A 55148-nucleotide genomic window follows, 5' to 3' on the forward strand; every position below is an offset into this window, starting at 1 on the left:
TACGGCTGCCGAAGTTGGGCAGGCTGATGGCCTGCTGCACATTCATGCCCCAGTCCAGCGTACCGACCAGCACCTTGGCGACGTAGTTGATGATGGTCGAACCGCCCGGCGAACCGGTGGCCAGCACCAGTTTCTTGGTCTGCTTGTCGAACACCAGCGTCGGCGCCATCGAGCTGCGTGGCCGCTTGTTGGCCTGCACGCGGTTGGCGATCGGGCCGTTTTCATCGACCGAGTCGAAGGAGAAGTCAGTCAGCTGGTTGTTCAGAATGAAGCCATCGACCATCTGGCGCGAGCCGAACGCGTCTTCCACCGAGGTGGTCATGGACAGACCATTGCCGTAGCCATCGACAGCCACCAGGTGCGAGGTCGATGGCTTCTGGATCGCGGTATCGTCGCCCCATGCCACTTTCACTTCAGGCGGCACACCGGCTTGCGCACGGCCCATGGACTTGTCGGCGATCATGCTGGCACGCTGGTTCAGGTAGTTCTTGTCCAGCAGCGAAGCCACGCCTTTGCCGGGCAGCGGCACGAAGTCGGTGTCGGCCACGTAGCGGTTGCGGTCCGCATAGGCCAGACGTTCGGCCTCGGTCATCAGGTGGATGGCATCGGCCGTCAGCACACCATTCTTCGGTGCGTAGGCGCCGATGTTCTTGGATTCCAGCAGGCCGAGAATCTGCGCAATCGCGATGCCACCGGAGGATGGCGGCGGCATGCCGCAGACGGTGTAGGCGCGGTAGTCTGCGCACACCGGATCGCGTTCCTTGGCTTGATAGCCCGCGATATCGGCGGCAGTCAGCTTGCCTGGATTGGTCGGATGCGAGGCCACCTTGGCAGCGATATCGTTGGCAATGCGGCCTTTGTAGAAGGCATCCGCGCCGCCCTTGGCGATTTCGCGCAGGGTCCTGGCCAGTTCAGGATTCTTCAGCAGGTAGCCGACTGGACGCGGCTTGCCTTCCTTGTCGTAGAAATAGGCTGCGGCGACCGGATCGCGGCTGATGTATTTGTCCCAGGTCAGCAGCGCGTTCAGACGCGGGCTGACCTTGAAGCCGTCTTCCGCCAGCTTGATGGCTGGTTCGAACAGCTTGGCCCACGGAAGTTTGCCGTGCTCTTTGTGCGCCAGTTCCAGCATGCGCAGCACGCCGGGCGCGCCGGTGGAGCGGCCGCCGACCACGCCTTCCACGCGCGAGACAGCCTTGCCGTTCGCGTCCTGGAACAGGTGTTCGTCGGCGGACGCCGGCGCGGTTTCGCGGCCATCGTAGGCTTGCACGCGCTTGCCGTCGTAGTGCATCAGGAAGGAACCGCCGCCGATGCCGGACGATTGCGGTTCAACGAGCGTCAGCACCAGCTGGGTGGCGATGGCGGCGTCGACGGCCGTACCGCCCTGCTTCAGCATCTGGTATCCCGCGTCGGTGGCCAGCGGGTTGGCCGCGGCCACCATGAATTTCTGGGCGCTCCAGCCGGCTTTTTCCTGGTAACCGGTAGCGATTTCCGGTGCGCGCTGGGCGACTTCCTGGGCGTGTACGAGGGAGGAACTGAGCAGCGCTGCGGCGAGCGCGAGGGAATTCAGGCGGATCATGCAATCTCCAGTAACAGATATTGCATCCTACCTTAAAACCCAGGGCGAAGGCAGGTGGCAGGCACATCGTGCCTGCCACCAGGTTCACGCCGTGGGTTCTTTTTTACTTCGGCTGCATGCGGATGGCGCCATCCAGGCGGATGGTCTCACCATTCATCATCACGTTTTCGATGATGGACTTGGCCAGGTTCGCGTATTCGAAAGGCTTGCCGAGGCGTGGCGGGAACGGCACCATCTTGCCCAGTGCGTCCTGCACTTCGGCCGGCATGCCCAGCAGCATCGGGGTTTCGAAGATGCCTGGAGCGATGGTCATCACGCGGATGCCGCTGCGCGACAGGTCGCGTGCCATCGGCAGGGTCATGCCCGCCACAGCGGCCTTGGACGCGCCGTAAGCAGCCTGGCCGATCTGGCCGTCGAACGCCGCCACGGAGGCGGTATTGATGATCACGCCGCGCTCGCCCCACTCGGCAGCTTCGGTCTTGCCCATGGCGTCAGCGGCCAGGCGGCACATATTGAAGGTGCCGATCAGGTTGATGTTCACGGTGCGCTGGAACACGTCCAGTGGGTGCGGGCCATCCTTGCCCACGGTTTTCACTGCCGGCGCCACGCCCGCGCAGTTGACCAGGCCGCGCAGCGTGCCCATGGCGGTTGCCGCGGCCACCACGGCCAGGCCGTCCGCTTCGGAGGTCACGTCGCACTTAACAAATTTGCCACCCAGCTCAGCGGCCAGCTTTTCGCCCGCTTCCACCTGCACGTCGGCCAGCACCACTTTGCCGCCGTTCTCGGTGATCATGCGCGCGGTTGCTGCACCCAGGCCGGACGCGCCGCCGGTGATGATGAATACCTGATCCTTGATTTGCATGTCTTCCCCTATTCGATGCTGCTCGGTTGTTGGAATTACTTTACGTTACGTAAACGTCAAACAGGGCTATTGTAGCGAATCACTGGCAGCTCATCCATACCCCATTGACGCTGCAGGGCCGTCCGCTTGGGCTGATCGCCTGCCCCGGTGGCGCATTATAAAAGTTGCCGCTACTGTCGCGGCAACCGCCGCCGCTGCAGGTGACGGGCGTGGGCGCGCTCGGGCCGGGCAGCGGTGTCAGCGCCGGCAAGGTCGGCACCACGGGCGCCCTGCCCTGCGCCGCGGCTGCTGCGGCCACAGCAGATGCCGGTGTGGATGGCGTCAGCGTCGGCGCCCACAGTGGCGCCGGCACCACCGTATCGTGCGGCTGGGCCAGGCGCGGCATGGGATCGGTGAATTGCGGCACGGGACGGCGCGGCATCGGCCGTTTCGACGGCGCCGTGCGGCACGGCTCGACAGCGAGATGCTGGCCGTCGGCACTCAGTTTGCAGACCGGCAGACGCGCATAGGCGGCTTCGTCGGGGGTGAGATCCGCCCCTGCGGCAAGGGCGGCAAATACAGTGGCGATCAGGATGGACATGGCAACCTCCTGTTTCCATCATAGTCCTCAAATGTGTCGGAAAACTTAACAGTCACTTGCGGGAAAATAGTTAAGTCATTGAAACTTAATCAATAATTATTGTTGGCATGCAATTTGCTCTTTGATCAACATTACTTTAAATGGAGAAATAATGAGCAAATCGATTCTGGCACTTGCCACCGGCATCGCCACCCTGGCGGGTGCATTTCTGTCCACACCGGCCAGCGCCGCACCGCTGCTGGGCGAATATTCGGTCACCCACTGCTGCGGCAGCAGCGACGGTGCACAATTTGGCGCCGCCGCTAATGGCCTGGGCTATGCCGGCCAAGTGAATCCGAATGCACTGAACAATGTCGACGTCATCGTTGCCGGCGCTTACGCCAGCCAGTTTACATCCTGGGTTGCCGCCGGCGGCGCGCTGATCATCCACGACTGGTTTGGCAATTCGACCAGTCTCCTGCCGGGCATGCACCTGACACCGATCAGTGGTACTGGCAGCAATGTCGACGTCGTAGATCCGGCTTCGCCCGTCGTCAACGGCCCATTCGGCACCTTGACCAATACGAATATGGACGGCGGCAACGCCTCGGTGCACGGCGCAGTTGGCGTCGCCTCCCTGACCAGCAACGATCCGCTGGTGTCGGACATCCACGCAATCCTGAACAACGGCACTGCAGGCCAGATCGCGGAATTCAGCTATCGCTACGGCCAGGGCCTGATCATTTATGCCTTCATGCCGACCGATGCCTACAGTGGTTCGAGCCCGTTCCAGACCGGCGGCACCGCAGGCTTGAACATGCTGGCCAAGAACGAAATCGCCTTTGCCGCCAGCTTCGACGCAGCACCCGCAGCCGATGTACCGGAACCTGCCTCGCTCGGCCTGATCGGTCTGGGCACTCTGGCGCTGGCCGCGGCGCGCCGCCGCAAGAACGCCAGTTAATTCAGGCGCCGCAATGAAAAAAGCCCGCAGCTGCGGGCTTTTTTTCGGCTAAGACCAGCTTACCTGGCCGTTTCCTGCTGAGCGGCGGTATCCGCCGCCGAAGCCGTGGTGGCCGGCGCTGCAACCGGAGCGGCAGGCGCGGCCGGTTGCGGCGTGCCTGCCGGCGCGACCATTGGCGCATTGGCCTGGATCGGCGCCATCATCGTCACCGACAGCCAGCCGGTGGCCGGCAGCAGGGGCACCAGCAGCAGCGCCACGATGTTGATGATCTTGATCAGCGGGTTCACGGCCGGGCCGGCGGTATCTTTGTACGGGTCGCCGACCGTATCGCCGGTCACCGCGGCCTTGTGGGCGTCGGAGCCCTTGCCGCCATGGTTGCCGTCTTCGATGTATTTCTTCGCGTTGTCCCATGCACCGCCACCGGTGGTCATGGAAATCGCCACGAACAGGCCGGTGATGATGGTGCCCATCAGCAGGCCGCCCAGTGCGCGCGGGCCGAGCAGCATGCCGACCACGATCGGCACCAGCACCGGCAGCAGCGAAGGCAGAATCATTTCCTTGATGGCGGAGGCGGTCAGCATGTCGACCGCCTTGTCATACTGCGGCTTGCCGGTGCCGTCCATGATCCCTTTGATGTCGCGGAACTGGCGGCGCACCTCCACCACCACAGCGCCCGCAGCGCGGCCCACGGCCTCCATCGCCATGGCGCCGAACAGGTAAGGGATCAGGCCGCCGATGAACAGGCCCACGATCACCATCGGGTCGGACAGGTCGAAAGACATCTTCAGCTCGCGCGTTTCCAGCGCGTGAGTGTAGTCGGCGAACAGCACCAGCGCCGCCAGACCGGCGGAACCGATGGCATAGCCCTTGGTCACGGCCTTGGTGGTATTGCCCACCGCGTCCAGCGGATCGGTAATGGCGCGCACGGAATCGGGCATGCCGGCCATTTCAGCGATACCGCCGGCGTTGTCGGTTACCGGACCGTAGGCATCCAGCGCCACCACGATACCCGCCATCGACAGCATGGCCGTGGCTGCAATCGCCACGCCGTACAGGCCGGACAGCTTGAAGGAAATCAGGATCGCCACGCAGACCGCCAGCACCGGCCATGCGGTGGACTTCATCGACACGCCCAGGCCCGCAATGATGTTGGTGCCGTGGCCGGTGGTGGACGCTTCAGCGATATGGCGCACCGGTTTGAAATCGGTGCCGGTGTAGAACTCGGTGATGTAGACCATCAGGCCGGTCAGCACAATGCCCACGACGGTGGAGCCCAGCATCTTGTAGCGCATGGCGTCGTCGTGCCACAGCATCCAGGTCACGACCACGAAGCCGATCAGCGACAGGCCCGCAGCCCACCACAAGCCGGTGTACAGCGCGGACATGATCTTCTTGCCCGGCTTGGCCTTCACCATCGAGCAGCCCACGATGGAGCCGAGGATGGACACCGCGCCCAGCAGCATCGGGTACAGGATCGCCTCGGTCGGCGAGCCGCTGATCAGCAGTGCGCCCAGCAGCATGGTGGCAATCAGGGTCACCACATAGGTTTCGAACAGGTCGGCGGCCATGCCGGCGCAGTCACCCACGTTGTCGCCCACGTTATCGGCGATCACCGCAGGATTGCGCGGATCGTCTTCCGGAATGCCGGCTTCCACCTTGCCCACCAGGTCGGCGCCCACGTCCGCGCCCTTGGTGAAAATGCCGCCGCCGAGACGGGCGAAGATCGAGATCAGCGAGGCGCCGAAGGCCAGGCCAATCAGCGGTTTGATCACGTCATGCGGGGTGATGCCGGGACCGGCCATGCTGGTCAGCAGCATATAGAACAGCGTCACGCCCAGCAGGCCAAGGCCAACCACCAGCATGCCGGTGATGGCGCCGCCTTTGAACGCGACGTTCAGCGCTTCGTTCATGCCCACCGATGCCGCCTGCGCGGTACGCACATTGGCGCGCACCGAAACATTCATGCCGATGAAGCCACATGCGCCGGACAGCAGCGCGCCGATGAAGAAACCCAGGGCTGTCTGCCAGCCCAGCATAAGGAAGATGGCAATGAGCAGCACCACTCCGACAATGCCAATTGTTCTGTATTGCCGTGCCAGATAAGCTGCCGCGCCTTGCTGAATGGCTGCCGCGATTTCCTGCATACGCGGATTGCCCGCGTTTTGTGCCAGAATCCAGTTGCGTGCCCACAAACCATATACGACCGCGAGCACACCGCACGCTATCGCGAACCACAAACTTGCTGCCATAAATTGCCCCCTTCTGTTATTAGAATCAAGTGCTACATCACGGAATCAGACTACCGCCGCGCCTTGTGGGCACGACACTAACCAACTACGTACTGCAAAACTTTGATGCTCAACGGCCAGGGGGCCGTTCATGGCGGATCAATGATCCGCCCTACATGTTGTCGCGGCCATTTCGGGGCCGCACCCGGGGCGCGTCGTAGGGCGGATCATTGATCCGCCGCTGCGGGCGCAAATGGAAAGCGGGCCGAAGCCCGCCTGAGTATTAGCTCGAAAGCGCCGCGAACGCGCGGTCGCGGATTTCTTCGACAGGGCCTACGCCCTCGATTTTGCGATACTTCGGCGCGCCGGCCTGGCCCGATTGCGCCCAGTTGTTGTAGTAGCCCAGCAGGACTTCGGTCTGGTTGTGGTAGACATCCAGACGCTTCTTGACCGTTTCAGGCTTGTCGTCGTCGCGCTGCACCAGCGCTTCGCCGGTCACATCGTCCTTGCCTTCTTCTTTAGGCGGATTGAATTTCACGTGATAGGTACGGCCCGAGCCTGGGTGGCAGCGGCGGCCGGACATGCGTTCGATGATCTGTTCATCCGGCACGTCGATTTCCAGCACGTAGTCCACGGCCACGCCGGCGTCCTTCATGGCGTCAGCTTGCGGAATGGTGCGCGGGAAGCCGTCGAACAGGTAGCCGTTGGCGCAATCCGCGTCCTTCAGGCGCTCTTTCACCAGGCCGATGATGATGTCGTCGGAAACCAGCTGGCCAGCGTCCATGACCTTCTTGGCGGCCAGACCCAGTTCGGTGCCGGCCTTGATGGCGGCACGCAGCATGTCGCCGGTGGAAATCTGCGGAATGTTGTACTTTTCCTTGATGTAGTTGGCTTGGGTGCCCTTACCGGCGCCGGGAGCTCCTAACAGAATGAGACGCATGAAATTTCCTAAAACAATAATAATTAGTATGTGGTCGCCTTGACTACCTTGCTACGAAACTTACCACAAAAGTCTGGCGAAACACCAATTTGAATCCAAATTGGCTGTTGATTATTCGACTACTTGTAGTGGCGGCGCACCCGCTCCAGGTCTTCCGGCGTATCGACACCGGCAGCCGGCGCGGATTCCGTGACGTGCACGGCGATCGAATAGCCATGCCACAGAACGCGCAGCTGCTCCAGCGCTTCGATGCTTTCCAGCGGAGAGGCTTCCAGTGCCGGGTAGGCCTGGAGGAAGTCGTTGCGGTAGGCGTAAAGGCCGATATGGCGCAACGGGGCATAGCCGGCGGGCAGCGCATCCTTCGATTTAGCGAAGGCGTCGCGTGCCCAGGGGATGGTGGCGCGGCTGAAATACAGGGCGCGGCCCTGCTTATCCAGTACGACTTTCACCACGTTGGGATTGAATACATCCGCCACGTCATGCAGCGGGTGGGCGCACGTGGACATCGGCACGCCGGCGCCAATTCGGGCGGCGGCGGCTTTCAGCAGCGCGGGATCGATCAGGGGCTCATCCCCCTGAAGATTGACCACCACCGCATCCAAAGGCAGATTGAGTTTCTGCGCCACTTCGGCGATGCGATCGGTGCCGGACGGGTGGTCGGCCCGGGTCATGCACACTTCCACGCCATGCTGTTCGCAGGCGGCTTTGATGTCTTCGTGGTCGGTGGCGACGATGATGCGGCTGGCGCCGGATTCGGCGGCGCGTTCGGCCACGCGCACCACCATGGGCTTGCCGCCCAGGTCAGCCAGCGGCTTGTTCGGCAGGCGGGTCGAGGCCAGGCGGGCCGGGATGATGACGATGAAGGACACTAATTACTCCGTGCTGTCCTGCAGGGTACGCGCCTCGTCGGCCCACATGATCGGGATGCCGTCGCGGATCGGGTACGCCAGGCGGTCGCCACGGCAGATCAGTTCCTGGTTTTTCTTATCGTGTTCCAGCGGGCCTTTGCAAACGGGGCAGACCAGGATATCAAGCAGACGTGCATCCACGACATTTCTCCACAATTTGATCAGCCAGCGCGCGGTCGATGCGAGCGCTGACCGGAACGACCCAGATTCTCGGATCGTTGCTAAGTTCTTCAATTTGCCGACATTTTACTGCATCCTTCTCGGTGACCAGAATAATGTCGGCTTCCAGCGACGCGAAGGGGCGGTCCTGGAAATCATGATGGTCGGGCAGAGGCAATTCTTGCGGCCGCAGTCCGGCGCCGCGCAGCATGGCAAAAAATCTACCCGGATTGCCAATCCCCGCCGCTGCGACGACCTTGCCGCCACGCGCCGCCAGCTCGCTCAGCGCCACGCGCTGCGTCCGGTCATTCAGCTTTTCCGCCACATCGCCCGCCAGCACCATCTGCACCGGCGCAGCGCCTCCGTGGTGCGGCAGTACGGCGGCGGCACCAGTCCGGCCGCCAGGCCCTGCGGCATCCGGCGCAACCGTGGCAGCGAGGGCGGCAGTCAGCTCGGGCGCATTCACGACCGTGAAGTCGCGCCGGCGCGATGGGGGTTCGCGCAGGGGGCCGGCGGGCAGCGTCCAGCCGTTGCCGACGCCGCGGGCGTCGAACAGGACGATTTCCACATCGCGGGCCAGCGCGTAATGCTGCAAGCCGTCGTCGGTGACGATGATATCCACATCGGGACGCGCCGCCAGCAGCGCCCTGCCCGCTTCCGCCCGGCGCCGGCCGACCATGACCGGTGCGCCGGTACGGGCAGCAATCAGCACCGGCTCATCGCCGACTTCGGAAGGCGCCGAAGACGCCGTCACCAGCTGCGGCGCCGCCGCCGAACTGCCAAACCCGCGCGAAATCACGCCCGGCGTATAGCCCGCTTCGCGCAGGGCCTCGACCAGCCAGATTGTCAACGGCGTCTTGCCGGTGCCGCCGATGAAGATATTCCCAACCACGACCACCGGCACAGGCAGCCGCTCGGCGTGCGACACGCCGGCGGCATACAAACCGCGGCGCAGCGCGGCGAGGGAACGAAAGACAAGGGAGAGCGGCCACAGCGCACAAGCCAGTGGCCCGCGCCGCAGCCATTCGCGGCTGAGCGTGCTCTCCAGCGAGGAGGACATTATTTCGCCTGGCCGGTCTGCGCAGCGAAGGTCAGCTTATCGAAGCCCGCAATGCGTGCAGCCTCCATCACATTGACCACCATCTGGTGCATGGCGAACTGGTCGGCATTGACGATCACCACCGGATGTTCGCCCGGCTTGGCAGCCGCCTTCAGGTGCTCGGCAAGACCCGCCACGTTCTGGAAGGACACCGGCTCGTTATTCACCGTGTAGTTGCCCTTGGCATCGACCGTGACGTTGATCTCGGCCGGACGCTCGATCGCCTTTTCGGCGTCAGCGGTCGGCAGCGTGATCTGCAGCTCGGTGAACTTGCTGTAGGTCGTGGTGACCATCAGGAAGATCAGGATCACCAGCAGCACGTCGATAAACGGAATCAGGTTAATTTCCGGATCTTCGCGCTTCTGTCCCCTGCGGAAATTCATGGCCATTCAGTTGCTCCGCTTACTTGCGCGAGTTATGGACGATGTCCACAAACTTCACCGCCTGCTGCTCCATCTCGATGACGAAGCTGTCGACCAGGGCGCGGAAGTGACGGTAGAACACCAGGGTCGGCATCGCGATCGCCAGACCGAAGCCAGTGTTGTACAGGGCGACCGAAATACCGTGCGCCAGCTGGGCCGGATTCGCGCCGGAAGAATTCTGCGAACCGAAGATTTCGATCATGCCGACCACCGTACCGAACAGGCCCATCAGCGGCGCCAGGGTTGCGATGGTGCCCAGTGTGGTCAGGAAACGGTCCAGGGTGTGCGCCACACCGCCGCCCGCCTCTTCGATGGATTCCTTCATCACGTCGCGCGGCGCATCCACATTGCGCAGGGCCGCTGCCAGCACCACGCCCAGCGGCGAGCTGCTTTCCAGCTTGTTCAGGATGTCAGAGGAAATATTCCCGCTGCGATAAACGCGCACAACTTCGTCCAGCAGGGTCGAGGGAATGATGCGGGACCGGCGAAGATACATCAGTCGTTCGATGATCAGCGCGGTGGCAACAATAGAGGCAATCAACAGCAGCCAGATAGGCCAGCCTGCGGCTTGGAAAATTGCGAGCAACTCGAACTCCTGTGGTTAGAAAGCTAAACGCGCAATGTATCGTGTTGGCACGTTGTCGGCAAGGGGTGTGCGAAACCCACATATTCTGTGGACAAGATTGTTGGCAAGCCAAGTATCTCTATGCTAGTCACTTGATTTTTAAGTGAATTTTTCTAATGCAAAATTTTTCATCAGCACTTTTTTGTCCATGAGACGGCCCAGTTTTTCACATATTCTGTGGACAAAATTGTGCAGAATGCCACGGCAAGCCACCTAAGCACTTGATCTGAAAGAGAATAATTCTCATGCGCAAAAAGTGCGCAGCGGGGTAAAACCGCAGTATCCGGACTTGTTCACTTCCCCACATATTCTGTTGATAAGATTGTTAGCAAGGCAGGTATGCACCATGCATATCCTTGATTTAAAAGAACTTTCTTACCGTGCGTAAAAATTTCGCATTGGCATGTTTTGCGGGGGTTTGCACGCTTCTGCACAAATTCTGTGGACAATATTGTGAGCAAGGGGCGTGACTGGTACTAAAGTCATTGATTTGAAACAAAAAAGTTCTTCCGCTCAAAAATTAAGCAGCGTTTTCGCGGTGGAGAACTCGGTGGCGGGACCGTTTCCATTGTGCGGACGCACATCGGGTTCTTCACAGCTTCTGTGGATAATATTGTTAGCAAGGCCCGGACGGGAGTGCCAAGTGCTTGATTTCTAAAATGAAAGTTACTATGCGAGAATTTTTAGCACGTTCGGAAACATGCCAAAAGAACTGCACACTTTCTGTGGATATCTTTGTGCGTAACAAGCAGTCGCAATCGCAAAGTGCTTGATCCATAAGGATATTTATAAAATGCCCGCTAATGTAGCACCTCGATTTACCGTTAATAATCAGGTGTTTACAAAAAATACTTGCGATATGAAGTTATATGTGACATAAGCATGACCGCCGCCGCCGCGTGTGGACAGCTTCAAGAATCCGGAACGATGAACACGACAGATCAAGCCCAGGTAATCACAGTTAGCGCCCTGAATCAGGCCGTTGCGCGCCTGCTCGAACGCAGTTTTCCACTGACCTGGATATCTGGGGAAATCTCGAATTTCACCCGCGCCGCATCCGGCCACTGGTACTTCACGCTGAAGGATGACGGCGCCCAGGTGCGTGCGGTCATGTTCCGCGGCCGCGCTCAATATGCCAGCTTCACCCCGCGCGAAGGCGACAAGGTCGAAGTGCGCGCCCTGGTCACACTTTACGGACCACGCGGCGATTACCAGATCAATGTAGAAGCCATCCGGCGCGCGGGTGTTGGCTCCCTGTTCGAAGCATTTCAGCGGCTGAAGGAAAAGCTGACGGCAGCCGGCCTGTTCGAGCCGGAACGCAAGCGCGCGCTGCCGATGTTCGCGCGCACCATCGGCATTGTGACAAGTCCGTCCGCTGCCGCCTTGCGTGACGTGCTGACGGCCCTGCGCCGGCGCGCCCCGCATGTGAACATCGTGCTCTACCCTACCCTGGTGCAAGGCGCGCAGGCGCCGGAACAGATCGTGTCCGCCATTAACACGGCTTCGCGCCGCGCCGAATGCGATGTGCTGATCGTTTGCCGCGGTGGCGGCAGCATCGAAGATCTGTGGAGCTTCAACGACGAAGCCGTCGCGTACGCGGTGGCTAACTGCGCGATGCCGGTGATTTCCGGCGTCGGCCACGAAACCGACTTTACCATTTGCGACTTCGCTGCCGACCTGCGCGCCGCCACGCCGACCGCTGCTGCTGAGCTGGCGGCAACGCCACAGACAGACTGGCTCGCTTCATTACGCGCCGATGTCACCGACCTGCGCCGCTCCATGCGCCGCACGCTGAGCGACGCTTCGCAAACCCTGGACAATTACACGCGCCGCCTGCTGAGTCCGACCGCGCGCATTGCCCAGCAGCGCATGCAGCTGCGTTCGCTGGCCAGCACCATGGTGCACGCCAACCGCGCGCCGGTGACGCAGGCGCGTCATACGCTGGACCGGCTAGCCGGCCGCCTCGCCGCACGGCGTCCGGAGGTAACGGCCGTGCGTGCCCAGTTGGGCGCCCTGCAGCACCGCGCCGCGATGGCAGCCGCCGCCCAGATCGCGCAACGACGCGAGGCCTTGTCTGCCCTATCAGCCCAGCTGGAACTACTGAATCCGCAGCGCACGCTGGAACGCGGCTACGCCATCGTCAGCGATGCCAAGGGCGCCGTGCTGCGTTCGCCGGACCAGCTGAAGCCACGCGAAACGGTGACGGTGCGCCTGGCCGAGGGCACGGCCGAAGTCGGCGTCGCTTCGGTACAGCCGCTGCTGTGACTAAAATTGAAAGCCCCGGTGATTTCAGGTAATCTGACTGAAAAGGATTTCACTACAGGACAGCAATTGGCAGAAGAAGAGAAGAATCCAGGTCCATCGACCCTGATCGACGTCGCGCGCGAAGCAGGCGTATCGCCCAGCACCGTATCGCGCATCCTGAATGGCACCGCCAAGGTGTCCGACGAAAAGCGCCAGGCCGTGCTGAAGGCCATTGCCCGCAACAATTTCGCACCGAACCTGATGGCGCAGGCGCTCAAAAAAGGCCGCACGCATACCATCGGCATCGTGGTGCAGGATATTTCCTCGCCCTTCTTCGACGAGATGCTGCACGGGGTGGATGACGGGCTCAAGGGTACCGGCTATGCCTCCGTGATCGTGTCCGGCCACTGGAATGCGGAAGAGGAAGCGGACCGTATCCGCCTGCTGCTGGCGCGCAAAGTGGACGGCATCGTGCTGCTATCGGGCCGCATGTCCGACGAAACCGTGCTGCAGTTTTCCGAGCAGCGCCCGATTGTTTCCACTGGCCGAAACCTCGACACCTCCCGTGCCCTCGGCTTCCGCCTCGACCACGAACGTGGCGCCTGGATGGCGGTGCGCCACCTGATCGAACTGGGCCACACCCGCATCGCTTTTGTGTCCGGACCGGCCAACCATGCGGACGCCATCGACCGTATGAAGGGCTACCGCCGCGCACTGGAGGAGTCCGGCCTGGAAGTCGATCCGCACCTGATCGTGGAAGGTAATTTCCATGAAAACAGCGGCCTGCTGGCGGTCAATCACCTGCTCGACACGCGCCAGCAATTCAGCGCCATCTTCGCCGCCAACGACCAGAGTGCCTATGGCGTGCGCCTGGCCCTGTACCGCAAGGGCATCCGCGTACCGGAAGACATTTCCCTGGTCGGCTTCGATGATTTGCCCGGCTCGGCCTACACCACGCCGCCGCTGACCACGGTCAAGCAGCCGCTGTACGAAATGGGCTTTATCGCCACCAACGCCCTGCTGCGTCTGATTCATGGCGAAGCGGCGGAAGCGCGCGTCCCGCCGGTTGAACTGATTGTGCGGGAAACAACTAGGCGCTACGCATAGCAGGCATTTGGCTGCCGTTATACAATGGTGGCCGTTTCGGCAAATATAATCTTTCGTCTCAACTAAAAGGAAACATTTCATGGAACATACCCTGCCACCACTGCCGTACGCAATGGACGCTCTGCAGCCGCACATCTCCAAGGAAACCCTGGAATACCACTACGGTAAGCACCATCAGGCCTATGTGACCAACCTGAACAACCTGATCAAGGGCACCGAGTTCGAAAACCTGTCCCTGGAAGAGATCATCAAGAAATCCTCCGGCGGCGTATTCAACAACTCCGCTCAAGTGTGGAACCACACCTTCTACTGGAACTGCCTGGCTCCTAACGCCGGCGGCGCCGCTACCGGTGCGGTGGCTGACGCGATCAACGCCAAGTGGGGTTCCTTCGACAAGTTCAAGGAAGAGTTCACCAAGTCCTGCGTCGGCAACTTCGGTTCCGGCTGGACCTGGCTGGTGAAGAAGGCCGACGGTTCCGTCGACATCGTCAACACCTCCAACGCCGCCACCCCGCTGACCTCGGCCGACAAGCCACTGCTGACCTGCGACGTATGGGAACACGCTTACTACGTCGACTACCGCAACGCCCGTCCGAAGTACGTTGAGTCCTTCTGGAACCTGGTGAACTGGGCCTTCGTGAACAAGAACTTCGCTTAATCGCGTTCCTGTCCGCCCCCCCAAAAAAAAGCCCGCTCGCGCGGGCTTTTTCATTTTGGGGTCAGGCGCTAAATGCGACATCAGCTCGCTTCGATGCTCATCGCTGCGCCACTTCGACTATCCAGTGCACGCCGAATTTATCGAACAGCGTGCAATAGGTACGCCCGCGCGTTGATGGCGGCAGCAAGCGTACCTTGCCGCCCTCGCCCAGCGACTGGGCGATGCGCTCAGCTTCTTCGCGGCTGTTCATGCGTAGCGTGAGCGATATGCCCTGGAACAGCGGCTCGCCGGTGCAGTGGCCATCGGACAGGTAAATCTCGGTGCCGCCAATCCGCAACGCGGCGCGCATGATTTTGTCCGCGAGCTCGGGCTTCAGGAATTGCGGATCGACGTTGCCGGCGAACGGCAGCTGGAACAGAACTTCGGCGCCAACGGCGTCGCGGTAGAAGGAGATGGCATCGGCACAGATGCCCTGGAACTGCAAGGTAGGTGTCATTTGCATTTCAAGTCGCTTTCATTGGATGGAACAACTGTGGCCCCACCGAGCGACTGTCATGCGCGATCAGCACTTCAGAAGTCAGGCCTCCATATCACTCGGCAGGGTAGTGAGTAAGTCACGATGCCCTCCTTTCTCAAGAATTGATCACGCGCCGAGTATATGCGAAAACTACTGCTTGTGCTCGGCGGATTTGCGCAATATTTCGGTAGCGTCCGTGGTGGCCTGCGCGAACTGCTGCGGCGTCAGGCGGGCCTTGATGACACTTAGCATGGATTCACTGACGGGCAACAACTCATCGGCGGGTAGACCATCCTGGATATAGAGCGTGCGCAGAGCCAGTCCATATGTCAAGGCTTGCAGATCGCTGACGCTCACCACCGTTTCGTTGAACATGTTCGCGTTATGCAGTTTCTGCAGGCTTTCCTTTTCACCCTCCGCCGCGCGCTCAGTGAGCATGGTCGACATACGCGCTTTCCACTCCTTGACGAGCGGATCGTCCGGGCGAGTGGTCAGTGCGCTGGGATCGCCAAACGGGCCTTCCTGTACCAGAGCGTAGGCGGCACCGGGGACGTGTCCCGCTGCGGCACGCTCGAGATAATCCAGCCGGTTCGCCTTTACCCGTTCGGATAGCGCCTCACAGCCTGAGGCCGTTAAGGCCCGCAACGACGCGGGCTTCCAGGTCGGGTACTCGCCATAGCGCTGCAAGGAGACGCAGCGGTAAATCAGGTAGTAGGCGTGATACGCATCCTGTGGATTGCCGCTGCGCGCCAGCCGCTCGACGAGTGCCTGCAATGGCTCTGGCGCGGCGCTCGTGGCCTGCTCCCGGGCAGGCAATGGCGCAAGTGCTGCCGCTTGCTTGTGCGAGGGCGCAGTCGCTGTCAGGGCAACGGACGTTTTTCCCGATTCGTCAAGCGAGAACCAGTACCACGCCGCAGTAGCAAAGACACCCGCAGCCGCCACCACAGTCCATTTGTTCAGCATTGCCGTCATCAGTCGTCCAGACGTGGGCGTGTGAGTTCGAAGGAACTGCGAATGTCAGCCTTGTTAATTGCGTTCAAACTGACTCCAGCGGTTGGCAGAACCTTCATTTTGAAGGGTGGCCTGTCGCGCTGATAGGCTTCGGAACTGCCTGACCTGCTGATCGGCACACGTCAGGGATTTCGTCCACGGTTCGATTGGCGCTGCCTGTGCGGTCTGCCAGACGGTCAACATGATCAATGCGGTCAGCTTTAACAAAGATTCCTCGCGTGCCAAGATCCAATGCTGCGAAACTACCAGAAAATGGTGGTCTGAAATGCTCACTTTGTCACTTGGGGAGCGGCAGGTGCGGCTGAAGCGCACACACAAGGCGCCGCGGCCGGCGGGCCGTACAGCTTGCCCATCGCCAGGAAAAGGCCGGCAAAGCCGACAAAGAGGCCAATCACGGTGGCTAGCGTCCAGCGCGCCACATCCGCACGCAGGGCTTCCATGTCCGCCTTGGTCGCCAGGGTTGGGATGATCGCTTCGAGCTTGGCCAATCGCTCGATTTGGTATGCGTCGTAATTGTCCATGGATTCAGCTTAGCGTCCACGAACTGAATTGGCGAACTCAGCAACATTTGAAACAAATTGATCGAGCGCAAAGAGCGCGCCTTCGCGCTATGATGATGTCCCCACCGTAATGCCAGGAGACTCCAGATGACTTACACCGCCTCGCGCCACCGTTATGAAGAGATGCAGTACCGCACTTGCGGGCGGAGCGGGTTGAAGTTGCCGCTGATGTCGCTGGGACTGTGGCATAACTTTGGCGATACAACCAGTCTGGCCATGCAGCGCGAAATGCTGCGCACGGCGTTCGATCTGGGCATCACCCACTTCGACCTGGCGAACAACTACGGCCCGCCTTACGGCAGCGCGGAAACCAACTTCGGCCACCTGTTCAAGCAGGACTTCACGCCATATCGCGATGAGTTGATCATCTCCACCAAGGCCGGCTGGGACATGTGGCCCGGCCCCTACGGCCAGGGCGGCGGCTCGCGCAAGTACGTGCTGGCGAGCCTGGACCAGAGCCTGAAGCGCATGGGCCTCGACTACGTGGACATCTTCTATTCTCACCGCTTCGACCCGGACACGCCGCTGGAAGAAACTATGGCCGCGCTGGCGCATGCCGTTCATCAGGGTAAAGCGCTGTACGTCGGCGTGTCGTCCTACTCGGCCGAGAAAACCGCCGAAGCCAAGCGCCTGCTGGCCGACTGGAAGGTGCCGTGCCTGATCCACCAGCCTTCCTACAATATGCTGAACCGCTGGATCGAAACGGAAGGCCTGCTCGATACGCTGGGCAACGAAGGCATCGGCTGCATCACCTTCACCGCGCTGGCGCAAGGCATCCTGTCCGACAAATACCTGAACGGCATCCCGCAGGATGCGCGCGTGAACCGTCCCGGCGGCGGCTCGCTGAAGTCCGAGCACTTGAGCGAGGAAAACCTGAAGCGCGTGCGCGCCCTGAACGACATCGCCAAGGCCCGCGGACAAACCCTGGCCCAGATGGCGCTGGCCTGGGTGCTGCGCGATCCGCGCATCACGTCCACACTGATCGGTGCGTCGAACCCGGCCCAGATCCGCGAAAACGTCGCGGCGCTGAAGAATCTCTCCTTCAGCGCCGACGAACTGCGCGCCATCGACGCGCAAGCCCAGGAAGGCAAGATCAATCTTTGGGCTGGCTCGTCAAAGCATTGAGCCCCGCGTAAAAGCCCGCGCCCTGCTGCAGATGGCTGCCGAAATCGAAACCGTCGGCCAGCATCTGCTCCAGGTCACGCCGCGCAATGCGCATCACATAGCTATGCTGGTTGGCGACCAGACGGCTGTCGGCAGGCGGCATGGCGGACGGCACACCGCCATACCATTTGCCGGGACTCGCATGCCCGGATGCAGAAACACGCCCCGCCTGCTCCACCTGCCAGCCGCCATCCAGCAGCACCCACATAAAGTCGGACGCTTCGGCGCCGTTGCTGATCTCCTGCCCTGCGCGCGCTTCCCATTCGGTTGAGTTGGCGATCACGTATTGCAGCTGCTCCTTACTCAGCGCCGTGAAAAACGGCGTGTGGCGCAGCAGATGCAGATAAGTCACAGACTGTTTCATTCCCTTCTCCTCGGCGCAGGCGCTCAGGCAGAAAGCCACCGCGGCGGCAACCGCAGCAACGGTGGCCAGACTGCGCAGCATCACGCGTTCACCTTCAGCAGGTCATCGATGCCAATGCGCTTGGCGAAGTGCTCGCGCACACGTTCCGCCACTTCAGTCACTTCGGCGGCGCCGTCGTCAATGAAGTCCACTACCGAGCGGAAGGGACGCTCACCATGCGGCAGGCTGACGATGCGTGCAATCTCTTCGCCCACTGCTGCCGGATCGGATTCCGGCGGCGACAGTTCGCTCAGTCGGGCGCCCACCTGGTCCAGCAAGCCGTCGTAGCGTGCATATGCGGCAGCGGTCGCTTCGTCCGCAGGCTTGCCTGCTTTGGGGAAGTGCTCCGTGCCCGCAGTGAAGGCACCCGGCACGACAATCGACGTCTCAATGCCAAAGCGCGTCAGTTCATACGACAGGCTCACCGCCAGCGAATCCATCGCCGCCTTGGCTGCCGCATAAGGGCCGAGGAATGGCGGGAAGCCGCCGCGTACCGTGGAGCTGCTAACCCACAGCACCAGTCCCTTGCCCTGTTCGCGCATCACCGGCAGCACGGCGCGGTTCACGCGCTGGGTGCCGAGGAAGTTGGTGTCGAAGACCTGCGAAATCTCTTCCGGCGTGAAGGCTTCGGTCGGACCGATCACCAGGTGGCCTGCGTTGTGCACCACCGCATCCAGGCGGCCACGGTCGGCCACGATGGATGCCACGGCGGCATCGGCCGATGCCTGCGACAGCACATCCAGTTCCACCACGCGCACATCGGCGCCGTTGGCGAAGCCCCAATCACGCAGCTCGCGCACCTTGGCGGCGTTGCGGCCTGCGATATCGCGCATGCTGGCGTAGACCACGTGGCCGGCTTTGGCGAGGGAACGTACAGTCAGTGCGCCGATGCCGGTTGCAGCGCCAGTAACGAGAACGACAGATTGGCTAGTCATGATATTTCTCCTTAGATGATGCCGCCGTTGGCGCGCAGGGTTTGTCCATTGATCCAGGTGTTCGGGGTGGCGAGGAAGGCCACGGCTTCGGCGATGTCGTCCGGTTTGCCGAGGCGCTCCAGCGGCGCCATCTTCGAGAAGGCGGCGATCTGCTCCGGCGTTTTCCCGTTCAGGAACAGGTCAGTGCCGGTCGGGCCAGGCGCCACGGCGTTGACGGCGATGTTGTTGCCGCGCAGTTCCTTGGCCATGATGTTGGTCATGACTTCGACCGCTCCCTTGGTTGCGCCGTACACGGCATAACCGGGCAGCGACAGGCCGATCACGCTGGTCGAGAAGTTCACGATGCGGCCGCCCTGCTCCAGGCGTTTAGCGGCTTCGCGCAGCGTGTTGAAAGTGCCTTTCACGTTCACCGCGAACAGGCGGTCGAAAGTGGCGTCGTCGGTGTCGGCCAGGTGCGGCAGGGCCGGCGGCATCAGGCCAGCGTTATTCACCAGCACATCCACGCGGCCGTAGCGGTCAATGGTGGCGTCGAACAGGCTGCGCACCGCGCCGCTGTCCGATACGTCGGCGCGCACGGCGAAGGCTTCGCCGCCCTGCTCCTTGATGGCGGCGACAACGCCATCCGCTTCCTCCACTGCGCCTGCATAGTTGATAACGACGGCATAACCTTCGGCAGCCAGACGGTGAGCGACGGCAGCGCCGATGCCACGGGATGCGCCAGTAACGATTGCGACTTGTTTCATGATTTTCTCCAAGTTGTTGAGTTGATGGGGACAGTTTCTTCCTTTTCTCCACTTGGATAAATGCGCTAAACTTGCGATAACTATTCAAAAATCCTCAATAATGGACCGATTCGATGCCATGCGGCTGTTCACCCGCATCGTGGAACTGCGCAGCTTCAGCAAGGCGGCGGACGATCTGATCCTGCCCGCCGCCACCGCCACGCACACCATCAAGCAGCTGGAATCACGTCTCGGCGTGCGCCTGCTGCACCGGACCACGCGCCAGGTCAGCCCCACGCTGGACGGTGAGGCCTATTACCAGCGCTGCCTGCGTATCCTGGCGGACGTGGAAGAAACCGAAGCGGGCTTCGGCACCAGTGGCGTGCTGCCAAAAGGGAAAGTACGGGTCGACCTGCAGGAAACGCTGGCGCGCCATTACGTGCTGCCGCGCTTGCGCGAATTCTTCGCGCGCTATCCGGACATCGATCTGGAAATCGGCATGGGCGACCGCTTTGTGGACCTGGTGCGCGAGGGCATGGACTGCGTGCTGCGCGTGGGCGAACTGAAGGATTCGAGCATGGTGGCGCGGCGTGTGGCCTCACTGGCGCAGGTGACAGTTGCTACGCCCGCTTACTTCGCGCAGCACGGCGAACCTTTAATGCCGGACGATCTGGCGGGCCACCGGGCTGTCAACTTCTACTCCAGTGCCAGCGGACGCATGCTGCCGTTCGAGTTTCGCACCAGCGACGGCATACGCACGCTGGACTTGCCGGGCAAGGTCGGCGTCATCAATGCCGAAGCGTATGTGGCGTGCTGCCTGAATGATCTTGGCCTGATCCAGGTGCCGCGCTACCACGTGGAAGACCAGTTGCAGAGCGGCGCGCTGCGTGAAGTGCTGCAAGACTTCGCGCCGCCGCCGATGACCGTGTCCGTGCTGTATCCCCACCAGCGCCAGCTCTCGCCGCGCGTGCGCGCCTTCGTGGACTGGCTGGCGGATGTGATGTCCGTGGCCCGTTAGGAAACCAACGGCAGAGACTGGTGTCTGCCACATCGTGGCAGACACCCTGGTTCACGCCTCGGGTTTTACGGGCCGCGTTCCACGTCGTCGCGTTCGCGCTTCGTGGTGAACGGCACGGTTTCGATGTGATCGACGCCGATGTCGGCGCCATCGGGCGCTACCGTGTCACGCCCGGCGGCAGCGCGTTCGCCGGTGCCGGTGGAATCCGAATCGCTGCTCAGGTTAGCGTCGCCGATGTCCGGGCCGGCCGTGCCATCCGCCAGGCCGGCTTCCGTATCGCCATAAGTGCCCTGCTCCAGTCCGGTGTCGATCTGCTGGGCGAGTCCGCTGTTGCCGGTGATATCGCTGCCGGAGTCCGAGGAGTCGCTCGGGCCGAGCGCCTCCGTACCGTGTCCTTTGTCGACAACCCGGTCGCGGCGGGCCGGCATATTGTCGGGATCAAGTGTGCTGCTGCCAGTCATGATGATTCTCCCAGATGCAAATACCGTAAAACGGCCTTGCATTTACTTTAACAAGTCACACGAAGCGAGGGCGCACACCTCGTATTTCTACGTATTTCATTTGTGTACTATTTAGGTATATACTGCTTTCATGCTGTTCACTTTCTAGGAGAATTGTCATGAACGCCGCACACCTGATCATTGCCACCCTGACCCTGTCCGCTGCCAGCGCAGCCTTCGCCGCCGAAGATGCGAGCGCCAATACTGCCGCCGCATCGTCCGCCCCGGTCGCTGCGACCGCCGTCGCCGCCACTCAGCAAGCCAAGGGCCTGACCCGCGAACAAGTGATGGCCGAGTTCTACGCAGCGCGCAAAAACGGCACCCTGATCCAGACCGAAGCCGATCTGGACGTGGCCCGGACCCAGAAGCAAACCGCCAAGTAAGCCTTGAAAATGCTGCGCCGCTTCGCACCCGCTACTTCCGCCGCTACGCTGGGTCTGGCCCTGGTGCTGGCGGGCTGTGCCGACATGGGGAACATCCATCCCGAGTCGCACACCCTGCCCGCCAACACGCTCAAGCCCGGCAGCGCGATCCACGCCGCCAAGCCGATGGCTTGGCCGACCGAAGCGTGGTGGGAAGCGCTGGGCGACGCGCAACTGAATCGCCTGGTGGAAGCCGCGATTGCAGACAGCCCTTCGCTGAAAGTCGCTCAGGCGCGCGTGCGCCAGGCGCAAGCCGTTGCAGGTATCGCTAAATCGGCCACCTTGCCGCGCGTGGATGCCAGTGCGTCGTCGGACCGCCAGCGCTTTTCTGCGCGCGGTACTGCACCACCGCCGCTGGCTGATAACTGGGCATGGCTGAACACCGCCACCGTGACCGGGTCCTACGACCTCGATCTGTGGGGCCGCGATCACGATCTGCTGGCCGCCGCGCTGGACGATACCCAGGTTGCGTCGGCTGAAGCGCAGGCAGCGCGGCTGGCGTTGGAAACGAATATCGCCCATAGCTACATCCAGCTGTGGTACGCGTATGAATTGCTGGACAGCGTGCACGACAGCCTGTCCCAGCGCGAGCGTATTCTCGACATCACCAAGCGCCGCCACGCCGCAGGCCTGGCCAGTGCGATCGACGTTACGACTGTAGAGACAACGCTGCCGGCAGGACGGCGCGAAGCGGAGCAACTGGAAGAGACGATTGCTCTGCTACGCAACCAGCTGGCAGCCCTGATCGGCAAAGGTCCGGGTGACGGAGAGACGATCACCCGGCCCAAGCTGACCCTGCATGGCAATGTGGGCCTGCCCAGCACACTCCCCGCCGAGCTGATCGGCCGCCGCCCCGACCTCGCCGCCCAGCGCTGGCGCGTCGAAGCGGCGGGCCACGACATCGAAGCGGCGAAGGCAGCGTTCTACCCGAACATCAATATCGTGGCGTTCGCAGGCTTGCAGTCGTTTGGCTTCAGCAAATTCCTCAACGCCAGTTCCAGCGTGCGTGGCATTACGCCCGCGCTGAGCTTGCCGATTTTTGACGGTGGGCGATTGCGCGGCCAATTGGGAGCGCAAACATCGAATTACGATGCCGCCGTCGAGCAGTACAACGCGACTTTGATCCGCGCACTGTTGGAAGTTGCCAACACTGTGACGCAGATGCAATCTAATGAAACGCAGCGCCAACTGGCCGATCAAGCACTGGCCACGGCACGCAATGCGCACAGCCTCGCGGATCGATCTTTCCGCGCAGGTATAACCGATTCGCTGACTGTGCTGTCTGCGCGACTCACTTTATTGAACGAAGAAGAGCAGGCGGCAAAGGTCGAAATGCAGCGTCTGGACAACTACGCGAGCCTGATGTCGGCGCTCGGAGGAGGCCTAAAAATGTCTTTACCTTAGGTCAACAATAGTAAAATTTGGCTTTCGATTGCACAGGAGTGACTGCACATGGGCAGTTTTGATGCCACCAACAAGCGCCTGAAGAATATTCACACGCGCATGCCGGGATTCCCGGAGGACCTGATGCGGTTGCTGCGCATGACGTACCACGTCCAGAAGCGCATGAAAGATCTGTCGAACGCAGTGCTGCGCAAGTATGACCTGGTGGATGCCAGCTATATGGTCCTGGCCGTATTGTACGGCTCTGAAAATGAAACATCGACTGCTTCGACTTTGGGCGAAGCGTGTATGGAAAAACCGGCGAACCTGACCAGGGTTTGCAACGATCTGGAATCGCAAGGCCTGATCACTCGCGGCAACCGTCCGGGCGACCGCCGCTGCGTGATGATTTCGCTGACCGATGCCGGCCGTTCGCTGATCGAACAGGTGATGCCCGAAGTCTGGGCGCGTACGACCCGAGCCTATGACGGCTACGATCCGGAAGATATCCGGGCACAGGAACAGCTGTTCAGAAGACAGCTGGATAACTTAGAACACAGTTTATAGAGCTATCATGACGCCCTCTCCAGCCACCGCCAAACCAAGCATCAAATCCGCGGCGGGCTGGGTGGGCAGGCAGGTCCTCGATTGGGCTGCCACCGACGGCGGGCGCTGGATGTTTGTAGCCCGTACGATGGTGGCGGCCTTTTCCGCTTTATGGCTGGCCTTCCGCCTCGGCCTCGATTCGCCCGGCACGGCGATGACCACCACCTTCATCCTGGCCCTGCCGAGCAGCGGCATGGTACTGGAAAAGGCTTTCTACCGTTTGCTCGGCACCATCGTCGGCTGTTCCGCCGCGCTGCTGCTGGTTGGGCTGTTCCCGCAGCAGGCGCCCTTGCTCTTTCTCGGCCTGGCGCTGTGGGTAGGCCTTTGTACCGCCGGTGCGGCAATGCACCGCAATCAGCAATCCTACAGCTTCGTGCTGGCGGGCTATACGGCCGTGATGATCGGCGTTCCTTCGCTGGACCATCCCACGGCCGTGTTCTCGCTGGCGGTGACGCGCGCCACCGAAGTAGGCCTGGGCATCATCTGCGCTTCCGTCATCAACGACGTGCTGTTCCCGCGCGCGCATGGCCCGCTGGTGATGCGCACGGTGCAGGCGCGCTTCGAAGGCTTCCTCGGCTTCTGCCAGAAGGTGCTGGAACATAAGCTGTCGCCATCGGAAGCGGAAGTGTCGCATCTGCGCTTTGCAGCCGACATCGCGGCGCTGGAGTCCGGCCGCGCGGCAGCCTTCTTCGAAGCGGCGCATGCGCGTTCGCACACGCGCCAGCTGCATGCCTTCAATGCCGCGTTCATGACGGCGCTGACCACCTTCTACACGCTGCACCGCCTGATCGACCGTGCGCGCTCGCAGCCTGATTCGCCGGTGCCTGGCCTGCTTGAACCGCTGCACCGCCAACTGGCGGGCGCCATGTCGGCCGCCATGGCGGCCGCACGCACAGCGGCGCCTGCGCCGCACACCGACGGCAGCCATGGCGCAGCAGCGGCCTTTGACGCACTGCGCCCGCAGCTGGCCGCGTCCATTGCCGATGCCCGCGATGCACTGGCGCTGGCCGATGCGGACTGCGATGCAGACACCTCGCGCCGCTGGCGCATCGATTTCGACACGGCCGTCGAGCTGCTGGAGCGCTTTGCCGGCAATATCGCCTCGTTCGCGGCGCAGTACGACGGCCTGGCGCAGCGGCGCCGGGTGCAGGTCAGCGAACCGCAAGCCTACGCACCCAAAACGCCGCCGGGCATTGTCATCGCCAGCGGTGTGCGCGCCGCGCTGATGCTGCTGGCCGCCGCGACGATCTGGTACTGGATGGTGTGGCCGCAGCTGGCCAATATGGTCGTGCTGGGCACCGTGTTCTGCGCGCTGGCTTCGTCCTCGCCGCGTCCAACGGCAATGGTGAAGCAGATCATGATCGGCTTCCTGGCCGCTTTCCCGCTGTGCTTCGTGTCCGAGTTCTACCTGGTGATTCAGGCAAACGATTACCCCATGCTGGTGCTGGCCGCCCTGCCCTTGCTGGCACTGGCGATGTGGCTGACGTCCGATCCGAAACGCGGCGGTATCGGCGTCGGCATGGCCTTGTTCACCAGCCTGTTCATCGCGCCAGCCAACCATATGAGCTTCGACGTGGGCGCCTACCTGAATGGCGCCATCTCGCAGATATTGGGTGTGCTGATCGCTTACGCGGCCTTCTCGGTGCTGCTGCCGGAGCACACCATGGGTAATCGCGAACACGTTGCTGCGGCCCTGTGGCGCGAGGCGCTGGACGCCTGCACCGCGCGCCTGTCCGGCAGCGCAAGCCGGCCTGCCGCCGTCGCGCAGTCCGCGCGCCGCCTGCGCCATCGCTTCGACAACCGTGTACGCGACCTGCTCAGCCAGCTCAATGCAGCCGCCGGACCGGCGCCCAGCACTGACGCCCGCGCCGTCGTGCGCCAGGGCCTGACCTTGCTGGAACTGGGCCACGCAACGATCGAACTGCGCGCCCTGCTGGCGACGTCCCAGCAGGGCCCCGTGCGCGAGGCGCTGCAGCGCGTCGTCGACAGCCTGGCCGCGCACCTGCGTGCACCGGAGCGCGTCTCCAGCACGGCCGCACAGGCAGCAATTCTGGCCGCCGGCCCGGTACTACGCGGCGCGCTGCCCGATGCATCAGCCGAGCGCCTGCCGCGCCTGCACACCGCACTGACCGATCTGCATTCCATTTACACATCCCTGCTCGACCAAGGAGAAACCAGCCATGCCGCGTGAACTGTCCGTGTTCGGCGTTCTGATCCCAACCGTTCTGCCGCTGTTCTTCGCCAGCCTGCTGCTGCAAGGCTTGCTGGATGGCGTGCTTGGCTACCTCGGCGTGTATCGCCGCCTATGGCACCCCGCGCTGGTGCGGCTTTCCCTGCTGGCCTGCATTTTCGGCGGCTTAATCATCAATCTCTATCAATAAGAAGACTCCCTATGCTGACCAAGATCTTCCGCTTTACCATCAGTGCCTTATTGCTGCTTGCCGCCCTGTGGGCCGGCAAAACGGCCTGGGACCGCTACGAGGAATCGCCATGGACGCGCGATGGCCACATCCGCGCCGACGTCATCAACATCGCGGCCGACGTTTCCGGCACCGTCACCGAAGTGCTGGTGAAGGATAACCAGTACGTGCAGAAAGGCGATGTGCTGTTCGTGATCGACAAGGAGCGCTACACCAGCGCCCTGGCCCAGGCCAATGCCGCGCTGTCCGCGCAGCAGGTGGAGAAAGGCCGCCGCAGCAGCGAAGCCAAACGCCGCGCCGCGCTGGGCAGCGACGTGATCTCCGCCGAGAACAAGGAAACGGCGGACTTCGCCGTCAGCAGCGCCACCGCCCAGATCGAGGCGGCACAGGCCGCGCGCAAGCTGGCGCAGGTCAACCTGGAGCGCACCGTGGTGCGCGCGCCGGTCAGCGGCTTCGTCACCAACCTGAATGTGCATGCAGGCGATTTCGCTTCCGTCGGCGCCGCCAAGCTGGCCCTGATCGACAGCGAGTCCTACTACGTCATCGGCTATTTTGAAGAGACCAAACTGCCCCTGCTGCAGCAAGGCGCCAAGGTCGATATGCAGCTGATGGACGGCGTGCGCATGCAAGGCCATATCGAAAGCGTAGCGCGCGGCATTACCGACCGCGACGCCACCACCGGCCGCGAACTGCTGGCCGACGTGAACCCGACCTTCAACTGGGTGCGCCTGGCGCTGCGCATTCCGGTGCGCATCCACATCGACAATACGCCGAAGGGTCAGGTGCTGGTGGCCGGATCAACCTGCACGGTGGTGATCGACGAGAAGAAGCACAGCTAAAGAAAAAGCCCGCGGTTGCGGGCTTTTTTTATCGCTGCGGCGAGGTATGCCACATGGCGTAAGCAAGATGTTCCCACCAGTGTTCGCGTGAATGGACACTGACGATGCAGGCCTTGTCGATCTCTTCGGGGAACACGCGATCGCGGCACTGCTTGTTGATCAGGGCATTGCGCTGGTTCTCCGCATTGATCAGGGCAATCGCCATCCAGAAGACGAGACCGCACAGCAGCACGATGAGCGTCCATGCCACCTGGTTGATGCGGGTGCGGTTGAACAGGCGCGATTCGTCCGGGATCGAATCCCGGTATGCCTGGATCACGTCTTCTTCACGATTTGCCATATCTTATTTCTTGCCTGCTGCGGCCTTGTTGACCAGGTAATCCATCACGACCAGGGTCTTCTGCTGGGACAGCGATTCCGGTTCGCCCGGACGGCCAGCTTGCGACGGCGAAGTCACATAACGGCCATCGATCACGATGGTCGGTGCGCTGTCGACCTTGTAGGAGTTGATCAGCTGGTTCGCACGCTTCATTTTAGACTGCACACCAAAAGAATTGAAGGCTTCCAGGTACTTGGTCTTGTCGATGCCTGCCTTGGTTACCACCTCAGTGATGGAGTCGTCGGTCATCAGGCGATTGTGCTCAACGTGGTATGCGCGGAACAGCTTGTCGTGCGCCTGGTCCACCTTGCCCATCGCTTCCAGGGTCAGGTAAGCGTGTGCCAGCGGGTCTTTCTCGCCGGTGCGCGGGAAATGCACGCGCTTGAACACGATCTTGTCGGCATTCTTCTTGACCCAATCAGCCATCATCGGCTCCAGCGCATTGCAGTGCGGGCAGGAGTACATGAAGAACTCGATCACCTCGACCTTTTTACTGCCGGTATCAGCGTGAACCGGAGTATCGAGAACCTTGTAGTCAACGCCTTGCTGCGGTTCCGCGGCATAGGCGCCGGCAGCAGTGAACATAAAGGCGGCGGAAGCCAGCATGAGACGCAGGAAACGCATATTCATCCTTCAGAATGGGTGGTAAACGCCGCGAGATTAACATTTTTTGGGGCGAAATGTCTCCCCCGCGGCGTTTTTAAGCCACTCTTAAGTGGCCCTCTGTCAGAAGTCGTAGCGGACCGACAGTTTCAGCTGGCGGCCGTCGCTCGGGTAAATGCCAGCGTTGCAACCGAAAGCGGCGGTGAAGTAGTGGCGGTTCGCCAGGTTGGTGCCCTGCACCGCAACCTCCCACTGGCCGAAGCGGCGCGCATAGCGGGCGTCGATGGTGGCGAAGGACGGGATGCGGCCCAGGCAGGTATTGGCGAAGTCCGCGCCATAGCGCTGCTGGTCCACCCACTGCACGCCCACATCGGCGGTCTGGCCATCGGAAGGCAGCCAGGCCAGGCGTGCGGTCACGATGTTCTTCGGCACCAAGACCATTTCATGGCCATCATTAGGACCATCGCGGAACTGGGCTTTCACGTGCTGGTAATGGCCGCTGACCTGCCAGTCTTTCGCCACGTTGGCGCTGGCGTCGAACTCGAAACCTTCACGGCGGGTCGGCGCCAGGTTGGTGTTGGCGCCAAACATGCCCGCGGTCGGATCGTAGAAGATCTCGTTGTTCAGGTTATGGCGGAACACGCGCGCATCCAGCTTGATGCCGGCCAGCGAGTAGCCGGCACCCAGTTCGACGTCATGCGAGGTCTGGGTTTTCAGCGGCTGGTTGAACACCGGCGTGAAGCCATTTTCGTCGGCGTTGGCGACGCGATAGCTCTGGCCGGTCTTGGCGTAGACGGTCAGGTTTGGCGCGGCCAGCACGCTGCCCTGCACTTCCCAGGCGTTGTGCGACTGGGTCACGTCGTACACGGAATTGAAGCCCAGCGGATCTGTCGCGACCTTGTCGAACAGCTCACGGCGCACACCAGCGGCGATACGTGGCAGATACTGGCCGCCAAACTTGATTTCGTCGCGCACGTAGAAAGCCTTGGAACGCTGGGTGGTTTCGTACGTGCCGTCGGTCACGCGGTTCCAGCGCTGGAAATCGATACCGGTCACCAGTTCGTTCAGCAGACCGTCGAATTGCGCCAGGTGGCGCACGCGTGGCGAGAACTGGGTTTGTTTGCTGTCGTAATGCGAGCTGAAAGTGCCGAAAGAGCTAATGTAGGTCGCTTCGGTGGTCTTCTTGCGGTGCGACAGTTCGGCAGCGATGTCGAAGTTGCCAAGCTTTTGCTCGTAGGTGGCGGTATAGCGATCGCTATCCAGCTTGCCGAAATCGTTCGGCGTGTCGGTATGGCGCGGATTGTTCTGGAATTCCAGCAGGCTCAAAGACCCGGCAAAGCGGTTGTCCTGGCGCGCGATGTCAGCGCGCACACCAAAGCGGCCGTACTCGGTGTTCCACTGCGCGCCGCCATTGAATTTGCTCTGCTTGAATTCGTTGTTGTCGCGGTAGTTGTCGGTGCGCTGATGGCCGGCCGACAGGTCCACTGCGAAGTCGTTCCATGCCTTGGCCACGGAGCCGCGCACTTCGCCAGTGGCGAACTGGCCGCCTTCCGCGTACACGGTGCCGCGCGTGGTGTTAGCTTCCGGACGCTTGGTGTGGATCTCGATCACACCGCCCGTTGCGCCTTCGCCGTACAGCACACTGGCGCCGCCACGCATGATGTCGATGCGCTCAACGGAGTCGATCGGAATGGTGGACAGCAGCGGACCATTCAGCTCATTCTCGGACAGGCGCACGCCGTCCAGCACCACCACCATATTCTGGTCGCTGTTGGTGCCGAAGCCGCGCAGGTCGAGGCCGAAGTCCGGGCTGCCGGTCAGGCTCTGGCGGCCGTACACGCCACCGATCTTGCGGATCGCCTGGTTCACGTCAGCCGCGCCGGCGCGGCGGATTTCAGCCGCGCTGATGGAGGTGGCGCCAATCGGCAGCAAGGCCGGATCGGCAGCGAAGCGGGAACCGGAGATGACAACAACGTCGCCTTCCGCGAACGCAGGCGCGGCAAAGCAAAGGGAAACGGCCAGCGCCAGCGCGCTGCGGGATGCAAAGGTATTCATGGACAAACCAGTACAGAAAAAGTATCCGCCTGCGTCCCCGCAGCCGGAATCCAAAGAAGCCCCGCCGTTGCGGGCGCGCTTCCACCTCCCTGGCCGGTATCCGGGCTGGCAAGTCGAACCGGTTCACCTTCCTATGCTGTCTGCATAGTGGTCTTCGAACCGGCATGCCAAAAACCGGGAAGCGTGAATCTGGTGGCAGGCACGATGTGCCTGCCACCGGTATTCCGGTTTTCGAGTGGCGCTTGCTTACCGTTGCGGGGGCAGCACACCTTGGCTTGCGCGCTTCTGCGCACGCGGCCTTGTGTTTCCCGTTTAACTGCGTCCATGAGCAGGACGCGTGGCACCAGGGCGCCGACATTATAAACCGTTTGTCGCAAAAGTTTGCCAAATTGGTAAAAGGCTGGCTAAATTGCACGGGTTGCCGATTTATCTATTGGAGAGATATGCGAAGCACCCTGAAATGGCTGCCCGCCGTCGCGCTGGTGGCCGCTGCGTCCACCCTGATGGCACAAGGCGCTAAGACGCCAGTCCCCGCAACAGTGCCCGCCGCGGCAGATGATATTCCCCTGGTTCCCGGCCGCTCCGCAGCCGTCAGCACGCCCAGCGCATCCAGTGCCTGGGGCGGTGCGCGCACCGGCGCCGAAGCGACGCTGTCCGACCGCGTCGTGAATTACGAGATCGACGCGACGCTCGATCCCGTCAAGCACACGGTGGACGGCAAGCAGAAGCTCACCTGGCGCAACCGCAGCGACAAGCCTGTGCGCAGCGTCTACATGCATCTCTACCTGAACGCCTTCCAGAACGCGAACAGCACCTTCTTCACCGAACTGCGCAACCGTGGCGTTGGCTTCCGTTCCGGCGTCGATATCAAGGACGGCGAATGGGGCTATACGGAATTGCGCAGCGTGGCGCAGAACGGCGCGGCCGTGCCGTGGAAGTTCGTGCATCCGGATGGCGGTCCCGAATCCGATCAGACCGTGGTGCGGCTGGACCTGCCGCAGGCCGTGGCGCCGGGCGCCAGCACTACGCTGGACATCGCCTTCTTCGACCAGCTGCCGCGCGTCATTGCGCGTGCCGGCTACTTCGAGACTTTCCACCTGGTGGCGCAATGGTTCCCCAAGATCGGCGTGCTGGAACTGCCCGGCGAACGCGGCGCGACGGCGGTGCGCTGGAATGCGCATGAATACCATTCCGAGTCCGAGTTCTATGCGGATTTCGGCAATTACGATGTGAAGCTGACCGCGCCGAAGGATTACACCGTTGGCGCCACCGGCGAGCTGCAAGGCGCACCCGTTGAAAAAGACGGCAAGCTGACGCACCGCTTTCTGCAGGGCGACGTCCACGATTTCGCCTGGACCGCCGACAAGCGCACCGCCAAGCCGCTGGTCGACAGCTGGACCGGTCCGGGCAGCCCGCAAGTGAAGATCACGGTACTGTATCCGCCGGAGTACGCATCCAACGCGGCACCCGCAATGCAGGCCACCAAGGATTCGCTGACCTGGTTCTCCAACACGCTCGGTCCCTACCCTTACAAGACGGTCACCGTCGTGATCCCGCCGCACAATGCCGGAGAGGCGGGTGGCATGGAATATCCGACTTTCTTCACCGCGGACGCTTACGAAGATCCGAAACCGGGCACGCTTGACCGCGACATGCTGGATTTCGTCACCATCCACGAATTCGGCCACGGCTATTTCTACGGCATCCTGGCCAGCAATGAGTTCGAAGAACCGATGCTGGACGAAGGCTTGAACGAATACTGGGACATGCGCATGCTGCGCGCCGCGAACCAGCCTATCCACGCCAGCACACCTTTCCTGCGCGCGCTGGGCTTCTCGCCGAAGTTCAATGTGTTTGAGTTCGAACGCATGCGCATGCCGCGCGAAGAGCCGTCCGACCCGCTGGGCGAAAATGCTTACGCACGGCTGCAGGGCGTCGGCCCCGTGTACACCCGTACCGCGATCACCATGCACGATTTGGAAGAACAGCTGGGCAAGGATGCGACCGAGCGCGCCTTCAAGGAATACTACAAGCGCTGGAAGTTCCGTCACCCCAGCATTGCCGACCTGCGCGACACGCTGGCGGAAGTGTCCGGACAGCGCGCCCTGGTAGAGCGTGTGTTTGCGCAGCAGGTGTACAGCGCCACCCGCGTGGATGACCGTATCGATAAATTCTCCAGCAAGGAAGTGGTGCCGCAGCCCGGCTACACCATCGAAAAAGGCAAGCGCGTGCAGTTGAGCGAGGACGACGCCGACGACCGGGCGGACGACATCCGCAAGAAGTGGAAGAAGGAACATCCCAATGCCAAGGAAGGCACCGGCCCCTTCCCCTTCCGCACCGAAGTGATCGTGCGCCGCCGCGGCGCCGAAGTGCCGCAGACCGTGGTCGTGACCTTCGCCGATGGCAGCAAGGAAACCGCACAATGGAGCGGCGACCAGCGCTGGCAGAAGTTCGAGTGGACCAAGCCGGTGAAGGCCGTTTCCGCCGAAATCGACGCCGGCCACAAGAACCTGCTGGATCTGACCAAGCTCGATGACAGCCGCACTCTCAAGTCCGACGGCAGCGCCTCGCGCCGCTGGACCTTTGATGCTGCCGCTTTCTTCCAAGCCCTTCTTGCCCTGATAACGACTGTATGAAGCTGACTACCACCATCAAGAATGCATCCCGCACCGCCCTGCAATGGCGCCTGCTCCTGATCTGGCTGGGCGCCCTGCTGCTGCCGGTGTTGCTGGCCGGCGTGCCGCTGTGGGACGTGTTGTCCAACGCTCTGGATAAATCCGTGCATGCGCCGGAACTGGCGAAGGAACTGCCGCTGTGGGCGGTGACGGATCTGATGTCCGAGATTCGCCGTCATGGCGACGCGGTGCACGGCGCCGGCCTGTCGGCGCTGATCCTCACGCTGCTGCTGTCGCCTTTCCTGACCGGCGCGGCGATCACGGCGGCCCGTGCGCATGACACGCCGCGGTTCCGCGAGCTGTTTGCAGGCGGCGTGTCCGAGTATCCACGCATGTTCCGCATGCTGCTGTGGGGCCTCGTGCTGACGGCAGCTGCGGGCGCGCTTGGCGGCCAATTGATGGACCTGGCCGAGAAGCATGCCGACAAGGCCGTGCTGCTGTCGGACGCGGAGCCTTGGAATTACGCCGCCATGGCCGCGATGCTGCTGCTGATCCTGTTCGTCAACGCTACGCTGGATGCGGGCCGCGCCGAACTGGCGATCGACCGCCGCCGCACCTCGGCCGTGAAGGCGTGGTGGCGCGGCCTGAAGCTGCTGTGGCGCCGTCCTGGCGCGGTGCTTGGCGCTTACGCGATCGTCACAATCGCTGGCCTGCTGCTGGCAGCCCTGCTTGGCGCGGCGCGCTTCAATATGGCGGGCGCCAATGTGGTGATGCTGGTGCTGGGCTTCCTCGTCACACAGATTATCGCCCTGATCCTGGCCTGGATGCGTACTACCCGGCTGTTTGCGCTGATGACGGTATCGGCCACAAACAAGTAATGCAGCATTCACAAAATATGCATTGATCTAAAGGTGGGCGAGCCATATATTGATTCCATGAACACTCTGCCCACCTACTTTCTCTCGCACGGCGGCGGCCCATGGCCCTGGATGCGCGAACAATTCGGCTCCGCTTACGACAAGCTGGACGCCTCGCTGAAGGACATCCAGCGCCAGATCGGCGACAAGCCGAAGGCGGTCCTCGCCGTCACGGCACACTGGGAAGGACGCGATTTCCTGATCTCGTCCAGCCCACGCCCGCCGATGATCTACGACTATGGCGGCTTCCCGCCGCATACCTACCAGATCCAGTATCCGGCGCCCGGTTCGCCAGATCTGGCGGCGCGCGTGCAGTCGCTGTTGATCGCGGCCGGACATGCAGCGCACCTCGATCCTGAACGCGGCTTCGACCATGGCACCTTCAGCGCGCTGTATCCGGCCTTCCCGGAGGCGGATGTGCCCATCGTGCAGTTGTCGCTCAAACACGGACTTGATCCGGCCACTCACCTCGCCGTGGGCCGCGCCCTGCGCGTGCTGCGCGATGAAGGTGTGCTGATTGTCGGCAGTGGCCTCAGCTACCACAACCTGCGCGCCTTCAACGCCATGGGCGCGGCGGCGTCGCACCAGTTCGACGACTGGCTGCGCGCGGCGATGGCGAAACCGTCGGCCGAACGTACGCAGGCATTGCTGGATTGGGAATCGGCGCCGTCGGCGCGCATGGCGCATCCGCGCGAGGAACACTTGCTGCCGCTGATGGTGGTGGTGGGTGCGGCGGAGGACGAGGCCGCGTCCGTTCCCTACCATGAAGATGATTTCTTTGGTGCGCTGGCCGTGACCAGCTTCAAGTTCGGTTAGAACCCACGGCGCAAAGCAGGTGGCTGCCACGATGTGGCAGCCACCAGGGTTTGCCGTAGGGTTTTAAGTACCGCGCTTGCCCTTCATGCGCTCGGCCTCTTTCTCGGCGGCCTTGGCGGCGGATGCTTCGGCCTTCACGCGCTCTTCTTCCTGGAACACCGCCAGCGCTGCTGCGCGGGTTTCAGGCGTTTCGAGCGAAATGCGTCCCAGCGCGCCGCTGCGGTAATCCTGCAGCAGCATGTGGGACGCTTTTTCGTAGTCCCAATCGCCGCCGCGCTGGCGGTAGCCGCGCAATTGGGCTACGCGCTCAACCACGGCCACGCCATCCATGCTGGCCATGACGTCGGCATTCAGCTTGTAGCGTTCCTTGACCAGCTGCGGATAGCGCTCCAGCAGCAGCTGCGCCAGCCATTCCGCCACTTCCTCTTCGATCAGCGCATTGGCGCCGATCGCGTGACTGGCGGCCAGCGCCAGGCCATCGCTCGGCATTTCGATCTTGGGCCACAGCAGGCCTGGCGTATCGATGATGGCGGTGTTGATGTCCAGGTAAATCTTCTGCTGGGTCTTGGTCACGGCCGGCTCGTCGCCCACCTTGGCCACGCGGCGCTTGAGCAGCGCGTTCATCAACGTCGATTTGCCGACGTTGGGAATCCCCATGATCATCATGCGCAGCGGCTTGGTCGGTTCGTTGCGGTGTGGCGCCAGCTTGCGCGCCTTGCCGATCACCTGTGCCACGTCGGACTGCTTCTTGGTGGTCATCGCGTAGGCAGTGACAGTCTTGTCCTGCTCGAAGTGCTTGACCCAGGCCGCGGTGGCGGCAGGGTCGGCCAGATCGATCTTGTTCAGGATTTTCAGGCAAGGACGCTGGCGGAACTTGCGCAGTTCCTCCACCAGCGGGTTGCAGCTGGCCGCAGGCAGGCGGGCATCCACCACCTCGATCACCACATCCACGTCCGCCATCTGCTCCGCCGCCTTCTTTTTGGCGGCGTTCATATGACCGGGGAACCATTGAATAGACATGCTCTTGCCTTCTGAATCTGAGGGAAAACCGGCTATTTTACCCTAAAACCGGGTCAGCCCCGAAGCGTCAGATCCCGCACAAAGCCTTCACATGGGCTGCCACGCTGCGTCCCAGCGCGGACAGGTTATAGCCGCCTTCCAGGCAGCTGACGATGCGCCCATTGGCGTACAGGCGGGCGATTTCCATCACCTGCTGCGTCATCCAGGCGTAGTCCGCCTCGACAAGCCCCATGCCGCCCAGATCATCCTCGCGGTGGGCGTCGAAACCGGCCGAAATGAAAATCATCTGCGGCCTGAAGGCATGCAGCGCAGGCAGCCATTTTTCCTGCACCAGCTGGCGGATCACATCGCCCTTGGTCCCGGCCGGGACCGGCACGTTGACGCGGTTCGGCGTTTCCGTCAGCACCGGCGTGTAGGGATAAAACGGATGTTGGAAGAAGCTGACCATCAGCGCACGCGGCTCGTTCAGCAGCGCTTCTTCCGTGCCATTGCCGTGATGGACGTCGAAATCGACGATGGCCACGCGCTCGATGCCGCGCACTTCCAGCGCATGCTTGGCCGCGATGGCGATGTTATTGAACAGGCAGAAGCCCATCGGCTCCGTGGGCCGCGCGTGGTGGCCGGGCGGACGGATGGCGCAGAAGGCGTTGTCGATTTCGCCGTCGATCACCGCGTCGGTGGCGGCGACGGCGGCACCGGCGGCGCGCAAGGCGGCCTGCCAGCTGTGCGGATTGAGCGAGGTATCGCCATCGATGGGGTAGTAATCGCCGCTCTGCACCGGCAGATGGTCGCGCACGATGGCGATGGCGTTGGCCGTGTGGTTGCGGGCGATATCGGCAACGTCGGCCAGCGGCGCATCGCGGTGGTCGATGAAGTCGTCGATCTGGGCCGCGATCAGCTGGTCGGAGATGGCTTGCAGGCGCGCAGGGCATTCTGGATGCCAGTCGCCCATTTCGTGGCGGCGGCAGTCGGGATGGCTGTAGATGGCTGTGCTCATAGTTTTCTTGTGGGTACTACTGCGTCTCCGCGCTTTCTCGCATAAAATCCCCCGCAGGGCGAATATAACAACAGGATAAACTCATGTACACAAAATTGCACGCCGTCGCACGCCAGGTCAGCCAGATCATCGTTGGCAAGGACTTGCAGGTGCGCCAGTCCCTCGCCTGTCTGCTGGCCGGTGGCCATCTGCTGCTGGAGGACGTGCCCGGCGTCGGCAAGACCACGCTGTCGCACGCCCTGGCGCAGTCGCTGGGCCTGCAATTCAACCGTATCCAGTTCACCAGTGACCTGCTGCCAGCCGATGTGGCCGGCATTTCGATTTACGAGCGCGAGAAAAACGGCTTCGTGTTCCACCACGGCCCGATCTTCACGCAGGTGCTGCTGGCCGATGAGATCAACCGCGCCACGCCGAAGACCCAATCGGGCCTGCTGGAAGCGATGGAAGAACGCCAGGTCTCGGCCGATGGCGTCACGCGCGCCCTGCCCGTGCCCTTCTTCGTAATCGCTACCCAGAACCCGACCCACCAGATCGGCACCTTCCCGTTGCCCGAATCGCAGCTCGACCGTTTCCTGATGTGCCTTTCGCTAGGCTACCCCGATGCGCAAGCCGAGCGCGCCCTGTTGATGGGCGAAGACCGGCGCGCCATGCTGAAGGAACTGCAGCCGGCCATGACGCCGGCCGAACTGGCGGAAGCCCAGCAGGGCCTGCGCCAGATTCACGCTTCGCCGGCCCTGATCGATTATGTGCAGGCGCTGGCCCAGGCCTCGCGCCAGAACGGCTCCTTTGCCGAAGGTCTGAGCCCGCGCGCCGCGCTGGCCCTGCTGCAGGCGTCGCGCGCCTGGGCCGCGCTGGAAGGCCGCAACCACGTGATGCCGGAAGACGTGCAAGCCATGCTGGTGCCGGTGTGTGCGCACCGGCTGCGTCCCGTGAAGTCGGCGCATGGCGTGGCGCTGGCCAGCCGCGAGCTGGTGCTGCAGCTGCAGAAATCCGTTCCGGTCTGAAGACCATGATCGCCGCCGCCCGCAGGATGGCCGACCGCTGGCTGTTCCAGCTCAAGGAAACCGAACCCGGCGAAGTCACGCTGGTGATGCGGCGCGTGTTCATCCTGCCGACGCGGGCAGGCCTGGCCTTTGTGGGCCTGCTGATCATCATGCTGATCGGCTCCATCAACTACACCCTGGGTCTGGGCTTTGCGCTGACCTTCTTCACCATCGCCTGCGCCATCGCCGACATGTATATGACGGCCAAGAACCTGGCCTTGCTGCGCCTGCGTCCCGGACGCGCCCAGCCGGTGTTTGCTGGCAGCGAGGCGCAGTTCGAACTGCATGTGCTGAATCCCACGCCGCGCGAGCGTTACGCCGTCTGGCTCGGTTTCCAGCAGGATGGCGAACCGCGCCACGTGGTCGATGTGCCGAAGCGCGGCAGCGCCGTCGCCACGCTGGCCCTGCCCGCAAAACAGCGCGGCTGGCTGCAGGCGCCGCGCGTGCGCCTGTTCACGCGTTTTCCGCTTGGCCTGTTCGGCGCCTGGAGCTACTGGCAGCCGGACCTGAAAGTGCTGGTCTATCCACAGCCCGAACCGAACGCGCCGCCGCTGCCGACACAGGGCGCGGCCAGCGAGGATGGCCACGGCACGGTGGGCCTGGATAATTTCGGCGGCGTACGCAGCTACCAGCCGGGCGATCCGATGCGCCACCTGGCCTGGCGCCAGATTGCGCGCGTCGATCCTTCCATTGGCGGCAATCTGCTGACCAAGCATTTCGAAGGCGGTGCGGTCGCGGAACTGGAACTGGACTTCGCCCAGCTCCCGCCACATCTCGATCTGGAACTGCGCCTGTCGCGCATGACGGCCTGGGTGCTGGAGGCTGAACGCCGCGCCCTGCCCTTCTCTTTCCGCATCGCCCATCATCACTATCCGCCCTCCAATGGCGACGCCCATCAGGCCAGCTGCCTGCGCGCGCTGGCCCTGTACGGAACGGAGGCCTTCGCATGAGCAGCCCTCCACCAGGCATCGCTGAACGGCGCGGTCCGCATCGCGGCGCGGGCAGCCGTTCGCGCGACGAGGGCTCGTCATGGCGCGTGGTGGCCCGGCGCCTGACGCGCGACAAATCCGACACCCTGCTGCTGCTGCTGTCGTCGCTGCTGGTGATCGCGCCCCACTTCGAGCATCTGCCGCTGTGGACTTGCGGCACCGTGTTGCTGACCCTGGCCTGGCGCGCCGTCATCACGATTCGCGGCACGCGCATGCCGCCACTATGGCTGCTGCTGCCGATATCGATTGCCGCCATGGCGGGCGTGATGTATTCCTACCGCACCTTGCTGGGCAAAGACCCCGGCGTCGCCATGCTGGCACTGCTGCTGGCCTTCAAGCTGCTGGAGATGCATGCGCGGCGCGATCTGTTCGTCGTGGTCTTCCTCAGCTTCTTCCTGCTGCTGACGAACTTCTTCTATTCCCAGTCCATGCTGGCCGCACTGGGCATGGTGGTGACGCTGATCGTTCTGCTGACGGCCCAGCTGACCTTCCAGTACACGGGTGCCGTACCGCCGCTGATGACGCGCCTGAAAACGGCAGCAAAACTCTTCCTGATGGCGGCGCCGCTTGGGCTGTTGCTGTTCGTGGTATTCCCCCGTATCCAGGGGCCGCTGTGGGGCTTGCCGGGCGATGCGCAATCGGGCCGCACGGGCATTTCGGACACCATGGCGCCCGGCAGCATGGCGAACCTGGCGCGTTCCGACGAAGTCGCGTTCCGTGTGCGCTTCGTCGACGGCGTGCCGCCGCAGGACAAGCTGTATTGGCGCGGCCCGGTGCTCAGTTCCTACGACGGCCGCACCTGGACGCGCGTTGCGCGGCGCCAGTCGAGCGTGATGCGGATCGCCGCTGCACTGCGCGGACCGGCCTACCCGTACGAGCTGACCATGGAGCCCAGCAATAAACGCTTCCTGTTCACCCTGGAATTCAGCGAACGCAATCTGCAACTGGATGGCCAGAGCGCCAGCTACACGGACGAACTGGAAACCTATGCAATGGCGCCAGTGACCAGCCGCCAGCGCTACCAGGCCACAGCCTTCCTCGACTACACGGTGCAGCCTGGATTAAGCGATGACGATATGCGCCGCTGGCTGCAGCTGCCGGCCGGCTACAACCCCCGCGCCCGCGAATTCGGCCAGGTGCTGGCATCGCACGGTTCGCCCGACGCCGCCATTCGCGCCGTGCTCCAGCTATTCCGCAAGGAGAAGTTCGAATACACGCTGGAGCCGCCGCTGCTGGGCCGGGACGCCGTGGATGAATTCCTGTTCAACACCCGCCAGGGCTTCTGCGAGCACTACGCCAGCGCCTTCGTTTTCCTGATGCGTTCGGCCGGGGTGCCGGCGCGCGTGATCACCGGCTACCAGGGCGGCGAATTCAATCCCGTTGACCGTTACTACACGATCCGCCAGTCGGATGCCCACGCCTGGGCCGAAGTCTGGCTGGGCCGGCGCGGCTGGGTGCGCGTCGATCCAACCGCTGCAGTGGCGCCCGAGCGCGTGCGCCAGAACCTGGCCAGAACCCTGCCCCAGCCAGCGCCATTCGGCTTCGAAGGCCTGGTAGCTTTGCAGAACGACAAAAATTCGTGGCTGTCGCAGATGCGTTTTAGCCTCAGTGCGATGAATAATGCTTGGAATCAATGGGTCCTCGATTACAATCCAGATAGGCAGCAAAATTTCCTCAAGGAACTAGGTTCAACCTTTGCAAACTGGCGTACGCTGGCCGGACTGGCCCTGATTGCGGCCCTGATCGGCTTTGCGCGCTGGCGCCAGCAAGTGCGCCAGACCGACCCGGTTGAGGCCGCGTTCAGCGCCTTCTGCGCCATGCTGGCACGGCGTGGCTTGCACAAGGCGCCGGATGATGGCCCGATGAAACTGGCCGCGCGGGTGAAGGGGCTTAATGTGCCGGGGGAAAAGAAGGCTGCCATGACCGGATTCCTGGACCTGTATGGTGCGCTCAAGTATGGCGTTCCGCAGGCCGAAGAAAGAACACAGTCAGTCAAGCGGCTGGCGACTTTGTTGAAGCAATCGCAATGAAACTGAATTCGCAATACCGTCCCAAGCTTGCCGTGATGCTGCTGGCTGCAGCGCTGGGAACCGGCGCAGCCCTGCCTCCGGCGGAGGCCGCCACGCACAAGCCCGCCAGGAAGAAAGTCGTCAAGAAGCCGGCAGCCAAGCCTGCATCCGACTACTACACGGGCGAGTTCGTGAACTTCGGCCAGTGGAAAGACGTGCAGCAATTCTTTGACGAGATGGCTGCGAAGAACGGCTTCCAGCGCAGCGAGCTGGAAAGCCTGTTCCTGCAGCTGCGCTACCTCGACTCGGCCGTGCAGCTGGTGAAACCGGCGCCGCCGGGCAAGCCGAAGAACTGGCAGGCGTACAGCAGCCGCTTCATCGAGCCGATCCGCATCAATGCCGGTGTGAATTTCTGGAACACAAACCGCGAAGCGCTGGAGCGCGCTGAAGCACTGTATGGCGTTCCGGCCGAAGTAATTGTCGGTATCATCGGCGTGGAGACAATCTACGGCCGCGACATGGGCAAGTTCCGCGTGCTGGATGTGCTGGCCACACTGGCCTTCTCCTATCCGGAAGCGCCGAACCGCGAAGCGCGTATGGCGTTCTTCCGCAGCGAGCTTGAGCAAACGCTGCTGTATGCACGCCAGGCCGGCGTTGATCCGCTGAGCTTTACCGGCTCGTATGCCGGCGCTGTCGGCATGGTGCAATTCATGCCGGGTAATATCGCCAAATTCGCTGTCGATTTCGACGGCGACGGCAAGATCGATTTACGTAATTCAGCTGCCGATGCCATCGGCAGTGTGGCCGCCTTCCTGGTGGGCCACGGTTGGCGCCGCGAAGATCCAGGCCCTCTGGTCTATCCGGCAACGGTTTCCCCTGCACGAGCCTGGGAACCCTTTATCAATCAGGGACTTGAAGCAAAATTCCGCGCCGAGGACTTGATTGCCGCAGGGGTTGCCACCACCTCTTCTTTGCCACCCGGCATGCTGTATGGCCTGGTGGATTTGCAGAACGGCTCGGAGCCTACGGAATACTGGGTAGGTAGCAATAACTTCTACACCATCACGCAATACAACCGCAGCTATTTCTACGCCATGTCGGTGGTCGAACTGGGACGCGCCGTGCGTCTGTCACGCGGCGGCTAAGTTTGTAAGGACGTGTAAAACCGGGTTGAAATAGTTGCCAATCAGCATATATTGTGCAGGTATATGCACTTGTATTGTGCGGCAATGTTTGTAACCTGAAGGTATACTTAAGATTGCACGTTAGACATGGTTTAGCATTACCCTAGCACAAAAAATGGGGTAGAATTCTCTCACAATGTTGCAACACGACAACGGCAGTGAGAGCATTTTTATATTTTTTGTTGCTATTAAGTACTGTCGACGCCGATTGTTGTACAATTGTGTAGAAATTATGAAACTTGTTATCCCGGAATCCGTCAGTGTGTGATTTCGTTCCTCAGTGAAGGAAGACATTAACGCAGCAAGATTGAGCTCCGAGTGTTTCACTTTGCAGGAAAACTTTACAGAAGGAACAGACAACATGACCAACCAAGTCGGCATTGATATGAACAGCGAGTCGGAAGGCGATGATCTGCTGCAGTACAACCCAAATCGTCTGCTGGACACCCTGATCGAAAACCTGCGTCTGAAAAATGACGCGGCCCTGTCGCGTGCCCTGGAAGTGGCTCCTCCTGTGATCAGCAAGATCCGTCACCACCGCCTGCCGGTTGGCGCATCGCTGCTGATTCGCATGCACGAAGTCAGCGACCTGAGCATTCGCGATCTGCGTTACTTGATGGGCGACCGCCGCAACAAGTTCCGCATCAGCGACAAGCAGTTCAAGCCTAAAGAAGGCGAAACCCCATCCAAAGGCTAATCGCCTTGATGGAGTGATGATTCCCTCCCCTCCCGAGGGGAGAGGGAAGAACATTTCTCAAGCCGGGAACACCCCGGTCGAGAGATAGCGGTCACCGCGGTCACAGACGATAAATACGATCGTCGCGTTTTCCACGGTCTGCGAAATACGCAATGCAATCTCACAGGCGCCTGCTGCCGAAATCCCGCAGAAGATGCCTTCCTCCGCAGCCAGGCGGCGGGCCATGCGCTCCGCTGCAGCCTGCGATACGTATTCAATCTGATCGACCCGCGCCTTGTCGTAAATCTTCGGCAGGTAGGCTTCCGGCCATTTGCGGATACCAGGAATCGACGAGCCCTCTTCCGGCTGCGCGCCAATGATCTGGATGTTTTCGTTCTTCTCTTTGAGGAACTGCGACACCCCCATGATGGTGCCGGTGGTGCCCATGGCGCTCACGAAGTGGGTGATGCGGCCATCGGTATCGCGCCAGATTTCGGGACCCGTGCCTTCGTAGTGGGCGCGCGGGTTATCGCCATTGGCGAATTGGTCGAGGATGATGCCCTTGCCATCCTTCTGCATCTGCTCCGCCAGGTCGCGCGCGTATTCCATGCCGCCGGTCTTCGGCGTCAGGATGATTTGCGCGCCGTAGGCAGCCATGCTCTGGCGGCGTTCTTCGCTCAGGTTTTCCGGCATCAGCAGCAGCATCTTGTAACCGCGGATCGCAGCCGCCATGGCCAGCGCGATGCCGGTGTTACCGCTGGTCGCTTCAATCAGGGTGTCGCCCGGCTTGATGTCGCCGCGTTCTTCGGCACGGCGCAGCATGGACATGGCAGCGCGGTCTTTCACGGAACCGGCAGGATTATCGCCTTCCAGCTTACCCAGGATGATGTTGCCGCGCGCCGCCGCATCCGCGCCGGGAATGCGCATCAGCTGGACGAGGGGCGTGTTGCCGATCAAATCGGCGATTGTCTTGTAAGCCATCGGATTCAGAAGCGTTGACCAAAACAGCCATTTTAAACCGGACCGGCCTGCATTGCTTAGAGCGAAAAACTCATATAGGAGTAGGCGTAACCCTCACCATCGATGCGGAACAGATCGGGAATCTCGCCCGTCTTCAAGAATCCCCTCTTAAGATAGAGTCCCACCGCCGGCGCATTCGCGCTGAGCACTTCCAGATCGATCCATTCCAGACGCTGCTCGCGCGCCCAGGCAATGGCCGTATCCAGCAGCGCCATACCCACGCCGCCACGGCGCACATCGCGGTGCACGCCCATGCCCAGCAAGGCGCGGTGCGCAGCGGCCGGTTCGGGACGCGAACGCAGATCGATGTGGCCCATGATGCCGCGCTCACTTTCGGCAATCCATACGCGGCGCCAGCCCGGCTGGCCAAACGCCGCCTGCGCCCCGCTGCGGAAAGCAGCCACTTTCTCCGGCGGGAAGCCCTGCCCGCGCGGCATCGGCTGGAACAGCGGCGCGCCATCGCGGCCGTTGTCCAGCAAGTGATCATTGAGGTAGCTGAAAAAGGTGTCCAGGTCCGTCGAGCTCAGAGATCGAATATGCATATGTAAATTTCAAGCAAGATTATTCAATTAGTTTACACTCGCGGTATCACAGGAGAATAGCAACATGAACGCCCCAGAATTTGAGCCCGAAGCCAACAAGGACGAGCAAGTAGCCACTGCAATGCCCGCGTCCCTGATGACGCGCCTGCACCAGCTGAACCCCGTATTGAATGAGCAGGAACTCAAGCGCATTGCGCGCTTCGGCACCACCCGCACCTATGGGCGCGGCGTGCGCATTCTGGAGGCAGGCCATACCACGTTCGGCATGATCGTCACCCTGAAAGGCACGATTGCCATCAGCCGCTACGACGGTCTGGGGAATTCCTCGCACATGACGGAACATGGCCCGGGCGAATTCACCGCCGAGGTATCGCAGCTGGCAGGCCGTCCATCGCTGGTGAACGCCATCGCGCAGACCGAAGTGGAAGCGCTGGTGATCCCGCCGGAGAACCTGCGTGCACTGGTGATTGCGGAAGCGGAGCTGGGCGAGCGCATCGTGCGCGCGCTGATCCTGCGCCGCGTGGGCCTGCTGGAATCCGAAGGCGGCGGTTTGCTGCTGGTATCCCCGCCGGGCAACGGCGCCTTGTTCCACCTGCGCGCCTTCCTGGAAAGTAACGCCCACCCTTACCGCGTGATCGATCCAAAGGATGATGCGCAAGCGCGCGCCCTGTGCGAGTATTACCAGCCGACGGCGGACGACTGGCCGCTGGTGGTGTGCCCTGACGGCGCCGTCAAAAAGAATCCAAGCCTGGCTGAAATCGGCCGCTGCCTCGGCATGCTGCCCGATCTCGATGGCGAGAAAGTGTGGGACGTGATCGTGGTCGGCGCTGGTCCTGCGGGCATGGCCACTGCGGTGTATGCAGGTTCGGAAGGCTTGTCGGTGCTGGCGCTCGAACAGCGCGCCTACGGCGGCCAGGCTGCGGCCAGTGCGCGTATCGAAAACTATCTCGGCTTCCCGACCGGTATTTCGGGCGGCGCTTTGGCAGGCCGTGCATATGTACAGGCGCAAAAATTCGGCGTTGAAGTCGCGATCCCGGCACCGGCTGCGCGCCTGATCTGCGACACCTATCCGCTGCAGGTGGAAACGGCTGAAGGCCAGCGCGTGAAAGCGCGTTCGGTGGTGCTGTCCTGCGGCGCGCGTTATCGCCGTCCGCCGCTGGCGAACATCAAGCAGTTCGAAGGCAAAGGCATTTACTACTGGGCCTCGCCGATCGAAGGACGCCTGTGCAAGTCGGAAGAAATCGTGCTGGTTGGCGGCGGCAACTCCGCAGGCCAGGCGGCCGTGTTCCTGTCCGGCTTCGCGAAAAAGGTGCATATGGTGATCCGTGGCGATGGTCTGAAAGCGACCATGTCCACCTACCTGATCGACCGCATCAAATCCACACCGAACATCGAACTGCACACGCACACTGAAGTGGTGGCGCTGGAAGGCGATGAAGAAGGATTGAAGCAGGTGCGCTTCCGCTGCAACGAGACGGGCGAAGAAGAGAATTGCGATGTATGCCGCATGTTCCTCTTCATCGGCGCCGATCCGAACACCGGCTGGCTGGAAGACTGCGGGGTGGACGTCGACCCGCAAGGCTTTATCCGCACCGGCTTCGACGTGACCAAGGCCCAGTGCCGCGCCAATTTCTCCAACGGGGTCTATCCGAAGAACATGCCGGAACGCGCATCACTGGAAACCAGTGTACCGGGCGTGTTCGCGATCGGCGACGTACGCGCGGGCTCCACCAAACGCGTAGCAGCGGGCGTTGGCGAAGGCGCGAATGTCGTTTCCCAGATCCACGCCTTCCTGGCTAACCTGCCGCGCTAATTGCCTTACATGCCGCGAAAGCGGTGCTGAAAGCGCTGGCTGACCGGGAGGCGTGCCAACTTTGCACTATCCGGAGAGTGTGCGGGGCGGCTTGCGATGAACGCCGCCCCGTGCGGATAAGCGCGTCCCGATCGGGATTAGCGCTGCGGCGAAGGGTAAGTCGCCGGGCTGACGTTGCCGTCCTTGTCGACCGCCTGTACGCCGAAGAAGACGTTGTCTTTCGACAGGGCGATCTTCGCTTCGGTCACATTGCCGACGTATTGGCTGCCCTGCCAGTCCGGGGCGCCAGTGTCGCGCCAGACGATCCGGTAGCCGGCCACGTCGGGTTCGGCGTTGGCTTGCCAGACGAGCGTGGAGTCGTTCTCCAATTGGGCCGTGCGCAGCTTGACTTGCTGCGGCGCGGCCGGCGCATTGGCCAGCGTCGCCAGTGCGGCGGCGTTCACGCGCGCGACCTGGGCGATGTAATTGAAGTCGTCGAACTCCGGCAGATCGCCGTAGACCTTGCCGTTTTCCGTGCGCAGGTTCTGGTGCTGGTGCGAGAAGTCTTCAGCCGGTTCGGTGAAGCGCAAGGCCGCGTAGCCGCGTTCCAGGAATGGCATGTGATCGCCGCCGCGCAGATAACGGTCACGTCGCTGGATCACGTTGACCTTGAAGCCGGACACATAACGCTCGCCCTGCTCTTTCACGTGGCGTGCCAGCTGGCGCGAGAGCGAATCGTTTTCGCCGCCGGTGGCCACCAGGCTGCGCACCACATCGCTGGTTTCCTTCTGCACCGGCAATCCTTCTGCGAACAGGCGCACTTGCTTGTCGTCCTTCTGGCCGGTGTCGGAATGGGAGCTGCCGATGATGTCATTGGTGAACATGCCGGCGATGTTGAGGTTCTTTTTCTTCGCTTCTTCCGCCCAGTGCGCCGCGCCCAGCAAGCCTTGCTCTTCCGCGGCCACGGTCATGAAGACGATGGTGGCATCGAACTTATATTTGGACATCACGCAGGCCATTTCCATCACGGCGGCGGTGCCGGATGCATCATCGTTGGCGCCGGGTGCATCGCCCTTGGCGTCCATGATGTCGGTGTTGCGCGAGTCGTAGTGGCCGCTGACGACGTACATGCGCTCACGCGATTCGGCTTGTGCGCCGGGCAGCGTGGCGACCACGTTGACGATTTCGGTGGGACGGCTGATGCGCGCCGATACAGGTGCGATATGGCTATCGAACGCTACTTGCAGATGGCCCGCACCGCACTTATCCATTTCCGACTTGATCCAGCGGCGCGCCGCGCCAATGCCCACGGTATCGGATTCCGTTTCGGACATGGTGTGGCGCGTCTTGAAGCTCACCAGCTTGCGGATGGTCGCTTCGATGCGCTGCGGCGAAATCTCCTTGACGATCTTGTCGACGTCAGGCTGATGGTGCGCCATATCCGGCGCTGCTGCCGTGCTGACGCCGGCGCTTGCTGCCAGCGCCGCCGCGAGCGCTGTCTGCTTCAAGTAGTGCATGTTCTCTCCCCGTCAAATGAACGCGCTATCATCGCACGCCAATGCCGAGGCTTGTGAAACATATTGTATGCATCAGGCGGGTAGTCCTTGTCGATGCAAGTGGCCGTCCGCGTCCTGCGCCAGCCAGGCAAAGCCGGACTGCTCAAGGAAGGGCAGCGCGCGCTCGCCCATCAGCATGGCGATGGTGCTGGTGCTGCCCGCCGTGATGGCCAACGGCGCCAGCACGCTCACCGAACGCCAGGCCGTCACCGGCATGCCGCTGCGCGGATTGAGGATATGGCAGTAGCGCCGTCCGTGCAGATCGAAGTAGCGTTCGTAGTCGCCCGAAGTGGCGAGGCTGCCCCGCACCAGGGCCAGCGATGCGATGGTGAGTTCGTTATTGCGGGGATTCTGAATACCGATGCGCCATGGGTCGCCGTCCGGCTGCGGACCAATCACGCTCATGTCGCCACCCAGATTCACATAGCCATAGCGCACGCCTTGTGCACGCAACACCGCTGCCGCGCGATCGGCCGCGTATTCCTTGCCGAAGCCGCCGAAGTCCAGCTCCATGCCCGCGACCGATAGCCGCACGGCGTCGCGCTGGCGCTCTACCTTCTCCCAGCCGACCAGCGCCAGCAGCTGCGCCAGCTCATCGCTGGAAGGCACGCGCGGTATGCTGAAATTCCAGGCCCGGCACAGCACACCGGAAGTGATGTCGAACAGACCCTCGCTGATCGCGTGCAGGCTGTTTGCATAGTCGAGCAGACTGCATGCTTCAGGCGACACAGTAATCCACTCGCCGCTGCCCGCCGACGCATTGATGCGGCCAACAACGCTGTCGCTGCGAAAGCGGGAGTAAGTGATTTCGATGCGCCGCACTTCATCAATCGCAGGCGCGGCAATGCGCTCGGCGTCTTCCTGGCTGGCCGCTTCCAGCATCAGCTGGCAAGGGCTGGCCATGGCCGTAAAGGTGACCTTCCACGCTACCACTGCTTGCTGACCCCAAGTTGCCACAGCTGCGCATCAAAGCGCGCCAGACCGGGACTGTCACTGCCGAAAATCCGCCACGAAGTTTGCTGGCGATATTTCTCGCCTTTGAACCAGACGTTCCAGCCATCGCCGAATTGCCTGGCCACGCGCAGGCCCAGCGTCACGGCACCAAAACCGGACAGGCGCTGATCCGCGGAAGTGAAGGCCGTGCTGCCAAACACATAGCCTGGCGGGAATGGCGGACCGAAACGCGGGTCGTACACGGGATCAAAATAGAAATCGGCCGCCGATTGCGTGTAGTAGCGCAGGCCCGGCGTGAGCGACCAGCGTTGCGGCAGCGGATGCTCCAGCTCCACGCCGAAGGTATGCGCGCGGATGCCGAAGCTGTCGCGGTAGAAGCGGTAGCTGCTGCGCAGCGCATCATGCTGCAGCGCGTGATTCCAGCGCAGCAGCACGCTGTCGCTGCCCCGTTCACGTGGACGGTTATCCAGCAGCTTGTAAGGATCGGAAAAGTAACCACGGCCGCGCACATGGGTGTAGTCGGCCTTGAGCACATCCCGTTTGCTCACAACCTGCTCCAGACTGGCCATCACTTCCGTGGTGTGGCGGCGCTCGTTCACCACCAGCAGATTGACCGGCGAGATGCGGTCGTTCGACACACCCAGCGATAGTCCCAGCGTGGTATTGCGGTCTTCCGTGGACCATGTGCCCGCAGCCGAATAGGCATGCGAGCGGTAGTCGTTCTCGTTCGACAGTGCCGCGCCCAGGCCCAGGGTGGCATGGCCGAAATAGCGCGTGACATGCACATCGCCTGCATTGCGTTTTTCGTCCATGCGCGAGGCGCCGGAAATTGCCGTGTGATAGCGCGGTGTAGCACCGGACAGGTGATCGCTGACCACACCGCCCTCCAGCAGCCACTGCCCCGCCACCGGCATCATCACGCGCAGCGATGGCGAGCGCACGCTGATGCGATCCAGACCCGGCTGATCGTCTTTGTAGTACAGATAGCCGACGCTGATTTCGCTGTAATCAGGCAGGGTCTGAGCTTGCGCATCCAGTCCCGGCAGGGCCAGCGCCGCCAGCATCAGCGCCTGGCCGGGATTGCGTTTGTCGTGCGGGCTGGTCATCAGTTGCACCCGCAGCCGCCACCGCCCACGCTGCCGGAACCGGAAGCGGCTTCCTTGCTGTCGTAGGTATGCGCATCGTAGGCTGTTTCCAGGCGGCTGCTGTCGAAGCGCATGGCGGGCCGCGCCAATGCGCCCTTCTCCCACGGTGCCACCGGCTGCACCATGCCGCATCCCGACAAGGCCGATGCCAGCAAAGTCAGGGCGATCCATTCACGGCTGCTCATGCATCCTCCTTCATGGTTTGAGGCTGGCGCGCACCTTCGCTTCCAGTTGCACGATATCGGCCTGGTTAAAACCCGAATGCATCCACAGCAGCTGGCCGTCGCGGCCCACCAGCGCACTGGTGGGCATGCCTTTGATGCCATAGGCTTTGGCCGTGGCCCCCGATGGATCATAGGCCACGGTAAAGCCGGCCGGCACGCGCGCCAGAAAGGCCGCGGCATCGGCGCGCTGTTCGTCGAGATTGATGGCGATGATCTGCAAGCCATCGGCGCCGTAGCGCTGCTGCAAGCTGCTCATCCAGGGAAATGAGTGCCTGCATGGTCCGCACCACGATGCCCAAAAGTCGACGTAGACAAGCTTGCCGCGCAGGGCCGCCAGACTCACCGTACCGCTATCGCCGGGCAGCGAAAAAACCGGCGCGGGCCCCGCCGCGCCGGCTGCAGCCGATGTTGCCACCGCAAGCAGCGCCACCGCCGCTGCTGCGGCGCGCTGCGAGATCATGGCGTACCTGCCGCAAACCATGCGGCCAGTTCGTCACGCTCCGATTGCGGCATATTGGTGATGTTCCCATAAGGCATAAACTGCGACTGCACTGCGTAAGTCTGAATATCGGCAGCACGCGCCCGGATTTGCGCTTCGGTATCGAACATGATGCCCAGCGGCGCCGGGTTGTAGCCCGGTTGCGTGGGATGCGCGGAATGGCATGGCACGCAGCGCTGCATGATGATTTGCTGGACCCGCGCGAAGGTAATGGTCGGCGGTGGCGGTGGCGGCGGTGCAGGCAAGGTGGCGTGGAAAGCGCCGCTGCCGCCGGCACCTGCGGTGTACTGCCAGTAGCCCGTTGCCAGGCTAGCTGCGAGGCGGATGCTGCCGGTAAACGTCGCGACACGTCCGCCAGTACCGGATAGCGTCATCGACAATTTTCCTCCGGTAGCCACGGTGCCGGTGCCCTGCAGATTGGCATTAACCGCGGGGATGCTCCACGTAGCCTGGACGTTGCCGTCCGTGCCCACCGTGATCGTCAGCGTATCGCCGTTGCCGACCGTGCCGCTGTACGTGCCCGCGTAATCGGACGGCGGATTGGATGGCGGATTGAAGCCATAAGGTATGTATTCAATGCCGTTCTTGATGGCAGGCAGAACCAGCGCCTTGTTTTCCGGCGATTCCGAGAAGCCGGTCAAATCCTCGGCACGGCTGATGGTGCGGCCTTCGGGATCAGTGCCGTTCAGATAGCTGAGGTGGAAGGCCAGCCCGTCCGGGTCGGGATCGCGCTTGAGCACATTGTGGTAGAGCAGCGTGACGAACTGGGTGTTATTGACATTGCCGTAGGTCTGCTGAAACTCGGGGCTGTCGATGAAGTTCTGTCCCACCTGGGCCAGGGTGCGTCCCAATCCTTCCAGCGCATTCATCTGGAAGCCCAGTCCGGGCAAGTCGGGCGCGCGGTTGAAGGCTGCCTGATAGAGGCGATAGGCCTGCCCTGCCACGCCATTCAGGTCCAGTGCAACCGCCGAGTCGGCAAAGCGCAGGCGCTGGCCAGCGGAGACTGTCTGCGATGTGCCGGTGAGGTTGTCTGTTACGGTAAAGCCGCCATTGCCGTTGTCCACCACGGCATACTGACTCAGATTGCCGGTGAACGTCACTTCCTGCAGTGGGGCTGATTGAATGACTGCGGCGGCCTGCCGAGGGGCGCTGCTGGCGCCGGGCATTTGGGTATCGCCTCCGCCGCAAGCTGTCAGAAATACAAAAACTGCGCACGTGCCGCTACGCAACAAGGAAATCCTCATTGAATCCTCCAACGATATTTTCGCAGCAGCACAACTATCTTACCATTGGATTAACGCGGTAGTGCGCCTTTTGTAACTATTTTTTAGCTACGGTTTCCTTGCGTGGAGCGCCTTCGCGGGACCTGCCGTTGACCTGCAGGCCGGCTTCGGACAGCTTGATGGCGTTTTTCTCGCCGATGCCTTTTACGCGCTTTTCCAGGTCGGGCCAGTCCTTGAATTCGCCCTTGGAGCGTTCTTCCAGAATGGCCTTGGACTTGGCCGGCCCGATGCCTTTGACGGAGTCCAGCGCCGCGGCGTCGGCCTTGTTGACGTCGACCTGTGCAAAGGCGATGCCCATGCAGACCATCCATGCAGCGACTGCCAGCAACAGTTTCCTGATCATGATGCCCTCCATTGTGTGAACGCGAGACGTCCTCGCTTCGGCACAACGGAGAGCAGCGGATGGCGTTGACGGCGCGTGCTGCGCGTTTGAGGCAGATCAATCAGCGGGCGACCAGCTCCACGCGGCGGTTCTTTGCCCGGCCCTCTTCGCTGGCATTGCTGGCGACCGGCGCCAGGTTGGCAACGCCGCGCGCGGTCAAGCGGCTGGCGGCGATGCCGTATTTGCTGCTCAGGGCTTCGGCGACGGCCTGTGCGCGCTTTTGCGACAGGCTCATATTCGCTTCGAATTCGCCCTGGTCGTCGGTGTGGCCGACGATGAAGACTTTCTGCTGCGGCTTGGCCTTCAGGGCTTGCGCCATCTGCTCCAGCTGTTCGGTGGATTGCTCGCGGATGACCGCTTTGTTGGTGTCGAAAGTCACGCCGTACAGGGCGATTTTGCCGTCGCGCTGGAGGCCGTCCTGGATGGCGCGCGTGTCAACGGTGACTTTGCCCGTATCCATTCTGGTGGGTTCGATGATCTGGATGAACTGGCGCACGCGGCCTTCTTCGCCGCCGCCCACCACGGCCACTTGCACATACATCGGACCAGCGGGCATCTGCTTGCTGGCGCTGATGTAGTGGAATTGCGGCTGGTTGGCGCTGTTGAAGATATTGGCCACCATCGGGTTGAAGGATTTCCAGTTCACTTCACGCGGCAGCTCCTGCACCAGGTTCTGCACCTTCTGCTTTTCGCATTGCTCCGTTTCGCACACAAAGAGGGTCTGGAAGCCAGCAGCGGTCAGGGCTTGCTGGAAGTTGCGGTGCACTTCGAGCGGGCTGCGTCCTTTTGGCCCCCAGTAGAAGCGGTTGCTGATGCGGCCTTCGACCGTGTGCAGCGTTGGCTTGGTTTGATCGAGTTGTACCAGCTTGGCCTGGCCGAGATTTTCGCCGCCCACCATGTACAGGCTGGAGCCTTCATAGCGATGCAGCATGGGATGGTCGGCGCCGCCGGGGATGTCTTTATCAAAGTTGATGCCGGCGATGGAGGTGGAGGCGGCTACCAGCAAGATAGCTGCGAGAGGAAGGTGGCGCATGCGATGTCCTGCTTTGAGTTGACGGGGATGTCAATATAGCAAAAACATGCGGCCGCACGCGCGGTAATCGGCGAGCAGGATCACCGCGACGCGCCGTCCCGCGACGCGGCTTCCGGCGGCGGCGATGTTGCGGGAATGGCGCGGCGATGGGAGGGCTGGGGGGCGCCCAAGCCGCCCGGGGGCGGCGCTTAGGCGCCGAACAGCTCGTCGCGGGTGACGGTGGCGGTGCCCAGTTTGCCGACGACGATGCCGCCGGCGCGGTTGGCGGTTTGCACGGCGTCGTTCCAGCTGGCGCCGGCGCCGAGCATGGCGGCCATGGTGGCAATCACCGTGTCGCCTGCGCCGGACACGTCGAACACTTCACGTGCATCGGCCGGAATGTGGAAGCGGTCATCGGCAGTGTACAAGGTCATACCCTCTTCCGAGCGCGTGAGCAGCAGCGCGTCCAGCGACAGTTCGGCGCGCAGGTTCTGCGCCTTGGTGGTCAGCTGATCCTCGGAGCTCCACGAGCCGACGATGCGCTTCAGTTCCGACTTGTTCGGCGTCAGCACGGTGGCGCCGGCGTAGCGCGAGAAGTCGTCGCCTTTCGGATCGACCATCACCACCTTGCCTTCAGCGCGTGCGGTAGCAATCATGTCCGCCACGTTGACCAGGCTGCCCTTGTTGTAGTCCGACAGCACCACCACGTTATAGTCCGGCAGCAGCGTCTTGTACTGCACCAGCTTATTGCGCAGGACCGTATCGCTAGGCGGCTCTTCAAAGTCGATGCGCACCATCTGCTGCTGGCGTCCGATCACGCGCAGCTTGATGATGGTGGAAATCGCCTCATCCCGCTTCAGATAGGAATGGATGCCGCCGCCTTCCAGCAGATTCTCCACTTCCGTGCCCGCTTCGTCCGCGCCCACGATGCCAAGCAGGCCCGCATGCGCGCCCAACGCGGCAGCATTGCGCGCCACGTTGGCCGCGCCGCCCAGGCGCGCTTCGCGCTTCTCGATGCGCACGATAGGCACCGGAGCTTCCGGCGAAATGCGGCTTACGTCGCCAAACCAGTAGCGGTCGAGCATGACGTCGCCGACGACGAGGATGCGGACTTTGTCCAAAGCAGGTGCTGGGTATTTGCTCATATCAGTTCATTACATTGAGTTCTTCGGTGCGGCGCGGCGGATAGGAATCCCAGCGGCTGCAACCCGGGCAGTGCCAGTAGAACTGGCGCGCCTTGAAGCCGCAGTGGCTGCACTGGTAGCGCGCCAGTTTCTGCGTGTAGCCGTGCACCAGGTTCTTCACCATCGACAGCTCGGACAGCACGCCGGCCGGCGCATCCATCATGCGCGCTTCCAGCAGCTTGTCCAGACCCAGCAGGGTTGGCGTGCGGCGCAGTTCGTCGGACACCACCTGCTTGGCGGCGTCCACGCCTTCCAGTTCGATCACGGCCTTGAACACGACCTCCAGCAGGTCGATGGAGGAAGCCTGTTCCAGATAGGACTTCAGCAGGCTAAGGCCTTCCTGCGGACGGCCCACCTTGCGGTAGCCATCCATCAGGCGCGTGGCAACCAGCGCCACATGCGGTACGCTTTGCTGCTCGACGCGGCGCCAGGTCTGCAATGCGGCTTCCACATCGCCGCGGCCCAGCTGCACGTCGCCGCACAGGATGGTGGCGCGCACGCTGCTGCGGTCTGCCTGAAGGGCTTTTTCCAGCATGGCTTCCGCATCGTCGTAATGCAGATGGACCAGCGCGTCCTGCGCCAGCTCGCAATAGAACTGGGCGATCTCTTTCTGGCGCGAGCCGGCGCCTGCTTCCTGCAGGGCGACTGCCGCTTCAATGGCGCGCGGCCATTCCTTCTCGCGCTGGAAGATCTCCAGCAGCGCGCGGCGTGCCTGCGCGGCGAGGGAGGTATCCAGCAAACGCTTGTAGGTTTCCTCGGCGCGGTCCAGCAGGCCGGCCTTCAAATAGTCCTGGCCCAGCTCATATTCGGCCTGGGCGCGCTGCTCGGACGGCAGGTCGGGACGCGACAGCAGATTCTGGTGCACGCGGATCGCGCGTTCCGTTTCGCCGCGGCGGCGGAACAGCGTGCCAAGTGCGAAATGCATGTCGGCCGCATCGGGGTCCAGGCGTACCACGTCGATGAAGGAATCGATGGCCTTGTCCGGCTGTTCGTTCAGCAGATGGGTCAGGCCCTTGTAATAGCCGCGCGAGAGCTTGCCCGCATCGGACACCACGGCGCGGATATCGACGCGCGCGGCGATCCATCCGAGGCCGAAGAAGGCTGGGATGCCCAGCAGCCACCAGAGTTCAAATTCCATAGGACTTTTCTTTTAGATTTGCGTGTTGACGCTGTCCGGAGCCGGCTGCGTGGCGGCCTTCAGGGCCGAGCTTTGCAGGGACTGGATCGTGGTCTTTTGCTTGTTCGACTCGCGGCGGTGGCGGAACACGGTCGGAGTCAGGGCCAGAACACCAAGTACCGCGCCGGCCACAAAGAAAGCCAGCAGCATCAGCACCAGGGGGCCGCGTAATTCATAGTTGAGGAAGAGATGCAGGTCAACTTCCTGCGTGTTTTTGACGGCAAAAC

Annotated in this window: 57 protein-coding genes and 1 riboswitch (2 of these 58 cut by a window edge); of the genes, 21 read left to right on the forward strand and 36 right to left on the reverse strand. The window is 62.2% G+C overall.

What is annotated here, in order from left to right; translation table 11 throughout:
• The 3 genes from ggt to AB4Z19_RS25215 form a co-directional block, all read right to left on the reverse strand.
• Positions 1–1576, reverse strand: the 5' portion of a protein-coding gene (ggt, locus tag AB4Z19_RS25205) for a gamma-glutamyltransferase (RefSeq protein WP_442036430.1). The gene continues 194 nt to the left of window position 1, outside the view; the window shows 1576 of its 1770 coding nt (coding positions 1–1576); its start codon is at positions 1574–1576; its stop codon lies off the left edge, out of view.
• A 103-nt stretch (positions 1577–1679) separates the two neighbouring features.
• Positions 1680–2438 carry a 3-hydroxyacyl-CoA dehydrogenase gene (locus tag AB4Z19_RS25210; protein WP_442028708.1) on the reverse strand — a complete coding sequence of 253 codons (759 nt, stop codon included), beginning with the start codon at positions 2436–2438 and terminating at the stop codon, positions 1680–1682.
• A 79-nt stretch (positions 2439–2517) separates the two neighbouring features.
• Positions 2518–3018: a hypothetical protein gene (locus AB4Z19_RS25215; protein ID WP_442028710.1), complete on the reverse strand. Its 501-nt coding sequence runs from the start codon at positions 3016–3018 to the stop codon at positions 2518–2520.
• Between the two features lie 151 nt (positions 3019–3169).
• On the opposite strand from AB4Z19_RS25215, the gene AB4Z19_RS25220 reads away from it, so the two are divergent.
• The gene (locus AB4Z19_RS25220) at positions 3170–3958 is read left to right on the forward strand and encodes a PEP-CTERM sorting domain-containing protein (RefSeq protein ID WP_442036432.1); all 789 of its coding nucleotides are present in this window, start codon (positions 3170–3172) and stop codon (positions 3956–3958) included.
• A gap of 59 nt (positions 3959–4017) precedes the next feature.
• Here the strand turns inward: AB4Z19_RS25220 and AB4Z19_RS25225 are convergent, their stop codons facing one another.
• The 7 genes from AB4Z19_RS25225 to AB4Z19_RS25255 form a co-directional block, all read right to left on the reverse strand.
• Complete coding sequence (locus AB4Z19_RS25225; protein ID WP_442036434.1) at positions 4018–6207, reverse strand: sodium-translocating pyrophosphatase; 2190 nt, start codon at positions 6205–6207, stop codon at positions 4018–4020.
• A gap of 262 nt (positions 6208–6469) precedes the next feature.
• Positions 6470–7126, reverse strand: coding sequence for an adenylate kinase (gene adk, locus AB4Z19_RS25230; RefSeq protein ID WP_442028756.1), 657 nt, complete (start codon positions 7124–7126; stop codon positions 6470–6472).
• Positions 7127–7245: 119 nt separating this feature from the next.
• Complete coding sequence (kdsB, locus tag AB4Z19_RS25235; protein WP_442036436.1) at positions 7246–7995, reverse strand: 3-deoxy-manno-octulosonate cytidylyltransferase; 750 nt, start codon at positions 7993–7995, stop codon at positions 7246–7248.
• A gap of 3 nt (positions 7996–7998) precedes the next feature.
• Positions 7999–8175 carry a Trm112 family protein gene (locus AB4Z19_RS25240; RefSeq protein WP_442030010.1) on the reverse strand — a complete coding sequence of 59 codons (177 nt, stop codon included), beginning with the start codon at positions 8173–8175 and terminating at the stop codon, positions 7999–8001.
• Positions 8156–9253 (reverse strand): tetraacyldisaccharide 4'-kinase, encoded by a 1098-nt coding sequence (gene lpxK, locus AB4Z19_RS25245; RefSeq protein ID WP_442030011.1) that lies wholly within the window; start codon positions 9251–9253, stop codon positions 8156–8158. Before lpxK ends, AB4Z19_RS25240 begins: the two co-directional genes overlap by 20 nt.
• Positions 9253–9675, reverse strand: coding sequence for an ExbD/TolR family protein (locus AB4Z19_RS25250; RefSeq protein WP_442036506.1), 423 nt, complete (start codon positions 9673–9675; stop codon positions 9253–9255). The genes lpxK and AB4Z19_RS25250 overlap by 1 nt, the downstream gene beginning before the upstream one ends.
• Positions 9676–9694: 19 nt before the next feature.
• On the reverse strand, positions 9695–10300 hold the full coding sequence (locus AB4Z19_RS25255; protein ID WP_442023811.1) for a MotA/TolQ/ExbB proton channel family protein: 606 nt from the start codon (positions 10298–10300) through the stop codon (positions 9695–9697).
• A gap of 966 nt (positions 10301–11266) precedes the next feature.
• Here AB4Z19_RS25255 and xseA point away from each other — a divergent pair.
• From xseA to sodB, 3 genes are all read left to right on the forward strand, one after another.
• Positions 11267–12604 carry an exodeoxyribonuclease VII large subunit gene (gene xseA, locus AB4Z19_RS25260; protein WP_442023813.1) on the forward strand — a complete coding sequence of 446 codons (1338 nt, stop codon included), beginning with the start codon at positions 11267–11269 and terminating at the stop codon, positions 12602–12604.
• A 66-nt stretch (positions 12605–12670) separates the two neighbouring features.
• Positions 12671–13690, forward strand: coding sequence for a LacI family DNA-binding transcriptional regulator (locus AB4Z19_RS25265; RefSeq protein WP_442023815.1), 1020 nt, complete (start codon positions 12671–12673; stop codon positions 13688–13690).
• A 79-nt stretch (positions 13691–13769) separates the two neighbouring features.
• Entirely contained in the window at positions 13770–14348 is a 579-nt protein-coding gene (sodB, locus tag AB4Z19_RS25270; protein ID WP_442036438.1) for a superoxide dismutase [Fe], read from the forward strand.
• 97 nt (positions 14349–14445) lie between these two features.
• Here sodB and AB4Z19_RS25275 read toward each other — a convergent pair whose 3' ends face one another.
• From AB4Z19_RS25275 to AB4Z19_RS25290, 4 genes are all read right to left on the reverse strand, one after another.
• Positions 14446–14850, reverse strand: coding sequence for a VOC family protein (locus AB4Z19_RS25275; protein ID WP_442023819.1), 405 nt, complete (start codon positions 14848–14850; stop codon positions 14446–14448).
• Positions 14851–15015: 165 nt separating this feature from the next.
• Positions 15016–15837: a hypothetical protein gene (locus tag AB4Z19_RS25280; RefSeq protein ID WP_442036440.1), complete on the reverse strand. Its 822-nt coding sequence runs from the start codon at positions 15835–15837 to the stop codon at positions 15016–15018.
• A 54-nt stretch (positions 15838–15891) separates the two neighbouring features.
• Positions 15892–16149 (reverse strand): hypothetical protein, encoded by a 258-nt coding sequence (locus AB4Z19_RS25285; RefSeq protein ID WP_442023823.1) that lies wholly within the window; start codon positions 16147–16149, stop codon positions 15892–15894.
• Positions 16146–16397, reverse strand: coding sequence for a hypothetical protein (locus AB4Z19_RS25290; RefSeq protein WP_442023824.1), 252 nt, complete (start codon positions 16395–16397; stop codon positions 16146–16148). The genes AB4Z19_RS25285 and AB4Z19_RS25290 overlap by 4 nt, the downstream gene beginning before the upstream one ends.
• A 126-nt stretch (positions 16398–16523) precedes the next feature.
• On the opposite strand from AB4Z19_RS25290, the gene mgrA reads away from it, so the two are divergent.
• Entirely contained in the window at positions 16524–17561 is a 1038-nt protein-coding gene (mgrA, locus tag AB4Z19_RS25295; protein WP_442036442.1) for an L-glyceraldehyde 3-phosphate reductase, read from the forward strand.
• Here the strand turns inward: mgrA and AB4Z19_RS25300 are convergent.
• Genes AB4Z19_RS25300 through AB4Z19_RS25310 form a run of 3 tightly spaced genes read right to left on the reverse strand, consistent with a single transcriptional unit; the run spans position 17530 to position 19681 of the window.
• Complete coding sequence (locus AB4Z19_RS25300; RefSeq protein WP_442036444.1) at positions 17530–18045, reverse strand: hypothetical protein; 516 nt, start codon at positions 18043–18045, stop codon at positions 17530–17532. The genes mgrA and AB4Z19_RS25300 overlap by 32 nt on opposite strands.
• A complete protein-coding gene (locus tag AB4Z19_RS25305) occupies positions 18045–18938 on the reverse strand; it encodes an SDR family oxidoreductase (RefSeq protein WP_442023827.1) in 894 nt (297 codons plus the stop codon). The genes AB4Z19_RS25300 and AB4Z19_RS25305 overlap by 1 nt, the downstream gene beginning before the upstream one ends.
• Positions 18939–18949: 11 nt before the next feature.
• Entirely contained in the window at positions 18950–19681 is a 732-nt protein-coding gene (locus tag AB4Z19_RS25310; protein ID WP_442023829.1) for an SDR family oxidoreductase, read from the reverse strand.
• Between the two features lie 100 nt (positions 19682–19781).
• Between AB4Z19_RS25310 and AB4Z19_RS25315 the strand changes: the two genes are divergently transcribed.
• Positions 19782–20678, forward strand: coding sequence for a LysR family transcriptional regulator (locus tag AB4Z19_RS25315; protein WP_442036446.1), 897 nt, complete (start codon positions 19782–19784; stop codon positions 20676–20678).
• A 65-nt stretch (positions 20679–20743) separates the two neighbouring features.
• On the opposite strand, the gene AB4Z19_RS25320 is transcribed toward AB4Z19_RS25315, so the two are convergent.
• A complete protein-coding gene (locus AB4Z19_RS25320; RefSeq protein ID WP_442023833.1) occupies positions 20744–21139 on the reverse strand; it encodes a hypothetical protein in 396 nt (131 codons plus the stop codon).
• A 158-nt stretch (positions 21140–21297) separates the two neighbouring features.
• Here AB4Z19_RS25320 and AB4Z19_RS25325 point away from each other — a divergent pair, with 158 nt between their 5' ends.
• The 6 genes from AB4Z19_RS25325 to AB4Z19_RS25350 are packed head-to-tail and all read left to right on the forward strand — an operon-like array spanning position 21298 to position 26848.
• On the forward strand, positions 21298–21561 hold the full coding sequence (locus AB4Z19_RS25325; RefSeq protein ID WP_442023835.1) for a DUF4148 domain-containing protein: 264 nt from the start codon (positions 21298–21300) through the stop codon (positions 21559–21561).
• Between the two features lie 9 nt (positions 21562–21570).
• On the forward strand, positions 21571–23004 hold the full coding sequence (locus AB4Z19_RS25330; RefSeq protein WP_442036448.1) for an efflux transporter outer membrane subunit: 1434 nt from the start codon (positions 21571–21573) through the stop codon (positions 23002–23004).
• A gap of 48 nt (positions 23005–23052) precedes the next feature.
• Positions 23053–23550, forward strand: coding sequence for a MarR family winged helix-turn-helix transcriptional regulator (locus AB4Z19_RS25335; RefSeq protein WP_442026326.1), 498 nt, complete (start codon positions 23053–23055; stop codon positions 23548–23550).
• 7 nt (positions 23551–23557) lie between these two features.
• Positions 23558–25780 carry an FUSC family protein gene (locus tag AB4Z19_RS25340; protein ID WP_442026325.1) on the forward strand — a complete coding sequence of 741 codons (2223 nt, stop codon included), beginning with the start codon at positions 23558–23560 and terminating at the stop codon, positions 25778–25780.
• The gene (locus AB4Z19_RS25345; RefSeq protein ID WP_442026324.1) at positions 25770–25970 is read left to right on the forward strand and encodes a DUF1656 domain-containing protein; all 201 of its coding nucleotides are present in this window, start codon (positions 25770–25772) and stop codon (positions 25968–25970) included. Before AB4Z19_RS25340 ends, AB4Z19_RS25345 begins: the two co-directional genes overlap by 11 nt.
• Before the next feature lie 11 nt (positions 25971–25981).
• Positions 25982–26848 (forward strand): efflux RND transporter periplasmic adaptor subunit, encoded by an 867-nt coding sequence (locus AB4Z19_RS25350; protein ID WP_442026323.1) that lies wholly within the window; start codon positions 25982–25984, stop codon positions 26846–26848.
• A 28-nt stretch (positions 26849–26876) separates the two neighbouring features.
• Here the strand turns inward: AB4Z19_RS25350 and AB4Z19_RS25355 are convergent, their stop codons facing one another.
• The 3 genes from AB4Z19_RS25355 to AB4Z19_RS25365 form a co-directional block, all read right to left on the reverse strand.
• On the reverse strand, positions 26877–27188 hold the full coding sequence (locus tag AB4Z19_RS25355; protein WP_442026322.1) for a hypothetical protein: 312 nt from the start codon (positions 27186–27188) through the stop codon (positions 26877–26879).
• 3 nt (positions 27189–27191) lie between these two features.
• The gene (locus AB4Z19_RS25360) at positions 27192–27851 is read right to left on the reverse strand and encodes a thiol:disulfide interchange protein DsbA/DsbL (RefSeq protein ID WP_442026321.1); all 660 of its coding nucleotides are present in this window, start codon (positions 27849–27851) and stop codon (positions 27192–27194) included.
• A 102-nt stretch (positions 27852–27953) separates the two neighbouring features.
• Entirely contained in the window at positions 27954–29885 is a 1932-nt protein-coding gene (locus tag AB4Z19_RS25365) for a TonB-dependent receptor (RefSeq protein WP_442026320.1), read from the reverse strand.
• A gap of 74 nt (positions 29886–29959) precedes the next feature.
• A riboswitch (cobalamin riboswitch) is annotated at positions 29960–30248 on the reverse strand.
• A gap of 80 nt (positions 30249–30328) precedes the next feature.
• On the opposite strand from AB4Z19_RS25365, the gene AB4Z19_RS25370 reads away from it, so the two are divergent.
• The 3 genes from AB4Z19_RS25370 to AB4Z19_RS25380 are packed head-to-tail and all read left to right on the forward strand — an operon-like array spanning position 30329 to position 34233.
• Positions 30329–32521: a M1 family metallopeptidase gene (locus AB4Z19_RS25370; protein ID WP_442036450.1), complete on the forward strand. Its 2193-nt coding sequence runs from the start codon at positions 30329–30331 to the stop codon at positions 32519–32521.
• Complete coding sequence (locus AB4Z19_RS25375; protein WP_442036452.1) at positions 32518–33378, forward strand: hypothetical protein; 861 nt, start codon at positions 32518–32520, stop codon at positions 33376–33378. The genes AB4Z19_RS25370 and AB4Z19_RS25375 overlap by 4 nt, the downstream gene beginning before the upstream one ends.
• Before the next feature lie 57 nt (positions 33379–33435).
• Positions 33436–34233, forward strand: a complete 798-nt coding sequence (locus AB4Z19_RS25380) for a DODA-type extradiol aromatic ring-opening family dioxygenase (protein ID WP_442026175.1) — start codon at positions 33436–33438, stop codon at positions 34231–34233.
• Between the two features lie 63 nt (positions 34234–34296).
• On the opposite strand, the gene ylqF is transcribed toward AB4Z19_RS25380, so the two are convergent.
• Complete coding sequence (gene ylqF / locus AB4Z19_RS25385; RefSeq protein WP_442026174.1) at positions 34297–35253, reverse strand: ribosome biogenesis GTPase YlqF; 957 nt, start codon at positions 35251–35253, stop codon at positions 34297–34299.
• A gap of 67 nt (positions 35254–35320) precedes the next feature.
• Positions 35321–36250, reverse strand: coding sequence for a histone deacetylase family protein (locus tag AB4Z19_RS25390; protein WP_442026173.1), 930 nt, complete (start codon positions 36248–36250; stop codon positions 35321–35323).
• A gap of 83 nt (positions 36251–36333) precedes the next feature.
• Here AB4Z19_RS25390 and AB4Z19_RS25395 point away from each other — a divergent pair, with 83 nt between their 5' ends.
• The 5 genes from AB4Z19_RS25395 to AB4Z19_RS25415 all read left to right on the forward strand — a co-directional run bounded on the left by AB4Z19_RS25395 (position 36334) and on the right by AB4Z19_RS25415 (position 42172).
• Positions 36334–37254, forward strand: a complete 921-nt coding sequence (locus AB4Z19_RS25395) for an AAA family ATPase (protein ID WP_442026172.1) — start codon at positions 36334–36336, stop codon at positions 37252–37254.
• 5 nt (positions 37255–37259) lie between these two features.
• Complete coding sequence (locus AB4Z19_RS25400) at positions 37260–38243, forward strand: DUF58 domain-containing protein (protein ID WP_442026171.1); 984 nt, start codon at positions 37260–37262, stop codon at positions 38241–38243.
• Positions 38240–40312 carry a transglutaminase family protein gene (locus AB4Z19_RS25405; protein WP_442036454.1) on the forward strand — a complete coding sequence of 691 codons (2073 nt, stop codon included), beginning with the start codon at positions 38240–38242 and terminating at the stop codon, positions 40310–40312. Before AB4Z19_RS25400 ends, AB4Z19_RS25405 begins: the two co-directional genes overlap by 4 nt.
• Positions 40309–41436: a lytic murein transglycosylase B gene (gene mltB / locus AB4Z19_RS25410; RefSeq protein WP_442036456.1), complete on the forward strand. Its 1128-nt coding sequence runs from the start codon at positions 40309–40311 to the stop codon at positions 41434–41436. The genes AB4Z19_RS25405 and mltB overlap by 4 nt, the downstream gene beginning before the upstream one ends.
• Before the next feature lie 400 nt (positions 41437–41836).
• Entirely contained in the window at positions 41837–42172 is a 336-nt protein-coding gene (locus tag AB4Z19_RS25415) for a hypothetical protein (RefSeq protein WP_442036458.1), read from the forward strand.
• A gap of 57 nt (positions 42173–42229) precedes the next feature.
• On the opposite strand, the gene cysM is transcribed toward AB4Z19_RS25415, so the two are convergent.
• Both cysM and AB4Z19_RS25425 read right to left on the reverse strand, forming a co-directional pair.
• Entirely contained in the window at positions 42230–43132 is a 903-nt protein-coding gene (gene cysM, locus AB4Z19_RS25420) for a cysteine synthase CysM (protein WP_442036460.1), read from the reverse strand.
• A gap of 56 nt (positions 43133–43188) precedes the next feature.
• Positions 43189–43713 (reverse strand): GNAT family N-acetyltransferase, encoded by a 525-nt coding sequence (locus tag AB4Z19_RS25425; protein WP_442036462.1) that lies wholly within the window; start codon positions 43711–43713, stop codon positions 43189–43191.
• A 64-nt stretch (positions 43714–43777) separates the two neighbouring features.
• On the opposite strand from AB4Z19_RS25425, the gene AB4Z19_RS25430 reads away from it, so the two are divergent.
• Positions 43778–45526 (forward strand): FAD-dependent oxidoreductase, encoded by a 1749-nt coding sequence (locus tag AB4Z19_RS25430; protein ID WP_442025510.1) that lies wholly within the window; start codon positions 43778–43780, stop codon positions 45524–45526.
• Between the two features lie 137 nt (positions 45527–45663).
• Here AB4Z19_RS25430 and AB4Z19_RS25435 read toward each other — a convergent pair whose 3' ends face one another.
• The 11 genes from AB4Z19_RS25435 to AB4Z19_RS25485 form a co-directional block, all read right to left on the reverse strand.
• A complete protein-coding gene (locus AB4Z19_RS25435) occupies positions 45664–47022 on the reverse strand; it encodes a M20/M25/M40 family metallo-hydrolase (protein ID WP_442025509.1) in 1359 nt (452 codons plus the stop codon).
• A gap of 72 nt (positions 47023–47094) precedes the next feature.
• The gene (locus AB4Z19_RS25440) at positions 47095–48018 is read right to left on the reverse strand and encodes an FAD:protein FMN transferase (protein WP_442025508.1); all 924 of its coding nucleotides are present in this window, start codon (positions 48016–48018) and stop codon (positions 47095–47097) included.
• On the reverse strand, positions 47988–49121 hold the full coding sequence (locus AB4Z19_RS25445; RefSeq protein ID WP_442036464.1) for a DUF3570 domain-containing protein: 1134 nt from the start codon (positions 49119–49121) through the stop codon (positions 47988–47990). Before AB4Z19_RS25445 ends, AB4Z19_RS25440 begins: the two co-directional genes overlap by 31 nt.
• Positions 49121–49345 carry a DUF4266 domain-containing protein gene (locus AB4Z19_RS25450; RefSeq protein ID WP_442036466.1) on the reverse strand — a complete coding sequence of 75 codons (225 nt, stop codon included), beginning with the start codon at positions 49343–49345 and terminating at the stop codon, positions 49121–49123. The genes AB4Z19_RS25445 and AB4Z19_RS25450 overlap by 1 nt, the downstream gene beginning before the upstream one ends.
• A 10-nt stretch (positions 49346–49355) precedes the next feature.
• The gene (locus AB4Z19_RS25455; RefSeq protein ID WP_442025505.1) at positions 49356–49844 is read right to left on the reverse strand and encodes a TlpA disulfide reductase family protein; all 489 of its coding nucleotides are present in this window, start codon (positions 49842–49844) and stop codon (positions 49356–49358) included.
• A complete protein-coding gene (locus tag AB4Z19_RS25460) occupies positions 49841–51049 on the reverse strand; it encodes a DUF4214 domain-containing protein (protein WP_442025504.1) in 1209 nt (402 codons plus the stop codon). The genes AB4Z19_RS25455 and AB4Z19_RS25460 overlap by 4 nt, the downstream gene beginning before the upstream one ends.
• Before the next feature lie 154 nt (positions 51050–51203).
• Positions 51204–51509 (reverse strand): ComEA family DNA-binding protein, encoded by a 306-nt coding sequence (locus tag AB4Z19_RS25465; protein ID WP_442025503.1) that lies wholly within the window; start codon positions 51507–51509, stop codon positions 51204–51206.
• Between the two features lie 100 nt (positions 51510–51609).
• Positions 51610–52581, reverse strand: coding sequence for an OmpA family protein (locus AB4Z19_RS25470; protein ID WP_442025502.1), 972 nt, complete (start codon positions 52579–52581; stop codon positions 51610–51612).
• Between the two features lie 188 nt (positions 52582–52769).
• On the reverse strand, positions 52770–53705 hold the full coding sequence (gene rfaE1 / locus AB4Z19_RS25475; RefSeq protein WP_442036468.1) for a D-glycero-beta-D-manno-heptose-7-phosphate kinase: 936 nt from the start codon (positions 53703–53705) through the stop codon (positions 52770–52772).
• Position 53706: 1 nt separating this feature from the next.
• On the reverse strand, positions 53707–54882 hold the full coding sequence (gene lapB, locus AB4Z19_RS25480; protein ID WP_442022261.1) for a lipopolysaccharide assembly protein LapB: 1176 nt from the start codon (positions 54880–54882) through the stop codon (positions 53707–53709).
• 12 nt (positions 54883–54894) lie between these two features.
• A protein-coding gene (locus AB4Z19_RS25485; protein ID WP_442022263.1) for a LapA family protein crosses the window boundary here: on the reverse strand, positions 54895–55148 show its 3' portion. The gene runs 52 nt beyond the window's last position; the window shows 254 of its 306 coding nt (coding positions 53–306); its start codon lies off the right edge, out of view; it ends in the stop codon at positions 54895–54897.

The sequence above is a fragment of the Pseudoduganella sp. RAF19 genome (assembly GCF_052114165.1).
Lineage (GTDB): Bacteria > Pseudomonadota > Gammaproteobacteria > Burkholderiales > Burkholderiaceae_D > Rugamonas.

Bases quoted from the DNA above. Each gene is read 5' to 3' on its own strand.
- AB4Z19_RS25210 (WP_442028708.1), bottom strand. From the start codon at position 2,438: ATGCAAATCAAGGATCAGGTATTCATCATCACCGGCGGCGCGTCCGGC.
- AB4Z19_RS25215 (WP_442028710.1), bottom strand. From the start codon at position 3,018: ATGTCCATCCTGATCGCCACTGTATTTGCCGCCCTTGCCGCAGGGGCG.
- AB4Z19_RS25220 (WP_442036432.1), top strand. From the start codon at position 3,170: ATGAGCAAATCGATTCTGGCACTTGCCACCGGCATCGCCACCCTGGCG.
- AB4Z19_RS25225 (WP_442036434.1), bottom strand. From the start codon at position 6,207: ATGGCAGCAAGTTTGTGGTTCGCGATAGCGTGCGGTGTGCTCGCGGTC.
- adk (WP_442028756.1), bottom strand. From the start codon at position 7,126: ATGCGTCTCATTCTGTTAGGAGCTCCCGGCGCCGGTAAGGGCACCCAA.
- lpxK (WP_442030011.1), bottom strand. From the start codon at position 9,253: ATGTCCTCCTCGCTGGAGAGCACGCTCAGCCGCGAATGGCTGCGGCGC.
- AB4Z19_RS25250 (WP_442036506.1), bottom strand. From the start codon at position 9,675: ATGAATTTCCGCAGGGGACAGAAGCGCGAAGATCCGGAAATTAACCTG.
- xseA (WP_442023813.1), top strand. From the start codon at position 11,267: ATGAACACGACAGATCAAGCCCAGGTAATCACAGTTAGCGCCCTGAAT.
- sodB (WP_442036438.1), top strand. From the start codon at position 13,770: ATGGAACATACCCTGCCACCACTGCCGTACGCAATGGACGCTCTGCAG.
- AB4Z19_RS25275 (WP_442023819.1), bottom strand. From the start codon at position 14,850: ATGCAAATGACACCTACCTTGCAGTTCCAGGGCATCTGTGCCGATGCC.
- AB4Z19_RS25280 (WP_442036440.1), bottom strand. From the start codon at position 15,837: ATGACGGCAATGCTGAACAAATGGACTGTGGTGGCGGCTGCGGGTGTC.
- AB4Z19_RS25290 (WP_442023824.1), bottom strand. From the start codon at position 16,397: ATGGACAATTACGACGCATACCAAATCGAGCGATTGGCCAAGCTCGAA.
- mgrA (WP_442036442.1), top strand. From the start codon at position 16,524: ATGACTTACACCGCCTCGCGCCACCGTTATGAAGAGATGCAGTACCGC.
- AB4Z19_RS25300 (WP_442036444.1), bottom strand. From the start codon at position 18,045: ATGCTGCGCAGTCTGGCCACCGTTGCTGCGGTTGCCGCCGCGGTGGCT.
- AB4Z19_RS25305 (WP_442023827.1), bottom strand. From the start codon at position 18,938: ATGACTAGCCAATCTGTCGTTCTCGTTACTGGCGCTGCAACCGGCATC.
- AB4Z19_RS25310 (WP_442023829.1), bottom strand. From the start codon at position 19,681: ATGAAACAAGTCGCAATCGTTACTGGCGCATCCCGTGGCATCGGCGCT.
- AB4Z19_RS25315 (WP_442036446.1), top strand. From the start codon at position 19,782: ATGGACCGATTCGATGCCATGCGGCTGTTCACCCGCATCGTGGAACTG.
- AB4Z19_RS25320 (WP_442023833.1), bottom strand. From the start codon at position 21,139: ATGACTGGCAGCAGCACACTTGATCCCGACAATATGCCGGCCCGCCGC.
- AB4Z19_RS25325 (WP_442023835.1), top strand. From the start codon at position 21,298: ATGAACGCCGCACACCTGATCATTGCCACCCTGACCCTGTCCGCTGCC.
- AB4Z19_RS25330 (WP_442036448.1), top strand. From the start codon at position 21,571: ATGCTGCGCCGCTTCGCACCCGCTACTTCCGCCGCTACGCTGGGTCTG.
- AB4Z19_RS25335 (WP_442026326.1), top strand. From the start codon at position 23,053: ATGGGCAGTTTTGATGCCACCAACAAGCGCCTGAAGAATATTCACACG.
- AB4Z19_RS25340 (WP_442026325.1), top strand. From the start codon at position 23,558: ATGACGCCCTCTCCAGCCACCGCCAAACCAAGCATCAAATCCGCGGCG.
- AB4Z19_RS25345 (WP_442026324.1), top strand. From the start codon at position 25,770: ATGCCGCGTGAACTGTCCGTGTTCGGCGTTCTGATCCCAACCGTTCTG.
- AB4Z19_RS25350 (WP_442026323.1), top strand. From the start codon at position 25,982: ATGCTGACCAAGATCTTCCGCTTTACCATCAGTGCCTTATTGCTGCTT.
- AB4Z19_RS25355 (WP_442026322.1), bottom strand. From the start codon at position 27,188: ATGGCAAATCGTGAAGAAGACGTGATCCAGGCATACCGGGATTCGATC.
- AB4Z19_RS25360 (WP_442026321.1), bottom strand. From the start codon at position 27,851: ATGCGTTTCCTGCGTCTCATGCTGGCTTCCGCCGCCTTTATGTTCACT.
- AB4Z19_RS25365 (WP_442026320.1), bottom strand. From the start codon at position 29,885: ATGAATACCTTTGCATCCCGCAGCGCGCTGGCGCTGGCCGTTTCCCTT.
- AB4Z19_RS25370 (WP_442036450.1), top strand. From the start codon at position 30,329: ATGCGAAGCACCCTGAAATGGCTGCCCGCCGTCGCGCTGGTGGCCGCT.
- AB4Z19_RS25375 (WP_442036452.1), top strand. From the start codon at position 32,518: ATGAAGCTGACTACCACCATCAAGAATGCATCCCGCACCGCCCTGCAA.
- AB4Z19_RS25380 (WP_442026175.1), top strand. From the start codon at position 33,436: ATGAACACTCTGCCCACCTACTTTCTCTCGCACGGCGGCGGCCCATGG.
- ylqF (WP_442026174.1), bottom strand. From the start codon at position 35,253: ATGTCTATTCAATGGTTCCCCGGTCATATGAACGCCGCCAAAAAGAAG.
- AB4Z19_RS25390 (WP_442026173.1), bottom strand. From the start codon at position 36,250: ATGAGCACAGCCATCTACAGCCATCCCGACTGCCGCCGCCACGAAATG.
- AB4Z19_RS25395 (WP_442026172.1), top strand. From the start codon at position 36,334: ATGTACACAAAATTGCACGCCGTCGCACGCCAGGTCAGCCAGATCATC.
- AB4Z19_RS25400 (WP_442026171.1), top strand. From the start codon at position 37,260: ATGATCGCCGCCGCCCGCAGGATGGCCGACCGCTGGCTGTTCCAGCTC.
- AB4Z19_RS25405 (WP_442036454.1), top strand. From the start codon at position 38,240: ATGAGCAGCCCTCCACCAGGCATCGCTGAACGGCGCGGTCCGCATCGC.
- mltB (WP_442036456.1), top strand. From the start codon at position 40,309: ATGAAACTGAATTCGCAATACCGTCCCAAGCTTGCCGTGATGCTGCTG.
- AB4Z19_RS25415 (WP_442036458.1), top strand. From the start codon at position 41,837: ATGACCAACCAAGTCGGCATTGATATGAACAGCGAGTCGGAAGGCGAT.
- cysM (WP_442036460.1), bottom strand. From the start codon at position 43,132: ATGGCTTACAAGACAATCGCCGATTTGATCGGCAACACGCCCCTCGTC.
- AB4Z19_RS25425 (WP_442036462.1), bottom strand. From the start codon at position 43,713: ATGCATATTCGATCTCTGAGCTCGACGGACCTGGACACCTTTTTCAGC.
- AB4Z19_RS25430 (WP_442025510.1), top strand. From the start codon at position 43,778: ATGAACGCCCCAGAATTTGAGCCCGAAGCCAACAAGGACGAGCAAGTA.
- AB4Z19_RS25435 (WP_442025509.1), bottom strand. From the start codon at position 47,022: ATGCACTACTTGAAGCAGACAGCGCTCGCGGCGGCGCTGGCAGCAAGC.
- AB4Z19_RS25445 (WP_442036464.1), bottom strand. From the start codon at position 49,121: ATGACCAGCCCGCACGACAAACGCAATCCCGGCCAGGCGCTGATGCTG.
- AB4Z19_RS25450 (WP_442036466.1), bottom strand. From the start codon at position 49,345: ATGAGCAGCCGTGAATGGATCGCCCTGACTTTGCTGGCATCGGCCTTG.
- AB4Z19_RS25455 (WP_442025505.1), bottom strand. From the start codon at position 49,844: ATGATCTCGCAGCGCGCCGCAGCAGCGGCGGTGGCGCTGCTTGCGGTG.
- AB4Z19_RS25460 (WP_442025504.1), bottom strand. From the start codon at position 51,049: ATGCCCGGCGCCAGCAGCGCCCCTCGGCAGGCCGCCGCAGTCATTCAA.
- AB4Z19_RS25465 (WP_442025503.1), bottom strand. From the start codon at position 51,509: ATGATCAGGAAACTGTTGCTGGCAGTCGCTGCATGGATGGTCTGCATG.
- AB4Z19_RS25470 (WP_442025502.1), bottom strand. From the start codon at position 52,581: ATGCGCCACCTTCCTCTCGCAGCTATCTTGCTGGTAGCCGCCTCCACC.
- rfaE1 (WP_442036468.1), bottom strand. From the start codon at position 53,705: ATGAGCAAATACCCAGCACCTGCTTTGGACAAAGTCCGCATCCTCGTC.
- lapB (WP_442022261.1), bottom strand. From the start codon at position 54,882: ATGGAATTTGAACTCTGGTGGCTGCTGGGCATCCCAGCCTTCTTCGGC.